The sequence below is a fragment of the Burkholderia sp. E168m15 genome (assembly GCF_016586105.1).
GTDB lineage: Bacteria > Pseudomonadota > Gammaproteobacteria > Burkholderiales > Burkholderiaceae > Burkholderia > Burkholderia orbicola.
The window spans coordinates 1-57671 of the sequence record NZ_BCPO01000094.1 but is presented as its reverse complement, the minus strand read 5'-3'; the positions used below and the strand labels follow the sequence as shown (position 1 = coordinate 57671).

General features: G+C 66.4%; 50 protein-coding genes, 1 tRNA gene and 1 pseudogene (1 of these 52 running past the window's edge). 33 read left to right on the top strand and 19 right to left on the bottom strand.

Going from position 1 to position 57671, the window contains the following annotated elements; genetic code table 11:
• Nucleotides 1–2860: the 3' portion of a DEAD/DEAH box helicase family protein gene (locus tag JMF86_RS15855; protein ID WP_201317053.1), read on the top strand. 527 nt of this gene lie to the left of the window's left edge; the window shows 2860 of its 3387 coding nt (coding positions 528–3387); its start codon lies beyond the left edge, outside the window; its stop codon occupies nt 2858–2860.
• A 348-nt stretch (nt 2861–3208) separates the two neighbouring features.
• On the opposite strand, the gene gyrB is transcribed toward JMF86_RS15855, so the two are convergent.
• From gyrB to dnaA, 3 genes are all read right to left on the bottom strand, one after another.
• The gene (gene gyrB / locus JMF86_RS15850; RefSeq protein WP_201317071.1) at nt 3209–5683 is read right to left on the bottom strand and encodes a DNA topoisomerase (ATP-hydrolyzing) subunit B; all 2475 of its coding nucleotides are present in this window, start codon (nt 5681–5683) and stop codon (nt 3209–3211) included.
• 192 nt (nt 5684–5875) lie between these two features.
• Nucleotides 5876–6982, bottom strand: coding sequence for a DNA polymerase III subunit beta (dnaN, locus tag JMF86_RS15845; protein WP_006756934.1), 1107 nt, complete (start codon nt 6980–6982; stop codon nt 5876–5878).
• 170 nt (nt 6983–7152) lie between these two features.
• Nucleotides 7153–8730, bottom strand: coding sequence for a chromosomal replication initiator protein DnaA (dnaA, locus tag JMF86_RS15840; RefSeq protein WP_236593015.1), 1578 nt, complete (start codon nt 8728–8730; stop codon nt 7153–7155).
• A gap of 421 nt (nt 8731–9151) precedes the next feature.
• Between dnaA and rpmH the strand changes: the two genes are divergently transcribed.
• The 4 genes from rpmH (at nt 9152) to yidC (ending at nt 11773) form a co-directional block, all read left to right on the top strand.
• Nucleotides 9152–9286: a 50S ribosomal protein L34 gene (gene rpmH, locus JMF86_RS15835; protein ID WP_004198824.1), complete on the top strand. Its 135-nt coding sequence runs from the start codon at nt 9152–9154 to the stop codon at nt 9284–9286.
• Between the two features lie 15 nt (nt 9287–9301).
• Nucleotides 9302–9763: a ribonuclease P protein component gene (rnpA, locus tag JMF86_RS15830; protein WP_006489941.1), complete on the top strand. Its 462-nt coding sequence runs from the start codon at nt 9302–9304 to the stop codon at nt 9761–9763.
• A gap of 76 nt (nt 9764–9839) precedes the next feature.
• Nucleotides 9840–10106, top strand: coding sequence for a membrane protein insertion efficiency factor YidD (yidD, locus tag JMF86_RS15825; protein WP_011546514.1), 267 nt, complete (start codon nt 9840–9842; stop codon nt 10104–10106).
• An 8-nt stretch (nt 10107–10114) separates the two neighbouring features.
• Nucleotides 10115–11773, top strand: a complete 1659-nt coding sequence (gene yidC / locus JMF86_RS15820; protein WP_201317051.1) for a membrane protein insertase YidC — start codon at nt 10115–10117, stop codon at nt 11771–11773.
• Between the two features lie 134 nt (nt 11774–11907).
• Here yidC and JMF86_RS15815 read toward each other — a convergent pair whose 3' ends face one another.
• Entirely contained in the window at nt 11908–12342 is a 435-nt protein-coding gene (locus JMF86_RS15815) for a transcriptional regulator (protein WP_006489946.1), read from the bottom strand.
• A 345-nt stretch (nt 12343–12687) separates the two neighbouring features.
• On the opposite strand from JMF86_RS15815, the gene mnmE reads away from it, so the two are divergent.
• The gene (gene mnmE, locus JMF86_RS15810; RefSeq protein WP_201317050.1) at nt 12688–14082 is read left to right on the top strand and encodes a tRNA uridine-5-carboxymethylaminomethyl(34) synthesis GTPase MnmE; all 1395 of its coding nucleotides are present in this window, start codon (nt 12688–12690) and stop codon (nt 14080–14082) included.
• A gap of 141 nt (nt 14083–14223) precedes the next feature.
• Here mnmE and JMF86_RS35300 read toward each other — a convergent pair whose 3' ends face one another.
• The 4 genes from JMF86_RS35300 to JMF86_RS15795 form a co-directional block, all read right to left on the bottom strand.
• On the bottom strand, nt 14224–14349 hold the full coding sequence (locus JMF86_RS35300) for a hypothetical protein (protein WP_256097665.1): 126 nt from the start codon (nt 14347–14349) through the stop codon (nt 14224–14226).
• Nucleotides 14350–14498: 149 nt separating this feature from the next.
• Entirely contained in the window at nt 14499–15857 is a 1359-nt protein-coding gene (locus JMF86_RS15805; RefSeq protein ID WP_201317049.1) for a sensor domain-containing diguanylate cyclase, read from the bottom strand.
• Nucleotides 15858–15966: 109 nt separating this feature from the next.
• A complete protein-coding gene (locus JMF86_RS15800; RefSeq protein WP_006489924.1) occupies nt 15967–16215 on the bottom strand; it encodes a DUF2795 domain-containing protein in 249 nt (82 codons plus the stop codon).
• 115 nt (nt 16216–16330) lie between these two features.
• On the bottom strand, nt 16331–16501 hold the full coding sequence (locus JMF86_RS15795; protein ID WP_006477422.1) for a hypothetical protein: 171 nt from the start codon (nt 16499–16501) through the stop codon (nt 16331–16333).
• 151 nt (nt 16502–16652) lie between these two features.
• Between JMF86_RS15795 and speG the strand changes: the two genes are divergently transcribed.
• The 3 genes from speG to JMF86_RS15780 all read left to right on the top strand — a co-directional run bounded on the left by speG (nt 16653) and on the right by JMF86_RS15780 (nt 18788).
• Nucleotides 16653–17195, top strand: a complete 543-nt coding sequence (gene speG, locus JMF86_RS15790) for a spermidine N1-acetyltransferase (RefSeq protein ID WP_011546509.1) — start codon at nt 16653–16655, stop codon at nt 17193–17195.
• A gap of 501 nt (nt 17196–17696) precedes the next feature.
• The gene (gene sap1, locus JMF86_RS15785) at nt 17697–18044 is read left to right on the top strand and encodes a surface attachment protein Sap1 (RefSeq protein ID WP_006477424.1); all 348 of its coding nucleotides are present in this window, start codon (nt 17697–17699) and stop codon (nt 18042–18044) included.
• A gap of 189 nt (nt 18045–18233) precedes the next feature.
• Nucleotides 18234–18788 (top strand): YaeQ family protein, encoded by a 555-nt coding sequence (locus JMF86_RS15780; RefSeq protein ID WP_006477425.1) that lies wholly within the window; start codon nt 18234–18236, stop codon nt 18786–18788.
• Nucleotides 18789–18829: 41 nt separating this feature from the next.
• Here JMF86_RS15780 and JMF86_RS15775 read toward each other — a convergent pair whose 3' ends face one another.
• Complete coding sequence (locus JMF86_RS15775) at nt 18830–19243, bottom strand: VOC family protein (RefSeq protein WP_006498690.1); 414 nt, start codon at nt 19241–19243, stop codon at nt 18830–18832.
• Nucleotides 19244–19675: 432 nt separating this feature from the next.
• On the opposite strand from JMF86_RS15775, the gene ada reads away from it, so the two are divergent.
• The 3 genes from ada to gshA all read left to right on the top strand — a co-directional run bounded on the left by ada (nt 19676) and on the right by gshA (nt 23801).
• Nucleotides 19676–20767 (top strand): bifunctional DNA-binding transcriptional regulator/O6-methylguanine-DNA methyltransferase Ada, encoded by a 1092-nt coding sequence (ada, locus tag JMF86_RS15770; RefSeq protein ID WP_124622275.1) that lies wholly within the window; start codon nt 19676–19678, stop codon nt 20765–20767.
• The gene (locus tag JMF86_RS15765) at nt 20764–21723 is read left to right on the top strand and encodes a DNA-3-methyladenine glycosylase (RefSeq protein WP_200160895.1); all 960 of its coding nucleotides are present in this window, start codon (nt 20764–20766) and stop codon (nt 21721–21723) included. Before ada ends, JMF86_RS15765 begins: the two co-directional genes overlap by 4 nt.
• Before the next feature lie 464 nt (nt 21724–22187).
• The gene (gshA, locus tag JMF86_RS15760) at nt 22188–23801 is read left to right on the top strand and encodes a glutamate--cysteine ligase (RefSeq protein WP_200160894.1); all 1614 of its coding nucleotides are present in this window, start codon (nt 22188–22190) and stop codon (nt 23799–23801) included.
• Between the two features lie 75 nt (nt 23802–23876).
• Here the strand turns inward: gshA and JMF86_RS15755 are convergent, their stop codons facing one another.
• Complete coding sequence (locus tag JMF86_RS15755) at nt 23877–24194, bottom strand: DUF4148 domain-containing protein (protein ID WP_201317048.1); 318 nt, start codon at nt 24192–24194, stop codon at nt 23877–23879.
• A gap of 388 nt (nt 24195–24582) precedes the next feature.
• Here JMF86_RS15755 and JMF86_RS15750 point away from each other — a divergent pair, with 388 nt between their 5' ends.
• On the top strand, nt 24583–26223 hold the full coding sequence (locus JMF86_RS15750) for an L-lactate permease (RefSeq protein WP_175788768.1): 1641 nt from the start codon (nt 24583–24585) through the stop codon (nt 26221–26223).
• A gap of 99 nt (nt 26224–26322) precedes the next feature.
• On the opposite strand, the gene JMF86_RS15745 is transcribed toward JMF86_RS15750, so the two are convergent.
• Complete coding sequence (locus tag JMF86_RS15745) at nt 26323–27258, bottom strand: LysR family transcriptional regulator (RefSeq protein WP_200160892.1); 936 nt, start codon at nt 27256–27258, stop codon at nt 26323–26325.
• 226 nt (nt 27259–27484) lie between these two features.
• Between JMF86_RS15745 and JMF86_RS15740 the strand changes: the two genes are divergently transcribed.
• Complete coding sequence (locus tag JMF86_RS15740) at nt 27485–29656, top strand: phosphocholine-specific phospholipase C (RefSeq protein WP_011546501.1); 2172 nt, start codon at nt 27485–27487, stop codon at nt 29654–29656.
• Nucleotides 29657–29866: 210 nt separating this feature from the next.
• Nucleotides 29867–30595 carry a phosphonate utilization associated transcriptional regulator gene (locus tag JMF86_RS15735; RefSeq protein WP_011546500.1) on the top strand — a complete coding sequence of 243 codons (729 nt, stop codon included), beginning with the start codon at nt 29867–29869 and terminating at the stop codon, nt 30593–30595.
• Nucleotides 30596–30687: 92 nt separating this feature from the next.
• Here JMF86_RS15735 and JMF86_RS15730 read toward each other — a convergent pair whose 3' ends face one another.
• Nucleotides 30688–32076, bottom strand: coding sequence for an FAD-dependent oxidoreductase (locus JMF86_RS15730; protein WP_011694448.1), 1389 nt, complete (start codon nt 32074–32076; stop codon nt 30688–30690).
• 33 nt (nt 32077–32109) lie between these two features.
• Here JMF86_RS15730 and JMF86_RS15725 point away from each other — a divergent pair, with 33 nt between their 5' ends.
• The 6 genes from JMF86_RS15725 to JMF86_RS15700 all read left to right on the top strand — a co-directional run bounded on the left by JMF86_RS15725 (nt 32110) and on the right by JMF86_RS15700 (nt 37733).
• Nucleotides 32110–32607, top strand: coding sequence for a hypothetical protein (locus JMF86_RS15725; protein ID WP_127479564.1), 498 nt, complete (start codon nt 32110–32112; stop codon nt 32605–32607).
• Nucleotides 32600–33838, top strand: coding sequence for a phosphonoacetate hydrolase (phnA, locus tag JMF86_RS15720; RefSeq protein ID WP_011694447.1), 1239 nt, complete (start codon nt 32600–32602; stop codon nt 33836–33838). The genes JMF86_RS15725 and phnA overlap by 8 nt, the downstream gene beginning before the upstream one ends.
• A 27-nt stretch (nt 33839–33865) precedes the next feature.
• A complete protein-coding gene (gene phnY, locus JMF86_RS15715) occupies nt 33866–35320 on the top strand; it encodes a phosphonoacetaldehyde dehydrogenase (RefSeq protein WP_011694446.1) in 1455 nt (484 codons plus the stop codon).
• Between the two features lie 180 nt (nt 35321–35500).
• Complete coding sequence (locus JMF86_RS15710; protein ID WP_011546496.1) at nt 35501–36283, top strand: amino acid ABC transporter substrate-binding protein; 783 nt, start codon at nt 35501–35503, stop codon at nt 36281–36283.
• Nucleotides 36284–36297: 14 nt separating this feature from the next.
• Nucleotides 36298–36978, top strand: a complete 681-nt coding sequence (locus JMF86_RS15705; protein WP_011546495.1) for an amino acid ABC transporter permease — start codon at nt 36298–36300, stop codon at nt 36976–36978.
• Nucleotides 36975–37733, top strand: a complete 759-nt coding sequence (locus JMF86_RS15700) for an amino acid ABC transporter ATP-binding protein (protein WP_011694444.1) — start codon at nt 36975–36977, stop codon at nt 37731–37733. Before JMF86_RS15705 ends, JMF86_RS15700 begins: the two co-directional genes overlap by 4 nt.
• Before the next feature lie 30 nt (nt 37734–37763).
• Here the strand turns inward: JMF86_RS15700 and JMF86_RS15695 are convergent, their stop codons facing one another.
• Complete coding sequence (locus tag JMF86_RS15695) at nt 37764–38579, bottom strand: alpha/beta fold hydrolase (RefSeq protein ID WP_011694443.1); 816 nt, start codon at nt 38577–38579, stop codon at nt 37764–37766.
• Between the two features lie 81 nt (nt 38580–38660).
• Here JMF86_RS15695 and JMF86_RS15690 point away from each other — a divergent pair, with 81 nt between their 5' ends.
• Complete coding sequence (locus JMF86_RS15690) at nt 38661–39275, top strand: CGNR zinc finger domain-containing protein (RefSeq protein ID WP_054928170.1); 615 nt, start codon at nt 38661–38663, stop codon at nt 39273–39275.
• Nucleotides 39276–39311: 36 nt separating this feature from the next.
• On the opposite strand, the gene JMF86_RS15685 is transcribed toward JMF86_RS15690, so the two are convergent.
• A complete protein-coding gene (locus JMF86_RS15685) occupies nt 39312–40358 on the bottom strand; it encodes a DUF3592 domain-containing protein (protein WP_011546491.1) in 1047 nt (348 codons plus the stop codon).
• 190 nt (nt 40359–40548) lie between these two features.
• Nucleotides 40549–40624: transfer RNA gene (locus JMF86_RS15680), tRNA-Lys, on the bottom strand.
• 189 nt (nt 40625–40813) lie between these two features.
• Here JMF86_RS15680 and JMF86_RS15675 point away from each other — a divergent pair.
• A complete protein-coding gene (locus JMF86_RS15675; RefSeq protein WP_006477449.1) occupies nt 40814–41218 on the top strand; it encodes a PaaI family thioesterase in 405 nt (134 codons plus the stop codon).
• An 8-nt stretch (nt 41219–41226) separates the two neighbouring features.
• Nucleotides 41227–42093: a patatin-like phospholipase family protein gene (locus JMF86_RS15670; RefSeq protein WP_006477451.1), complete on the top strand. Its 867-nt coding sequence runs from the start codon at nt 41227–41229 to the stop codon at nt 42091–42093.
• A 46-nt stretch (nt 42094–42139) separates the two neighbouring features.
• Here the strand turns inward: JMF86_RS15670 and JMF86_RS15665 are convergent, their stop codons facing one another.
• Nucleotides 42140–43153, bottom strand: coding sequence for a D-2-hydroxyacid dehydrogenase family protein (locus JMF86_RS15665; protein WP_011546490.1), 1014 nt, complete (start codon nt 43151–43153; stop codon nt 42140–42142).
• Nucleotides 43154–43582: 429 nt separating this feature from the next.
• On the opposite strand from JMF86_RS15665, the gene JMF86_RS15660 reads away from it, so the two are divergent.
• The gene (locus JMF86_RS15660) at nt 43583–44632 is read left to right on the top strand and encodes a LysR family transcriptional regulator (RefSeq protein WP_011546489.1); all 1050 of its coding nucleotides are present in this window, start codon (nt 43583–43585) and stop codon (nt 44630–44632) included.
• Between the two features lie 130 nt (nt 44633–44762).
• Here JMF86_RS15660 and JMF86_RS15655 read toward each other — a convergent pair whose 3' ends face one another.
• The 3 genes from JMF86_RS15655 to dprA form a co-directional block, all read right to left on the bottom strand.
• A complete protein-coding gene (locus JMF86_RS15655) occupies nt 44763–47360 on the bottom strand; it encodes a DNA topoisomerase III (protein WP_011546488.1) in 2598 nt (865 codons plus the stop codon).
• A gap of 194 nt (nt 47361–47554) precedes the next feature.
• Nucleotides 47555–47935, bottom strand: a complete 381-nt coding sequence (locus JMF86_RS15650; RefSeq protein ID WP_006477457.1) for a thioredoxin family protein — start codon at nt 47933–47935, stop codon at nt 47555–47557.
• Nucleotides 47936–47971: 36 nt separating this feature from the next.
• Complete coding sequence (dprA, locus tag JMF86_RS15645) at nt 47972–49285, bottom strand: DNA-processing protein DprA (protein WP_201317047.1); 1314 nt, start codon at nt 49283–49285, stop codon at nt 47972–47974.
• Between the two features lie 185 nt (nt 49286–49470).
• Between dprA and def the strand changes: the two genes are divergently transcribed.
• The 8 genes and pseudogenes from def to esaR all read left to right on the top strand — a co-directional run.
• Entirely contained in the window at nt 49471–49974 is a 504-nt protein-coding gene (def, locus tag JMF86_RS15640; RefSeq protein WP_006485794.1) for a peptide deformylase, read from the top strand.
• Nucleotides 49975–50008: 34 nt separating this feature from the next.
• Nucleotides 50009–51001, top strand: coding sequence for a methionyl-tRNA formyltransferase (fmt, locus tag JMF86_RS15635; RefSeq protein ID WP_201317046.1), 993 nt, complete (start codon nt 50009–50011; stop codon nt 50999–51001).
• A 119-nt stretch (nt 51002–51120) separates the two neighbouring features.
• Nucleotides 51121–51762: a LysE family translocator gene (locus tag JMF86_RS15630; RefSeq protein ID WP_201317045.1), complete on the top strand. Its 642-nt coding sequence runs from the start codon at nt 51121–51123 to the stop codon at nt 51760–51762.
• Between the two features lie 100 nt (nt 51763–51862).
• Nucleotides 51863–52720 carry a zinc metalloprotease HtpX gene (gene htpX / locus JMF86_RS15625; RefSeq protein ID WP_023476430.1) on the top strand — a complete coding sequence of 286 codons (858 nt, stop codon included), beginning with the start codon at nt 51863–51865 and terminating at the stop codon, nt 52718–52720.
• Nucleotides 52721–52951: 231 nt separating this feature from the next.
• Nucleotides 52952–54343, top strand: coding sequence for a 16S rRNA (cytosine(967)-C(5))-methyltransferase RsmB (gene rsmB, locus JMF86_RS15620; RefSeq protein ID WP_124622315.1), 1392 nt, complete (start codon nt 52952–52954; stop codon nt 54341–54343).
• A complete protein-coding gene (locus tag JMF86_RS15615) occupies nt 54340–54930 on the top strand; it encodes a DUF4390 domain-containing protein (protein WP_006477467.1) in 591 nt (196 codons plus the stop codon). Before rsmB ends, JMF86_RS15615 begins: the two co-directional genes overlap by 4 nt.
• Nucleotides 54920–57334 (top strand): sensor histidine kinase EsaS, encoded by a 2415-nt coding sequence (esaS, locus tag JMF86_RS15610; protein WP_011546482.1) that lies wholly within the window; start codon nt 54920–54922, stop codon nt 57332–57334. The genes JMF86_RS15615 and esaS overlap by 11 nt, the downstream gene beginning before the upstream one ends.
• A pseudogene (gene esaR, locus JMF86_RS15605) lies at nt 57335–57671 on the top strand (response regulator transcription factor EsaR); the annotation flags it as partial. It abuts the gene before it with no gap.

Sequence of the window (57671 nt, the reverse complement as noted above, 5' to 3'; positions counted from 1 at the left end):
GCAGACCAGGGCGGAACTGGAGCGACTACGGGCTGAGGTAGCTGCAGCCAAGGCAGCAAACACCGCCCAGCCGGACACCCACGACTATTCGGAAGCAGAAACCCGCAAGGCGTACATCGACCTCTTGCTGAAGGAGGCCGGCTGGCCGCTCGACCCGGCCAAAAACTCCGAGGTCGAGGTTATCGGCATGCCGAACGGGCAAGGTGTGGGTTACGCCGATTACGTGTTCTGGGGCGATGACGGCAAGCCCCTCATGGTCATCGAGGCCAAACGAACCACGAAGAGTGCCACGGTCGGCCAGCAACAGGTGAAGCACTACGCCGACTGTCTTGAGAAGATGTACGGGCAACGCCCCGTCATTTTCTACTCGAATGGCTACGAGCATTGGATGTGGGACGACCACTTCTATCCGCCACGCGAGGTACAGGGTTTCTACAAGAAGGACGAACTGGAACTCATGGTCCAGCGGCGGTCCAGTCGCAAGAAGCTGGGCGAGACGCTGATTGATGGGGACATCATCGAGCGCCACTACCAGACCCGCGCGGTCCGGCGCGTCGGGGAGACGTTCGAGAAAGAAAACCTGCGCAAATCCCTGCTCGTGATGGCGACCGGCTCGGGCAAGACGAGAACGGTCATTGCCCTCGCAGACGTGCTGATGCGGGCGAACTGGGCGAAGCGTATTCTCTTTCTGGCCGACCGCGTGGCGCTGGTTAACCAGGCTGTGAACGCCTTCAAGACACATCTTCCGTCTTCGTCGCCTGTTAACCTGGTGACCGAGAAGAACACAGATGGCCGGGTTTACGTGTCCACGTACCCGACCATGATGAAGCTCATCGACGAGGCTTTTGACGGCAACCGTCGCTTCGGCGCGGGCTACTTCGACTTGGTCATCATCGATGAGGCGCACCGCTCGGTGTACCAGAAGTACCGGGCGATTTTCCGGTACTTCGATTCGCTGCTCGTGGGGCTGACTGCCACCCCGCGCGACGAAATCGACAAGAACACCTATGGCCTGTTCGACCTCGAACCTGGTGTTCCAACCGACGCCTATGGCCTGGATGATGCCGTGGCCGAGGGGTATCTCGTCCCGCCCGTTGCCGTATCTGTTCCGCTCAAATTTCAGCGCCAGGGCATCAAATATAACGACCTGTCGGAGGTGGAAAAGGAGGAATGGGATGAAAAGGACTGGAACGACGAAGGCACGACGCCTGACGAGGTTGGCTCGGAAGACCTGAACAAATGGCTGTTCAACACCGATACCGTCGACAAGGCGCTCGAGGTGTTGATGCAACTGGGTCACAAGGTTGCTGGAGGTGACCGTCTTGGCAAGACCATCATCTTTGCCAAGAACAACGACCATGCCGACTTCATTGCCAAGCGGTTCGATGTGAACTATCCCCACTACAAAGGGAAGTTTGCCCGCGTGGTGACGTACAAAACCGAGTACGCCCAGTCGCTCATCGACGATTTCTCTGACAAGGACAAGGCACCTCATATCGCCATCTCCGTTGACATGCTGGATACGGGCATCGACGTGCCGGAGGTTGTGAACCTGGTGTTTTTCAAGGTCGTGCGCTCGAACACCAAGTTCTGGCAGATGCTGGGGCGTGGTACCCGTCTGTGCATGGACCTGTTTGGCCCCGGGCAGGACAAGAAGGACTTTTTCGTTTTCGATTTCTGCCAGAACCTCGAATTCTTTAGCCAGAACCCGAAGGTCTCGGAAGGCGCGACGGCCGAATCTCTCACAACCCGGCTGTTCAAGGCCCGGGTCGAGATGCTTGTTGAACTGGACAAGCGGCTCAAGGATGAGGCGGACGATGCCGCGGATGGTGAGCTGACCGTCGAGAAGCTGCGAGGTGACACGGCCACGCTGCTGCAGGAGCGGATTGCAGCAATGAATCTGGACAATTTTGTCGTTCGTCCACATCGGCAGTACGTCGAGCGCTATGCCGAGGAGAACGCATGGAAATCGCTCGGCGACGAGCAGGTTCACGAACTGAATGCTCACGTAGCCGCACTGCCGTCCGAGCAGGCCGACGAGGATGAGGAAGCTAAGCGCTTCGACATTCTGGTTCTACGAACCCAACTGGCCGTGCTGCAGGCTGCGCCCTCATTCGCAGGCCTTCGGGAGAAGATTCAGGCCATTGCCAGCGCGCTCGAAGAGCAGATGGCGATTCCGGCCATCAAGGCCGAAGCAGTACTTATTCAGGCAGTTGCTGGCGAGGAGTGGTGGCAGGACGTAACGGTTCCCATGCTGGAGACGGTACGGCGACGCCTTCGCGCACTGGTCAGATTGATTCCGAAAGGGCAGAAGCGGATTGTCTACACCAGTTTTGAGGACGAACTTGGCGACATCGGCTTCGTCGAGCTGCCCCAGGTGATGGCCGGACTGAATATGAACAAGTTCCGGGAGAAGGCCCGCCAGTTTCTCCGGGAGCATGAATCTCACCTCTCCTTGCAACGCCTGCGGCGGAACCAGCCGTTAACGCCGTCGGACCTTGAAGAACTGGAGCGCATGCTGGTGGAAGCAGGCGGCACGCCTGCGCTCATCAACGAAGCCAAAGAGAAGAGCCATGGTCTCGGCATCTTCATCCGTTCCCTGGTAGGCCTGGACCGGGAAGCCGCTGCTGCCGCCTTCAGTACCTTTATTCAGGATACGACGGCGACTGCGGACCAAATCGAATTCGTCGACCTGATTGTTCAGGAGCTAATACAGAACGGGGTCATGGAGGCCGGTCGGCTCTTCGAATCGCCATTCACCGACATCAACGCACAGGGGCCGTTCGGCGTGTTTCCTGAGGCGACAGTGACGCAGATAGTTCAGGTTCTGGCTGAAATTCGAGAGCGGGCTGCGGCTTGAGTCGATAAGTTTGCCGAGTGCACATCTGTACGACGGCCATGGGAGACTTGAGTGAATTTGCGCTCGGCGCGGAAGGGGCAAGGGCCTACGTTCTACTGGAATGAGTCGATTTTGATATTGTGCGTGTCGTGCAGAAATCTTAGCGTGCCTTAGGCAACGGTGTACCAGAGGTCAATTGTGACGGTAGGCTGAAAAAACGACGGCCACATCAATGAGGTGGCCGTCGTCGTTGCTACCGGGCTGCTTAACGAGAACGTATCAACTTAGGCTATCGAGGCGACTCCATCGATAAAAATCTCAGTGGATGCTTCCCAAAATCTCGCTTTATGGTTCCCGCTACAAACGCCTTCAGACGTCAATATTCCCCGCCCGCAACGCATTACTCTCGATAAACGCCCGCCGCGGCTCGACGTCATCCCCCATCAGCGTAGTAAAGATCCCATCCGCCGCAATCGCGTCTTCGATCTGCACACGCAGCAGACGCCGCACTGCCGGATCCATCGTCGTTTCCCACAGCTGCTCGGGGTTCATCTCGCCGAGCCCCTTATAGCGTTGTTTGGAGACGTTCCGCTCAGCATCCGCCAGCAGCCACTTCATCGCGCTCTTGAAGTCCGCGACGGCCATGCTGCGCTCACCGCGCTTGATGACCGCACCTTCCCCAATAAGCCCCTTGAACGTATTCGCGGTGGTCACGAGCTGCTGATAATCCGCCGTGTGCTGGAATTCCTGGTCGATGACCGAAACGCGCACGTTGCCGTGATGCGTGCGCTCGACATGCAACGCCCGCTGTTCGCGAACCGCGTCATACGAAGGCACAACCCGCACTTCGTTCTTCAGCGCCTCATCATGCAACGCAGCATGCAGCGCCTTAGCCGAGGCCTCGGTCGAAGCCTCGTTGGAGAGATCGATCACCACCCCATCCATGACGGCTTCCAGCGCCGCCGGGTCATACAACCGGCTCAACCGATCGATCACGCTCTGCGACAGTAGATACGACCGCGCCAACTCCCCGAGCGCATCCCCAGAAATCGCCGCCGCATTTTCACCCGGCACCAGCTCCGAGCCTTGCAGCGCCAACCGCAGCATATGCGCGTTGAGCTCCACGTCATCCTTCAGATACCGCTCGTCCTTGCCCGCCTTGATCTTGTAAAGCGGCGGCTGCGCGATATACACGTAGCCGCGCTCGATCATGTCCGGCATCTGGCGATACAGGAACGTGAGCAGCAGCGTCCGGATGTGCGCACCGTCGACGTCCGCGTCGGTCATGATGATGATGCGGTGATAGCGGAGCTTCTCGAGGTTGTAATCGTCCTTGCCGATCCCACAGCCAAGCGCAGTCACGAGCGTGACGATCTGCTCCGACGACAGCAGCTTGTCGTAGCGCGCCTTCTCGACGTTCAGCACCTTGCCGCGCAGCGGCAGGATCGCCTGGAACTTGCGATCACGCCCTTGCTTCGCCGACCCACCTGCCGAGTCACCCTCGACGATGTAGATTTCGCACTTAGCCGGATCCTTCTCCTGGCAGTCCGCGAGCTTGCCGGGCAGGCCAACGCCATCGAGCACGCCCTTGCGTCGCGTCATCTCACGCGCCTTCCGAGCAGCATCCCGCGCCCGAGCAGCTTCAACAATCTTCCCGCAAATGATCTTCGCGTCGATCGGCGTTTCGAGCAGGAACTCTTCCAGCGCCTTCGCCACAACTTCTTCAACCGGCGCACGAACCTCGGACGACACCAGCTTGTCCTTCGTCTGCGAGCTGAACTTCGGCTCCGGTACCTTCACGGACAGCACGCACGACAACCCTTCGCGCATGTCGTCGCCGGTCGTCTCGACCTTCGCCTTCTTCGCGATTTCGTTGTCGGTGATGTACTTGTTGATGACGCGCGTCATCGCGGCCCGCAGGCCGGTCAGGTGCGTGCCGCCGTCGCGCTGCGGAATGTTGTTCGTGAAGCACAGCACGTTCTCGTTGTAGCTGTCGTTCCACTGCATCGCGACCTCGACGCCCACGCCGTCCTTCTCGCCGTTCGCGAAGAACACGGTCGGGTGCAGGTTGGTCTTCGTCTTGTTGATGTACTCGACGAAGCCCTTCACACCGCCGGCGAACGCGAAATCGTCTTCCTTGCCCGAGCGCAGGTCGGTCAGACGAATTCGCACGCCGTTGTTCAGGAACGAAAGCTCACGCATCCGCTTCGCGAGGATGTCGTAGTGATACTCGACCGTGCCGAAAATGGTCGGATCGGCCATGAAGTGCACTTCGGTGCCGCGGTTTTCGGTGTCGCCGGTCACGAGCATCGGCGACACTTCCACGCCGTCCACCACCTCGACCACGCGATCCTGCGCGACGCCGCGATGGAACTCCATGAAACGCTTCTTGCCGTCGCGGCGCACGGTGAGGCGCAGCCAGCTCGACAGCGCGTTCACGCACGACACGCCCACGCCGTGCAGGCCGCCCGACACCTTGTAGCTGTTCTGGTCGAACTTGCCGCCGGCGTGCAGCTCGGTCATCACGATTTCCGCCGCGCTGCGCTTCGGCTCGTGCTTGTCGTTCATCTTCACGTCGGTCGGAATCCCGCGGCCGTTGTCGGTCACGGAAATCGAGTTGTCGGCGTGAATCGTCACGTGGATGTCGTTGCAGTACCCGGCCAACGCTTCGTCGATCGAGTTGTCGAGCACCTCGAACACGAGGTGGTGCAGACCGGTGCCGTCCGACGTGTCGCCGATGTACATCCCGGGGCGCTTGCGCACCGCTTCCAGACCTTCGAGGATCTGGATCGACGAGGCGCCGTAGCTGCTGTTATCGGGTTGCGAATTGTGCTGTTCACTCATGGATATCTTCCGGTTCTGCGGGGCCACTCTCGTGGCGGCGCGGTGCGTTTCAGCGAGGGAAATCGCCGGCCGCTCCAGTTTCCTGGCCCGCCCCAAGTGCCGAAAAGGCACTAAAAGGGCGGGTTGTCGGTTCGCCATAAAAACGCCAAAGGGGCTTGCCGCCCCCTGGTGTGTGTCGCGATGTCGAGCGCGTCAGATGCGCATCGGCATCACGACATACTTGAACTCGTCGTTCTCGGGCACGGTGATCAGCGCGCTCGAGCTGGCGTCGCCGAGGCTCACCTGCACGGTGTCGACCTTCAGGTTCGCGAGCACGTCGAGCAGATACGTGACGTTGAAGCCGATGTCGACGGTATCGCCCTGGTAGGCGATTTCGAGTTCTTCCTGCGCCTCTTCCTGATCGGCGTTGGTCGACATGATCTTCAGCTGGCCCGGCGCGATGATGCAGCGCACGCCCTTGAACTTGTCCGAGGTCAGGATGGCCGCGCGCTGCAGCGAACGCTGCAGTTCTTCACGGCCGATCTCGAACGTGTTCTTGTGCGCCTTCGGGATCACGCGCTGGAAGTCGGGGAACTTGCCCTCGACGAGTTTCGACACGAGCTCGACCTGGCCGAACGTGAACTTGGCCTGGGTTTGCGCGATGTCGATGGTGACGGTGTCGTCGATGTCTTCGAGCAGGCGCTGCAGCTCGAGAATCGTCTTGCGCGGCACGATGACTTCCTGGCGGCCGAACGTGCCGCCTTCGAGCTTCATCGACGAGAACGCGAGGCGGTGGCCGTCGGTGGCCACGGCCATCAGCTGGTCGCCGTCGACGACGAGCAGCATGCCGTTCAGGTAGTAGCGGATGTCCTGCTGCGCCATCGCGAAGTGCACCATGCCGAGCAGCTGGCGGAACGACTTCTGCGGGACGGTCAGCGTGGCGCCGAAATCCTTCGCCTGCGCGACGGTCGGGAACTCGTCGGCCGCCAGCGTCTGCAGCGCGAAGCGGCTCTTGCCCGATTGAACGGTGAGGCGCTTGTCGGCGAGCGACAGCGTGACCTGGCCGTCAGGCATCGCGCGCAGGATGTCGAGCAGCTTGCGGGCCGCGACGGTGGTCGCGACCTGGTCGCCGCCGACGCCGAAATCGGCGCGCGTGGTGATCTGCAGCTCCAGGTCGGTCGACAGGAATGAAACGTCCGGGCCGTTCTTGGTGATCAGCAGGTTGGCGAGGATCGGCAACGTATGGCGGCGTTCGACGATGCCGCTGACCGTTTGCAGCGGCCTGAGGAGGGTGTCTCGTTCGGTCTTGACCAGTTGCATAGAGTTCCTTCGTTGAGTAACGGCCTGCAGCGCAGCAGCCACGCAGCGCCCCGCCGGCCGGGCTCTTGGCCCGCCACCACCGGGGCGGTCAAACCAGTATTGTGCCTCAAAACCGAACCGCCCCCCTTAAATTGGGGCGGAGGCCGAATTATCAAGCGCGGCGCGCGCGCTCAGCCCTTCAGCGTCTGTTCCAGCACGTGCAGCTCGTGGTTGAGCTGCGCGTCCTTGCTGCGCTCGTCGGCGATCTTGCGCACCGCGTGCAGCACGGTGGTGTGATCGCGCCCGCCGAACAGCTCGCCGATTTCCGGCAGGCTCTTCTGCGTGAGTTCCTTCGCCAGGTACATCGCAATCTGCCGCGGCCGCGCGATGTTCGCGGGGCGCTTCTTCGAGTACATGTCGGCGACCTTGATGTTGTAGAAGTCGGCGACGGTCTTCTGGATGTTCTCGACCGAAATCTGCCGGTTCTGCACGGTCAGCAGGTCCTTCAGCGCTTCCTTGGTCAGCTCGATCGAGATCTCGCGGCCGTGGAACTTCGAATACGCGAGGATCTTGCGCAGCGCGCCTTCGAGCTCGCGCACGTTCGAGCGCAGATGCTTCGCGACGAAGAACGCGACGTCTTCCGACAAATTCACGCCTTCCGACTGCGCCTTGCGCATCAGGATCGCGACGCGCATTTCCAGCTCGGGCGGCTCGATCGCGACGGTGAGGCCCGAATCGAAGCGCGAGATCAGGCGATCGTCGATGCCCGAGATTTCCTTCGGATACGTGTCGCTGGTGATGATCACCTGCGCCTTGTTCGCGACGAGCGCCTCGAACGCGTAGAAGAATTCCTCTTGCGTGCGCGACTTGCCGGAGAAGAACTGGATATCGTCGATCAGCAGCAGGTCGAGCGAATGGTAGTAGCGCTTGAAGTCGTCGAACGCCTTGCGCTGGTACGCCTTCACCACGTCCGATACGTATTGCTCGGCGTGGATGTAGCGGATGCGCGCGCCGGCCTTGTCGAGCAGCAGCTGGTTGCCGATCGCGTGGATCAGGTGGGTCTTGCCGAGGCCGACGCCGCCGTACAGGAACAGCGGGTTGTACGAGATGCCGGGGTTGTCCGCGACCTGGATCGCGGCGGCGCGCGCGAGCTGGTTCGCCTTGCCGGTCACGAAGTTGTCGAACGTGAGCACCGGGTTCAGCTTCGAACGTTCGTACATCGAATCGGCTTCGCCACCGTTCGCGGGCGCGGCGCCGGGGCCCGGGCGCCACGTGCGGCGGCCGGCTGCGGCTTCGTGCGCGGGCAGGCTCGGCAGGTCGATGTCGGCGTCGTCGGCGTTCAGGTGGTGCGCGGCGGCCGCCGACGGCGTCATCGGCACGTCGGCCGGCGCGGCAGGCGCAACGGAAGCATTCGCGGTCAGGTTGGCGGCGATCGCGGCGACCGTCGCGGCCGGGCCGTTCGGGGTCAGCGGCGCACGTGGCGCGGCCGGCGCGGTGCCTGCCGCGGCGCTGCGCATGCCGGCCTTCGGATCGAGGACGAACTGGACTTCGATCGGCGTGTTCCAGAATTCACGGGCCAGATCGGAGATCCGGCCCGAAAACTGGCTCTTGACCCAGTCCAGCTTGAAGCGGTTCGGCGCGGCGATGGACAGCGTGTTCGCCGACGCATCGAAGGCCACCGGGGCCAAGGGTTTGATCCACGTCACGTACTGCTGGGGCGTCAGCTCGCGCTCCAGCAGTGCGGAACAGTGTTGCCAGAAATCGTTCATCAAGTAACTGTCGTTTTTTGCGTGCACAGCGCGGCTCGACGGCGCCCTTGTCGCAGTCGCGCAACAAGGCCCGAAGCGGTCGTGCGAGCGTGCCTCGGACGCCTGCGTCACAGTGTTGGAGGGGCAGGCGCGAGCCGAGGCGGCGTGCGGGATTCTTGGAGATAAGGCGAGATTCTAACGCCAAACGCGGCCACAGCGGGACTTATCCACAGGCTGGGTTTGTGGGTCGCGGGGCCGGATCGGCGCGGCCCGGCACAGGCGAGCGACTCCTAAAGTATTGACCGTCAAGAGAAAAACGGTTTAAATAGCGGGTTCCGCGAAAACCAATCCTGTATTCCCGGCGATTGCGTTCGCCCGAATGCCTCCGGTTAAGGGCACGCGGTCCCCTGAATTTCGACATTCTCGAACAAGTGAGAACATCATGAAACGTACTTACCAACCGTCCGTGACGCGCCGCAAGCGCACCCATGGCTTCCGTGTCCGCATGAAGACGGCAGGTGGCCGCAAGGTCATCAACGCTCGCCGCGCGAAGGGCCGCAAGCGCCTCGCCATCTAAGGCAGGTTGCGCGCTGTGTCCGCCGTCCGCAGTCCTGCGGAAGGTGCCGTCGAGCCGGGTGCGAATCCGTCGCAGACGAAAGCCGCCTTCCCGAAAGCTGCGCGACTTCTGAAAACGGATGAATTTTCATCCGTTTTTCGTTTGCGCCCCTGGCGGCGTTCCGCGCACTTCGTGATCTACGGCAAGCCGACCGGTCAGCCTGCACGCCTGGGGCTCGTCATCGGCAAGAAGTATGCGCCGCGTGCAGTAACACGTAACCTCGTGAAGCGGCTGGCGCGCGATCAGTTTCGCCTGCGCCGCGCCGAATTCGCCGGTTACGACCTGCTGCTGCGGCAGCACACGCGCTTCGACAAGAAAGCGCTGCCGAGCGCGGCTTCCGCCCCGCTCGCGGCGATGTGCGCGGCCGAGATCCGCGAACTGCTCGACAGGGCAGTCCGGGAAATCGCCCGCCGGGCGTCGAAGCCCGCGTCCGAGTGACGCATCCGTGCCCCGGTGCGGCGTTCGCGCCCGCCCGGCCGGTTTTGACGCGGCGTCGTACGGCGCCGCCCAAGGTATGAAAACGGTATTGATCGCCTTGCTGCGCTTCTACAAGGTTGCCGTGAGCCCGATGCTCGGCAACCGTTGCCGTTTTTATCCTTCCTGTTCGGATTACGCGCGCGAGGCAATCCAGTATCATGGCGCCGCGCGCGGCACGTATCTCGCCGTCAGGCGCGTGTGCCGATGCCACCCGTTTTCCGCGGGCGGCGTCGACCTCGTCCCGCCGCCCAACTCCGACACTCGCGCTCGCGGCGAAGCCGACGCGCGGTCCCATCGACTCTGAGACAACGCATGGATATCAAACGCACCGTCCTATGGGTGATCTTCTTCATGTCAGCTGTCATGCTGTACGACAACTGGCAGCGGGACCATGGACGCCCGTCGATGTTCTTCCCGAGCGCCACGCACACGGCCCCGGCCGCTGCCGGCGGCGCATCGGGCACGAGCGCGACGACCGCAGGTGACGCGCCTGCCGCTGCAGCCGGCGCCGCACCGTCGACGACGGCCCCGGCCGCGCAGGCGCAGCTCGTGAAGTTCTCGACCGACGTGTACGACGGCGAAATCGACACGCGCGGCGGCACGCTCGCGAAGCTGACGCTGAAGAAGCAGGGCGACGGCAAGCAGCCCGATCTGTACATCACGCTGTTTGACCACACGGCCGGCCACACGTATCTCGCACGCACGGGCCTCGTTGGCGGTGATTTCCCGAATCACACCGACGTCTACACGCAGATTAATGCGGGTCCGACGTCGCTCGAAGGCGACCAGAACACACTGAAGCTGTCGTTCGAGTCGCCGGTGAAGGGCGGCGTGAAGGTGATCAAGACCTACACGTTCACGCGCGGCAGCTACGTGATCGGCGTCGACACCAAGATCGACAACGTCGGTACGGCGCCCGTCACGCCGAGGCTCTACATGGAGCTCGTCCGCGACAACACGCCGGTCGAGACGCCGATGTTCTCGCATACGTTCCTCGGGCCGGCGGTCTATACGGATGCGAAGCACTTTCAGAAGATCGACTTCAGCGATCTCGACAAGAACAAGGCGAACTTCGAGACCTCTGCCGACAATGGCTGGATCGCGATGGTGCAGCACTACTTCGCGTCGGCGTGGATTCCGCAACAAGGCGCGAAGCGCGACATCTACGCGAAGAAGTTTGATGGGTCGCTCTACCGCATCGGTGTGGAGCAGCCGATCGCCGCGATCGCCCCGGGCCAGTCGGCCGACGTGCAGGCGCGCCTGTTCGCCGGTCCGGAAGAAGAGCGCATGCTCGAAGGCATCGCGCCGGGCCTGGAGCTCGTGAAGGACTACGGCTGGGTGACGATCATCGCGAAGCCGCTGTTCTGGCTGCTCGAGAAGATCCACGGCTATGTCGGCAACTGGGGCTGGGCGATCGTGCTGCTGACGGTGCTGATCAAGGCCGTGTTCTTCCCGCTGTCCGCCGCGAGCTACAAGTCGATGGCGCGCATGAAGGAAATCACGCCGCGCATGCAGGCGCTGCGCGAACGCTTCAAGAGCGATCCGCAGAAGATGAACGCCGCGCTGATGGAGCTGTACAAGACCGAGAAGGTCAATCCGTTCGGCGGCTGCCTGCCGGTCGTGATCCAGATCCCGGTGTTCATCTCGCTGTACTGGGTGCTGCTCGCATCGGTCGAAATGCGCGGCGCGCCGTGGATTCTGTGGATTCACGACCTGTCGCAGCGCGATCCGTTCTTCATCCTGCCGGTGCTGATGGCCGTGTCGATGTTCGTGCAGACGAGCCTGAACCCGACGCCGCCGGACCCGGTCCAGGCGAAGATGATGAAGTTCATGCCGATCGCGTTCTCGGTGATGTTCTTCTTCTTCCCGGCTGGTCTCGTGCTGTACTACGTGGTGAACAACGTGCTGTCGATCGCGCAGCAGTACTACATCACGCGCAAGCTCGGCGGCGTCAAGAAGAAGCCGGCCTGACGTTCGTTGCATTCGCGGGTGGCCAGCCGCCCGCGATGCGCGCAAAAAAGCCGCATGGTTCGTGACCATGCGGCTTTTTGTTTTCCTGGCGTTTTCCCGGCGACGACGGCGGCGGCGCGTGCGGTTGCTGCGGCTCAGGCCTTCTTCGCTTCGAGTTTCGGATCGCCGTAGAACTGTTCGACCAGTTCCTGCACGAGGTAGCGCTGGTGCGGCGACAACGCCTCGATCTTCGATGCGAGTTCGATCGTCTCGGGCGTGGGCGGATAGCGTTCGTCGCGCGGCAGCGGTTGCGGCGTCGGATGTTCGATCACGCTCGGCGACGGCCCGTAATGCAGCCAGTGCACTTCGACGCGCAACCATTCGGCGAGCGTTTCGAGTTTGTCCGACGTCGGGATCGTGCGGCCCGTCAGCCATTTGTGCGCGGTTTGCGGCGAAACGGGGTGCGTTCCGCGGTGACGCAGATTGAATCGGTTCGCCAGCTCCGTCGCGCCGGTGACCTTCTCCGGGCTGCGCCGCAGGGCGAATTTCAGGCGTTCCGAGAACGCGGCTTTTTCTTCGGATGTCGGCATGGGGAGATTGTGCAATTCCATCGCTGCGTCCCAGACAACCATATGGGATAAACGTATCTCGTTCGGACGAATCCCCCCTTGATCAGGATGGGGAATGAAATTGAGGGACGCGGTGCCAAGCCCCTCCGGCACGCATACTCGTCCGAAATGGCCGCACCGTCACGACGCCGGACTAATACTCTGCTTATCCCCGGCGGGATAAATTCGGGCGAGTCCGAATCCGGCGTCGCGGCCGGTGGCGTGTGAGCCGGCACGCTACAATGCCGGCGTTCCGATGCCCGAACTGTTGCGCGGGCGCACCATTGACCCGCTGATTACCCGATTTCTCTGATTCCTTCGATTCCCATGCTCGCTACCGATTCCGATCCGATCGTCGCCATTGCCACCGCTGCCGGCCGGGGTGGCATCGGGGTCGTCCGCGTGTCGTTCGGGCGCGGCGGCGAGGCGGCCGCGCTGCCGCTGATCGACGCGTTGTGCGGGCAAAAGCTCGCGCCGCGTCATGCGAGCTACGTGCCGTTCCTCGACTCGCATGGAGCGCCGCTCGACCGCGGGATCGCGCTGTATTTCCCGGCGCCGCATTCGTACACCGGCGAGCACGTGCTCGAGTTGCAGGGGCATGGCGGGCCGATCGTGATGCAGCTGCTGCTGCAGCGCTGCCTGGATGCGGGGCGCGGCTTCGGGCTGCGGCTGGCGGAGCCGGGCGAGTTCACGCGACGCGCGTTCCTGAACGACAAGCTCGATCTCGCGCAGGCCGAGGCCGTCGCCGACCTGATCGAGGCGAGCACCGAGGCGGCCGCGCGCTCGGCCGGGCGTTCGCTCGACGGTGCGTTCTCGCGGCAGATTCACGCGCTCGTCGATGACGTGATCACGCTGCGGATGCTGGTGGAGGCGACGCTCGATTTTCCGGAGGAGGAAATCGACTTCCTCGAAGCGGCCGACGCGCGCGGCAAGCTCGCGAAGATCCGCGCGCAGCTCGCGCACGTGCTCGGCGATGCGCGGCAGGGCGCGCTGTTGCGCGAAGGGCTGTCGGTCGTGCTCGCGGGGCAGCCGAACGTCGGCAAGTCGTCGCTGCTGAATGCGCTGGCGGGCGCCGAGCTGGCGATCGTCACGCCGATCGCCGGCACGACGCGCGACAAGGTCGCGCAGACGATCCAGGTCGAGGGGATTCCGCTGCACATCATCGATACGGCCGGGCTGCGCGAGACGGAGGACGAAGTCGAACGGATCGGCATTGCGCGCACGTGGAGCGAGATCGAGCGCGCGGACGTCGTGCTGCATCTGCTCGATTCGCGCACGGGGATGACGGCGGACGACGAAACGATCGCCGCGCGGTTTCCGGCCGGCGTGCCGGTGGTGCGCGTGCTGAACAAGACGGATCTGACCGGCGTGCCGGCGTGCGTCGAGCATCCGGCGGCGGAAGGCGATCTGACCGAGGTCCACCTGTCGGCGAAGCGCGGTGACGGGATCGACATGCTGCGCGCGGAGTTGTTGCGGATTGCGGGATGGCAGGCGGGGGCCGAAGGCGTCTATCTGGCGCGCGAGCGGCATCTGATCGCGCTGCGGGCCGCGCAGGAACATCTCGCGCAGGCGGCGGATCACGCCGAGCAGCGGGCGCAGTCGCTCGATCTGTTTGCCGAAGAGCTGCGGCTCGCGCAGGAGCAGCTCAATGCGATTACCGGGGAGTTCACGTCGGATGATCTGCTGGGGGTGATTTTCAGCAGGTTTTGTATCGGGAAGTGAGAGGGCACTGAGCCGTACGTTGCCGCTGCCAGCGGCGTGCCATCGAGTACGAACGGCATGGGCGCTCACGCATCGTCATGGCCGGATGCTGAAACGAATTCAAACATCCGGAATGGTGACGCAGTGCTCGGCCGGAGGGCATCAATCCCAATGACGATGATGATGGTAATACCCACCCCCACCGTAATACCCGCCACCATCAGGCACGACGATACAGCCGCTCAACAACACGGCGACGCCGGCAATCAGCAAAAGGGCCTTCTTCATCGCGTTCACCTGCTTGGGTTCAATATGAAACCCAGCATAGCGAGCGGCCCCGGCCCAGGCTGTAAGCGATCGTATCCCCGCGCCGCAATCCGTAACGGCGGATTATTCCGGTCACAATGACCGTAACAATTCGCCAAACAGCAGACGTTTCAAGCGACGACGACCCGGTTTCGCCCCGTATCCTTCGCACGATACAGCGCGGCATCGGCGGCTTCGATCAACGCGTCGGGGGTCGACAGATCGTCGGCCGACACGGTCGCGCAGCCGACGCTGACGCTCACGCGCCCGGCCGGCGAGTCGGGCATCGCGAGGTCGAGCCGCAGCACGGCGTCGCGCACTTCGTCGGCCACCACCCGCGCACCGCGCGCGCCGGTGTTCGGCAGCACGATGGCAAACTCCTCGCCGCCGTAACGCGCGACGATGTCGGCCGGCCGCCGTACCGCGCCGGCCAGCGCATTCGCGACGGCGATCAGGCACGCATCGCCCTTCACATGACCGAACGCGTCGTTGTACGCCTTGAAGCGGTCGACGTCGACCATCAGCAGCGACAGCGGTTCGCCCTGCCGCCGCGCCTGCAGGAACAGCGTATGGAAATGGTCGTTGAAGTGGCTGCGGTTGAACGCGCCGGTGAGTCCATCGCGCGCGGAAGAGCGGATCAGCGTCGCGTGCGCTTCGAACAACTGCTGATACAGCATCGTCACTTCCCACGCGAGCACGCACACGAGCACGCCGGGCGTGAACATGCTGAACACGCGCGCGACATACCAGCCGACCGTGAAGCGGTTGGTGGACAGCAGGTTCAGCGTCGTATCGGTGAGGCAGGCGAGCACCGCGATCGCGAGCCACAGGTCGAGCGTCGTGCGCAGCCGGCCCGTGACCAGCACGGCCACGAGCGCGAGCACGTTGAGGACCCACACGACGAGCGCGATGCCGCTGACGGGCAGCACGGCTGTGTCGCGGGGCGGGTGGAATGCCGGTGGCAGCGACACGTTCAGCGCGAGCGCACACAGGAGCGCCGCCGCGACGGCCGGCCCGCCGACGAGCGCGACGGTCCAGCGGCGCGTCTCTTTCGCGCCGACCGGGGCGCGCGTCAGCCGCTCGCGTGCGACCAGCGCGGCCATCACGAAGCACGGAAAGCCAGCATGCCAGAAGACCCACATCCATGCGGCGCTTTGCGGGCGCGCGCCGAGCAGGCCGTGCGGGGCGAACACGCCGGGGAAGGTGAGCAGCTGCAGCGCGACGGCGAGCGCGGTGAACGCATAGGCGCCGCCGAGCGCACCGAGCACGGGCTGGCGCGTCACGGTGAACTGCGCGCCGAGGAAGAACGCGGCGATGCTCGCGGTCGTGAATACGGTGAGCGCGCACATCGGCATGAAGGGCTCGACGGGCGGCAGCGCGACGTTCGCATGCGGCGCGGCGATCCCGAGCGTGAGCAGGATGACAAGCGCCGTCAGCGCGCCGAACCACAGCTGACGTTGCGTCGTGTGCTGGATCAGGATGCCTTCCATGGAGTCCCCCGGACACGCGTGCGACGCACCCGATCTTGCGCCGGGCGGCACGCTTGCCGATCGCGGCGCGACCGGTGCGGCCCGATCCTATCGCGTTATTGGTCGGCGCTCAAATGCCGAGCCCCGGGCCGAAGTTGCCGGCGACCCAGCGCGTGACGGCGTCGACGTCCGCGTAGTCCTGTTCGGGCAGGCCGTCGAGCATCGACAGCACTTCGTTGCTGGCGCCGGCGTCGCGCGCGGCATCGACGATCGCATCCTTGTTCGCCGGATAGCGGACGGCCGCCAGGACATCGGCGATCTGCAGGTCGATCGTTTCGTTCGGGATATCGTGCGGAGGAATGGTGGGCTTGTCGTTCACGTCGGCGTCTCGCGGGTAGGGCGGGAATCGGATCGAAGCGCAAGGGCCGTGCCCGGCATGTTACGCGGCCCGCGCTGCCTCGGCCGGCGCGGGTTGCGGATGGCGACGATCGACGTCAATGCCCGCGTCGCACGCGGCGCCACGGATGCTTCCAGTCGATGTGCGGTGCGTTCTCGTCGCGCGGATGCTGGCGACGGTGCTCCTGCCAGAGTTCGTCGGAAAACAGCGCAGCCACAATGACGAGCGGCAGCACGAGGAAAATTCCGAGGATGACTTGCTCGACCACGATAGCCTCCTTGCGGTGGCAGGAACCCTTGCTCCCATTCTAGGCTCTGAACTCCGCCCGCGTTCAATTTCTTACAGTGCGAAACGGGCCCGAACGCGGCCGCGCCGCGCGGGCGTTCCGCACGTGCGCCGGCCTCAAAAAGGACATGAACATGCAACTCCAGAACGATACCAACACGCTCGCGCTGCGGCCGCTGGAGCGCCAGGACCTGCGCTTCGTCCACGAACTCAACAACGACGCGAAGATCATGCGTTACTGGTTCGAGGAGCCGTACGAAACCTTCTCGGAACTGTCGCAGCTGTACGACCGCCACGTGCACGACCAGCGCGAGCGCCGTTTCGTCGCGGTCGATGCGCAGGACGAACTGGTCGGCCTCGTCGAGCTGATCGAGCTCGACTACATCCACCGCCGCGGCGAGTTCCAGATCATCATCGCGCCGCAGCGCCAGGGGCGCGGCTATGCGGGCCAGGCGACGCGCCTCGCGATCGAATACGCGTTCAAGGTGCTGAACATGCGCAAGCTGTACCTGATCGTCGATACGTCGAACGCGGCGGCGATCCACGTGTACGAGAAATGCGGATTCCAGCACGAGGCCGAATTGAAGGAAGAATTTTTCGGGAATGGCGCGTATCACAACGCTTATCGGATGTGCATCTTCCAACGCGATTATTTCGAGCGGCAGCAAACCGCCTGAATAAAGCAGGGTAAACACCACACCGGTAAAAGCGCTTGCGACGAGGCTTCGCGAGCGCCGAATACAGGCGGGAACTACGGATAAATACGGATACGCTTATACCTGGCATTTTTCTTGTATCAGGTATTTGCGATTCCGCGCTGCGGTAAAGTCGAATCGTTTCGGATGACTTTATGTGCATCGCATCAAAATGATCCGGATAGCGAAATGGATTATCCAAACCGTTCAATCGCCGCATTGTAACTTTGCTGAAAGCGTTGCCTGGTAACGCTCTCCGCCCGGCGGCGCGGGCCGATGCGCAGTTTGGCAGCGCTTGCCGAGGGTGCCGATTGCGCGAAAAGCAGCCTGCGCACGGGGTGCGACAATCCGCCGCCATTGCGGTCGCACAACAAATGTGCTTGCTATCGTTTACCGGTCTTCTAAAGTGAAAAACGCGGGTTCACGATCACCTTTAAACACATAGCTAACCCGGCCTGGTGCCCGCAAGCCTGGAGACAGAACATGATCAAGCGTACCGGTGTCCTTTTTGCCCTTGTCGGCGCATTTTGCGCTGTGTCGATTGCCCAGGCCGGCGGCGATTCGGCCGTCAAGCCGAAGCAGGAAATCCAGCTGACGAAGAACGCATGGGGCTGCCTGTCGAAAGACAATCTGGATTCCGTACTGAATCACGAACGTGACGGCAAGTCGCAGGCGAAGCAGCAGTACTTCGACGACTTCCGCTGTCTGTCGGTGCCGGAAGGCCAGCGTTTCCGCGTGGTGTCGGTCGATCAGGGCGACGTGCAGTTCGTCAGCGCCGACAACAGCGACCAGCAAGGCCTCTGGACCGATTCGCGCTTCGTCAAGCAGTAAGCGTCCCTTCATCGCGCTGTCGCACGACGCGCGAGCGCGCCGGCTCGACCAGCCGGCGGCGCGAACCGATCACGGCCCGGCGCCTGCCGGGCCGTTGCGCTGTGGATTGCGCATCACGCACGCCGGACGGCGCGCATTCGGTATCATCACGGCCCGACCGAACCGAATGCCCGCCCGGGCCGTATCCGCATGGCGCTGAAATCCACGATCTACAAAGCCGAACTGCAAATCGCCGACATGGATCGGCATTACTACGCCGATCATGCGCTGACGGTGGCGCGCCATCCGTCGGAAACCGACGACCGGATGATGGTGCGCATCGTCGCGTTCGCGCTGTTCGCGCACGAGCGGCTCGAATTCTGCAAGGGGCTGTCGGACGTCGACGAGCCCGACCTGTGGCAGAAGGATCTGACGGGCGCGATCGACGTGTGGATCGAGGCCGGCCAGCCCGACGAACGGCGCATCTCGAAGGCGGCCGGCCGCGCCGGGCAGGTCACGGTGATCGCCTATGGCGGCAAGACGTCGGATATCTGGTGGCAGGGCGTGCGCAGCAAGGTCGAACGGCTGCGCAACGTGCAGGTGCTGTCGCTCGCCGACGGCGTCGCGGCCGCGCTCGGGCGGCTCGCGGCGCGCACGATGCGCCTGCAATGTACGGTGCAGGACGGCACCGCGTGGATCTCGAGCGCCGACCACGATCCGGTCGCGGTCGAGTGGACGGTGCTGAAGGCGCGCGAGGGCGCATAAGGGTCCGTACGGGCCCGTCAGGGCCCGCGCGCCGGCCGCGTTCAGCCGAGCGCGGCCGGCGGCCCCTTGAATTCGACCATGTTGCCTTCGGGATCGAACAGGTAGATCGACGGCCCGTAGCCGCCGGCGCCGTAGCGCTCGGCCGGCGCGCCGGGCCGCGCGCCATGCGCGGCGAAATGGGCGATCAGTGCGTCGGGATCGAACGGCTCGACGCGCAGGCACAGATGATCGAGGTTGCGCCCGGTGCCGGGCGGGCCGCTGTCGGGCCGGTCGATCGGGCCGCCAACCGTCAGCAGGTCGATCAGCGCGTCGCCGGCGCGCAGTTGCACGAGGCCCAAGTCGGGCTGTTCCTTCTCCACATGACAACCGACGGCATCGCAGTAAAAGCGCGTCATTGCCGCCATGTCGGTCACGCGCAGCACGATGTGATCGATTCCGCGGATGGTAGGCTTCATGGGCGGGGACTCCTTCGCAGTCGACGAGCATCGAGTGTAGACGCATCGCGCCTGCGCTGCCGCTCGGAACGCGGCACAATCGACGGACGAAAAAAAGCCCGTTCACGCAGAGCGGAACGGGCTTAATCCATATCAGGAGGAGACATGGAGGAGACAGTTCCAACTATACACACGGCGATGGTGCGACGCAATATTCCGATTGCAAAAAAACGTCAGGACGGCGATTTGTCGCATCCGCACTGCAGCAAAACGGTGACGGGACGATGACGAAAACGGCGCTGGAGCAGCCGCCGCGCGCGTTTCGTCGGATTTGATCTTTAACGATGCGACCCCCGGCTCGCCGGCACGAATCACAGAGCAAGATTCGGGGCGCGACGGCATGTGTCGATGGCTAGAGTAGGCACCATCTACACTAGAGAGTGCGAGGTTCAGATGAAAACCGCCTATCCGACCGACGATGCCCGCTGGGGCGCCGTGACCGAGCGCGATCCGCATGCGGACGGCGCGTTCTTCTATGCCGTCAGCACGACCGGCGTGTTCTGCCGCCCGACCTGCGCGTCGCGGCAGCCGCGCCGCGAGAACGTGTCCTTTTTCGCCGATCCGGCGGCCGCGCGCGCGGCCGGCTTCCGGCCCTGCAAGCGTTGCCAGCCGGAAGGGCTGCCGCGCGAGCTGGAAATCGTCAATCGTGCATGCGCGGTGCTCGACGCGCACGCCGAGCGGCTCACGCTGCAGCAGTTGAGCGACGCCGTGCACGTGAGCCCGTTCCACTTGCAGCGGCTCTTCAAACGTGTGGTCGGCGTGTCGCCGCGGCAGTACCAGGCCGCGCAGCGCGGCGCCGCGTTGCGGCAGGCGCTGCAAAGCGGGCAGCCGGTCACGCAGGCAGCCGTCGACGCGGGGTTCAACTCGCCGTCGCGGCTCTATGCGTCGGTGCCGCGCGAGTTGGGGATGGCGCCGTCCGCGTTCCGCCGCCAGGGCGCCGGCCTGCGGATCGACTATGCGACCGCGTCGACGTCGCTCGGCACGGTGCTCGTTGCCGCCACCGAACAGGGCATCTGCCGGATCGCATTCGGCGACGACGCGGCGTCGCTCGTCGGCGAGCTGAACGACACGTTCGCACGCGCCGAACTGGTTGAAGCGTCGGCCCGGCTCGCGCCGTTCGTCACGCAGATCCGCGCGTACCTCGACGGCACGCGGCAGGCGTTCGACCTGCCGCTCGACATCGCGCCGACCGCGTTCCAGCAGCGCGTGTGGGAAGCGCTGACGCATATCCCGTACGGTGAAACGCGCAGCTATTCGGAGATCGCCGAGGCGCTCGGTTCGCCGCGCGCGGTGCGGGCGGTCGCGTCCGCGTGCGCGTCGAATCCGGTCGCGCTCGCGATTCCGTGCCACCGCGTCGTGCAGAAGGGCGGCGCGCTCGCCGGCTATCGCTGGGGCGTGCGCCGCAAGGCGACGCTGCTCGCGGCCGAGGCGCGCCATGTTCACCACGATGAAGCCGAAGCCGAGACGGAGGGCAGTGCGGTTTGAGCATCGAGAAAACAACGATTACCTCCCTCGCGGACGGCGGCCCTGTGCCGCCGTCCGCGCAGATGGAACTGCGCTACAAGGCGCCGTACGACTGGGCGCGCGTGCTGCGCTTCTTCAGCGGGCGCGCGATTCCCGGTGTCGAGCAGGTCGCGGACGGCGTGTATCGCCGCATCGTCGATCTGCACGGCGATGCGGGCCGGCTCACCGTCACGAAACATCCGCGCAAGCATTGCCTGATCGCGACCGTCGAAGGGGCGGTCGCGCGTCACGTCGACGATGCGTTCGCCGCACGCGTCGCGACGATGTTCGACCTTGGTGCCGATCCGGCCGCGATCGGCGGCGGCCTCGCGCGCGATCCGTGGTTCGCGCCGCTCGTCGCGGCCGCGCCGGGGCTGCGCGTGCCGGGTGCGTGGTCGGGGTTCGAGCTGGCCGTGCGCGCGATCGTCGGCCAGCAGGTGAGCGTGAAGGCCGCGACGACGATCGTCGGCCGGCTCGTCGAACGGGCCGGCGAACGCGTGATTCATGAAGACGACGGCGCGCCCGCGTGGCGGTTCCCGACACCCGACGCGCTGGCCGCGTGCGATCTCGACAAGATCGGGATGCCCGGCAAGCGCGTGGCCGCGCTGACCGGCGTGGCGCGCGCGGTGGCGGCCGGCGACGTGCCGGTCGATCGTGCGCATGCCGATCTCGCGACGCTGCGCAGCGCGTGGCTCGATCTGCCCGGCATCGGCCCATGGACCGTCGAATACATCGCGATGCGCGCATGGCGCGACCCGGACGCGTGGCCGGCATCCGATCTCGTGCTGATGCAGTCGATCGCCGCGCGCGACCCGGCGCTCGACCGGCTCGCCAGCCAGAAGCACCGCACCGAAGGCTGGCGGCCGTGGCGTGCGTATGCGGCGCTGCATCTGTGGAACGAAGTGGCCGACCGGGCAGGCGGCGCGCGCGGCGGGTAATCGCGGCGCGGCCGGGTGCGACCGCAAGGAGGCGGCGCCGCAATCCGTCGCGCACGCGGTGCCGGCATGCGGCAAGCGCCGGGGCGTGACGCGGCGCCGTCACGGCGCTTCCGCCCCCTCCGGTGCCGGCCGAATGTAGCGCGTGCGATGCCTGCGCACGCGTCGTTTCGCGATCGATCCAGCGGCAAGGTTGCACCTGCCGCCACCCGTTCGCCATTCACATTCCATCCGACGAATTGCGGTGACCGCCGTGCCGATCAGCTTCGTCGGGAACCGGTGATACGGACCGGGACTGCCGCGCCCGCCCCGCCCGATCACCCGCTCAGGCCCGTGCGCCGTGCCCGGAGCCACCTCAAGCGCGGCTTCCGGCGAGATGTTAAAGTGCCCGCTACCAACGAAGCGACCAACAATCCAGCCGGCCGCGCGCGGCGTTCTGCGCGCGGCCGTCACGCACTTGCGTCTCCATGTCGAACACCATGACTCACCGCCAGTCCGAACTGCTGCTGAAACGCCTCGACGCGCTGAGCTCGGGCCCGACGCGGCAGCATCTGCCCGACGGCCTGCGCGGCATCGAGAAGGAAAGCCTGCGCGTGACGCGCGACGGGATGATCGCGTTCACGCCGCATCCGCGCGCGCTCGGTTCGGCGCTCACGCATCCGGCGCTGACGACCGACTATTCCGAAGCGCTGATCGAACTGATCACGCCCGCGGAGCGCGACGCCGCGCTCACGCTCGAACGCCTCGACGATCTGCATCGCTACGTCTATGCATCGCTTGGCGACGAGATCCTGTGGAACGATTCGATGCCCGGCCTGCTGCCGGCCGACGACCAGATCCCGATCGCCAACTACGGCACGTCGAACATCGGCCGCCTGAAGACGGTGTACCGCCGCGGCCTCGCGTATCGCTATGGCCGCACGATGCAGTGCATCGCCGGCATCCACTACAACTACTCGTTGCACGAGGAAGTGTGGCGGCGCCTGCATGAGGAAGAAGGGTCGACGGCGACGCTCGTCGATTACCAGTCGGAACGCTATCTCGCGCAGATCCGCAACTTCCGCCGCCGCAGCTGGCTGCTGATGTATCTGTTCGGCGCGTCGCCGGTGCTCGACACGAAGTTCCTGCGCGGCAAGCCGCACAAGCTCGACACGTTCGACGCCGATACGCTGTACCGGCCGTATGCGACCAGCCTGCGCATGAGCGATCTCGGCTACTCGAACACGACGGCCCAGGCCGCGCTGCACGTCGACTACAACACGCTGCCGGGCTATCTCGACGCGCTGTCGAAGGCCGTGAGCGAGCCGTATCCGGCGTACGAGGCGATCGGCACGCATCGCGACGGCGAGTGGATCCAGATCAACACGAACGTGCTGCAGATCGAGAACGAGTTCTACTCGACGATCCGGCCGAAGCGCGTCACGTATTCGGGCGAGCGGCCGCTGCATGCGCTTGCGTCGCGCGGCGTGCAGTACATCGAAGTGCGCTGCCTCGACATCGACCCGTTCGAGCCGACCGGCATCGCGCTGGAGACCGCGCGCTTCATCGACGCGTTCCTGCTCGCCTGCGCGCTCGACGACAGCGCGCCGCTCGACTGCGATGCGTACAAGGAAGCGAACGCGAACTTCGGCAGCGTGACGCTGGACGGCCGCAAGCCGGGGCTCGCGCTGACGCGCGAAGGTCGATCGGTCACGCTGCAGCAGTGGGCCGATGAACTGATGGCCGATATCGAAATCGTCGGTCGCCGGCTCGACGAAATCCGCGGCGGCGACGAACATGCGCGCGCGATCGCCGCGCAGCGCGAGAAGCTCGCCGATCCGGAGCGCACGCCGTCGGCGCGCGTGCTGCGTACGATGCGCGAGAACGGCCAGTCGTTCCTCGCCTTCGGGCTCGCGCAGAGCGAAGCGCATGCCGCGCATTTCCGCGCGCATCCGCCGTCGGCCGAGACGCTGCACACCGAGCAGGCGCTTGCCGCCAAGTCGCTGGCCGAGCAGGCCGAGCTCGAAGCGAAGGAGGCCGGATCGTTCGACGCATTCGTCGCCGCCTATCGCGCCTATACGCTGAACCGCTTCAGCGTGTGACGATCGCGCGTGCGGCCGGCGCAGCGTGTGCCGTGCCGCTGCCGTGCGATCCATCTGGTTCCGTCGGTGAGCCGGTCAGTGATGCGCATACGTGCCGCGATCGACCGCGTGCGGCAGCGCCGGCTTGCCTGATTCTCCGGTCGCCCGGCCGTCGCTGCCGTAACCGGCAACGTCACCTTCACCGCGCGCCTGCGCGGCACGCTGCATGACCGCCTGCATGTTCCGCGGAAAGTCGGGACTGCTTGCGAGGCTCGTCCGGTAGCCTACGGCCTCCAGTTCCACGAGTTCCTGGCGGACTTGCGCGCGGGTGAGCGTCGACGCGGCTTGCGCGTGAGCGGCGAACGCCGCGCCGATCAGCACGAACGCGCATGCCGCGTGTTTCATCGTCTTCATCGTGTGTGCTCCGTGAGGTTCCGGTGCCGCGCCATCGCCGGCGCGGCCGGAAACGATGCAGCCAGTCTAGGCTTCGGAGGCCAAACGAAACATCCTCGTGGCTGGCAGTCACCTTTTCCGGCCGCGACGGGTTTCCTGTCGAACGCGCCAGCCGCACGCCATCTGCCGGCCAGCGTGCGGCGGCCGGTTCGCACCGGCTCGCCCGCATCGGGCTTCTCCCCCTTGTACAAGCGCGTCGCGCCTCCTAACCTCTTTTAAGCGACCGATCGGTTGGCCGCGCAACGTCGTTGCGTACGCAAGCGCCTGATCGTGGCCGTGACTGCAGGACATCGCCTTGACCCGAACCCGGCGCATCGAGATGCGAACCCGGGTCGACTCTGGAGACACGATGAATCCCACCGACGCCCTACCGCCCGGCATCGTCTTCGCGCAACCGTTGACGCCCGTCGCCCACTCGCTGCTCCTGTCGTTCCTCGTCGCGGTGATCCCGATCGCGGTCGCGCTGATCGCGCTCGGCGTGCTGCGCCGCCCCGCGTGGCAGGCATCGCTCGCCGGGCTCATCGCGGGCCTCGCGGTGGCGATCGGTGCGTGGGGGATGCCGGCCGGGCTCGCATTCAACGCGGTCGGCGCCGGCATGGCGCTCGCGGTCGTGCCGGTGATGTGGATCGTCTTCAACGCGCTGCTGCTGTACAACATCGCGGTGAAGTCGGGCCGCTTCGACCAGTTCCGGCAGTGGATGCTCGATAACCTGCCCGACGATCGCCGCCTTGTGCTGCTCGTCGTCGCGTTCTCGTTCGGCTGCCTGCTCGAAGGGATCTCCGGATTCGGCACGCCGGTCGCGATCACGAGCGCGCTGCTGATCGCGCTCGGCTTTCCTGCGCTCGAAGCGCTCACCTATACGCTGCTGTTCAACACGGCGCCGGTCGCGTTCGGCGCGCTCGGCGTGCCGATCACCGTGCTCGGCGCGGTCACGTCGCTGCCGCCCGCGACGCTCGCGCAGATGGTCGGCCGCCAGTTGCCGTTCTTCGCGCTGCTGCTGCCGTTCTACGTGGTCGGCGCGTATGGCGGGCTGCGCTCGATCGCGAAGCTGTGGCCCGCGCTGCTCGTGTCGGGCGGCAGCTTCGCGCTCGCGCAGTTCGTCACGTCGAACTTCCTCGGCTACCAGCTCACCGACGTGCTGTCGTCGCTCACGTCGCTGATCGTGACGATCGGCTTCCTGCAGCTGTGGAAGCCGCAGCCCGATCCACAATACGCGCTCGCGCGCAGCGTGCCGGCCGCCGCCGGCGCCGCGCGCGCGGGTTTCGGCGGCTGGCTGCCGTGGCTCGTCGTGTCGGTGGTCGTGATCGTGTGGGTGCACGCGAACATCGCGGCGATCGGCGACGTGAAGATCAAGTGGCCGGGCCTGCACAACGCCGTATACGTGTCGCTGTATCACAAGCCGTACGCGGCGATCTGGGATTTCCAGCCGCTCGGCACGGGCACCGCGATCCTGCTATCGGCGGTCATCACGGCCGCGCTGACGCGCACCGGCCCCGGCGCGTTCGTCGAATGCGTGGTGAAGACGTGGCGGCAAACGTGGATCGCGATCGTCACGGTGATGATGATCGTCGGGCTCGCGTACCTGCTGAACTACTCGGGCATCAGCTACACGCTCGGCACCGGCGTCGCGTCGACCGGTGCGCTGTTCCCGCTGGTGTCGGCATCGCTCGGCTGGATCGCGGTGTTCCTGTCCGGCAGCGACACGTCGGGCAACGCGCTGTTCGGCAACCTGCAGGTCGTCGCCGCCCGGCAGCTCGGCCTCGATCCGGTGCTGATGGCCGCCACCAACTCGTCGGGCGGCGTGATGGGCAAGATGATCTCGCCGCAGAACATCGCGACGGGCGTGTCGACGACGGACCTGAAAGGGCAGGAGGGTGTCGTGTTCGCACGCACCTTCTGGCACAGCGTGATCCTCACGCTGTTGCTCGGCGTGCTGGTGTTCCTGCAGCAGCACGTGCTGACGTGGATGATTCCGGCGCTGCCGAAGTGACGCGCGGCGCGGCGACAGAAGGAAGGCACGAGGAACGCAACGAGGGAAGGCGCGGGAAAAGCGCCACGTAGTGTGCGGAAGCGGTGAACGCGCGGCGGCTCAGCGCGCGTTCGCCCGCCGCATCGTTCGTCCGGTTTTGATCGCGTCGGCAGCATCGACCACGCCGGCCGCTTCGCCGCCGCCCGGCAGGATGCACGCAAGGAACGCATCGATCGCGGGGCTCTGGCGGCGCGCTTTCAGGTAGTACACGTATTCGTCGATCGTCGTGTCGACGCCGCGCAGCGTGATCACGCGCAGGTCCGGATGGCGTTCGGCCTCGCCGAGCGGAAACAGGCTGCCGCCGACGCCATGCAGGATCGCCTCGCGAATCGCTTCGCGGCTGCCGATCTCGGCGACCGACGTCGCCGCGACGCCGGCCGCGGCGAGGATCGTCTCCGTGCAGCGGCGCGTGACCGACCCTTCCTCGCGAATCAGCAGCCGCACGTCGGCGAGCCGCGCCGCGTCGATCGACTCGAACCGCGCGAGCGGATGATGGCGGTGCACGACGAGCACGAGCGGATCGGTCGAGATCACCTTGCGTTCGAGGCCGTCGGCGTCGTTGCGCTGCGACGAGACCGCGAGATCGATGCGGAATTCCTGCAGCGCCTGCAGGATTTCCTCGGAGTTGCCGATCCGGCACGTGAGCGCGATCGACGGGTGCGCGCTCGAGAAGCGGCCGACCGCATCCATGATGTAGTACGGGCCCGTCGCGCCGATCCGCAGATGGCCCTCGAACAGGCCGCCGACGTTGCGCAGCATGATGTCGGCCTGCGCCTCGAGCGCGATCATCTTCTCGACGAGCGGCAGCAGCTCGATGCCCGTCTCGGTCACCTCGAGCTTGCGGCCGCTGCGGTAGAACAGCTCGACGCCGTACACCTGCTCGACCTGCCGGATCTGCGCGGCAATCGTCGGCTGGCTCACGCCCAGGTGGCGCGCAGCGCGCGTGATGCTGCCCTGCCGGACGGTCGCGTGGAACGCCTTCAGCTGATCGAACACGACTCGGCTTCTCCCCTCTTCATCGCGCGTCAGCGTAGCGCACGGATATGTCGGCCGGATGAAAGGCGCGCCGTGCGAGACTTCGAAAAAAAGCTGGGGGTGACCGCAAGAAACCTGCGGGAACCGGTCACGGCCGGGACATGCCGGTGCGGGGTAATAACGGCGACGCCAGATCGCCGGCCCGCTCGCCCGGCGCCCCCACTCCCACCGACCACAGGTGCTCTTCATGTCTTCGAACAATCGACGCGATTTCCTGCGCCTCGCCGCGCAGTCGGCCGGCGCGATGGCCGCCTACGCGGGCTTCCCGCCCGCGATCCGCAATGCGCTGGCGATGCCGGCCGCCTATCGCACCGGCACGATCCGCGACGTGGAGCACGTCGTGATCTTCATGCAGGAAAACCGTTCGTTCGACCATTACTTCGGCGGACTGCGCGGCGTGCGCGGTTTCAACGACCCGCGCCCGCACCTGCTGCCGAACGGCGCACCGGTGTGGCAACAGCCGCCGGCGTCGGTGTTCACGAAGAACTACCATTCGCGCGGGCTCGATCCGTCGGCGCCGTACGTGCTGCCGTTCTATCTCGATCCGAAGCAGACGACCGAATTCCAGCCGGGCACCAACCACGGCTGGAGCAGCGGCCACCTGTCCTGGAACAACGGCCAGTGGGACCAGTGGGTGAACCAGAAGCAGGACGTGCTGACGATGGGCTACCTGAAGCGCCAGGATCTCACGTACCACTACGCGCTCGCCGACGCGTTCACGATCTGCGATTCGTACTTCTGCTCCGCGCATGCCGACACGGCGCCGAACCGCATCTACCTGTGGACCGGCACGGTCGACTCGCGCAACGTCTACGGCAGCGCGCCGAACGGCCCGGGCATCGGCGAGCGCAACGACGTGAACGGCTACACGTGGACGACCTACGCCGAACGGCTCGAGAACGCGAAGATCAGCTGGAAGGTGTACCAGGGCGGCACCGGCATCCCGGGCGACCCGACCGACAACTACACCGACAACTCGCTGATGTTCTTCAAGCGCTTCCAGGTGAAGGAAGGCGCGAGCGGCCCGCTGGTCGACAAGGGCGCGTCGGACCACACGCTCGCTGAGCTGAAGGCCGACGTGCAGGCCAACCGGTTGCCGCAGGTGTCGTGGATCGTGTCGCCGTACAAGTACAGCGAGCACCCGCAGGCGTCGCCGACCGACGGCGCGTTCTACATCAACATGGTGCTCGAGGCGCTGACGTCGAACCCCGAGGTGTGGGCGAAGACGGTGTTCATCCTGAACTACGACGAGAACGACGGGCTGTTCGACCACGTCGTGCCGCCGGTGCCGCCGGTCACGAGCGGCGTGGGCGGGCAGGGCATCGTGTCGTCGAACCTGCTGTCGAACCTCGGCGACGAGCTGCTTGACCTGAACAAGTACCCGGGCGAAATGAGCCCGCTCGTGCCGGGCGCCGACCCGGGCGGCATCCAGCCGATCGGCCTCGGGCCGCGCGTGCCGCTGATCATCATCTCGCCGTGGACGAAGGGCGGCTGGGTCTGCTCGGAGACGTTCGACCATACGTCGGTGCTGCGTTTCCTCGAAGCGCGCTTCGGCGTGAAGGAGCCGAACATCAGCGCGTGGCGCCGGTCGATCTGCGGCGACCTCACGTCGGCGTTCGACTTCTCCGCGCGTCCCGACACGCGCACGGTGAGCTTCACGGTGCCGCAGCACCTCGCCACCGCCGGCCAGGCGTACCAGGTGCCCGCGCAGCAGTCGATGCCGGCGCAGGAGCCCGGCACGCGTCCGGCGCGTGCGCTGCCGTACGAGCTGTTCGTGCACAGCCGCGTGGGCGCGCATGACGACACGGTGTCGCTCGACTTCGCGAACACCGGCGACGCGGGCGCCGCGTTCTACGTGTACGACCGCCGCAACCCGGCGACGCCGCCGCGCCGCTACGCGGTGTCCGCGCGCGACCGCTTCGTCGATACGTGGAGCACGTCGGCCGCGCGCGGCGAGTACCATCTGGCCGCCTACGGCCCGAACGGCTATCTGTGCGAATTCCAGGGCAACACGCGGCTCGCCGCGGACGGCCGCCACGCGAACCCCGAAGCGAAGATCGGCTACGACGTGCGCAATCGCCACGTGTACCTGCAACTGCGCAACAGCGGCCGCGCGACGTGCCGCGTGACGGTCGACAACGCGTACAGCCATGCGCATGCACGCACCTACACGCTGGAGCCGGGCGAGCGCGTCGAGGGGCACTTCGAGCTGTCGTCGAGCCACGGCTGGTACGATCTGACGATCACCGCGACCACGCTGCGCGGCGGCGACGACAAGGTCGTGCGCCGCTTCGCGGGCCACGTCGAGACGGGCCGGCCGAGCCACAGCGATCCGGGGCCGGTGAAGCAGACGGCCTGACGGCGCGACGCGGCGGTCGTGCGAAGCGGGGCAGTTCGCCCGTAGCGCGCGACCACCGCGTGCCGATTGCAGGCGGGTGGCGCTCCGCCCCGCAGGATTGGCTTTTGGAAACTGAAAACTGTTGACAATGTGTCGGGCCGAGGGTATACAAGGATCATTCGCCGATATGGCGCCCTCGTTTTCATCCACAGCCCCGCTGCCTGCCCGACCATGACTGCCCCGAACGCGCTCAGCGCCATCGAACTCCTGCAAAGCCAGTCGCTCGCGATGATCGTCCAGGACATGCTCGAGCGCGCGATCGTCTCCGGCGAATACGCGCCCGGCGAAAAGCTCAACGAAGTCGAGATCGCGACCAGGCTGAACGTGTCGCGCGGCCCGGTGCGCGAGGCGTTTCGCGCGCTGGAGCAGGCCGGCCTGCTGCGCAACGAGAAGAATCGCGGCGTGACCGTGCGGGTCGTGCCGCTGCGTGAGGCCGAGGAGATCTACGAAGTGCGCGCGATGCTCGACGAATCGGTCGCACGCGCGCTCGCGAAGCGCATCTCGCCCGATACGCTGAAGGTGCTGAAGGGCATCATCCAGTCGATGAAGGACGCCGCGAAGACGCACGACGTCACGCGCTATACCGAGCTGAACGTGCAGTTCCACGACGCGATGGTCGTCGGCGTCGGCAATACCCATCTCACCGATACCTACCGCCGGCTCGTGCGCCAGCTCGGCCTGCTGCGCCAGGCGGCGATCGAGGCCGAGGCGGATGCGATCGCCGTGTCGGCGGCCGAGCACGACAAGATCGTGCAGGCGCTCGCGGCCGGCGACGAGGACAAGGCCGTCGCGCTCGTGCGCGAGCACGTCGCGCACGGCCTCGCGCGGATGCGCCGTACGCACGACGAGCAGGGGCTGCCCGCGACGGGCAAGGCGGCGCGGGAGAAGGCCGGCGCGTAAGCGTCGGTCAATGCCCGCGCGGGCTGCCGCGCACCGGCAAAGGGACGCGTCGCCGCGTCCCTTTTTCGTTGTGCGTTCCGTTCAGCGTTTCGTCACGCCTTGTCCGCCTTCCCCGCCGCGCTCGCGAATTTCGCGAGCCACGTATCGACCACTGACGGCTGCCGGCTCTCGTCCTCCGCGCGCTCCTTGCGGCGGATCGCGTTGCGCACGACGTGCGCGCCGACATAGCGGATCGGCTCCGGCGGGAAATGGCCGAGCGGGCCGCGCACGATCGGGCTGCGCGTCCATGCGTTGTCGAGGCCGAGCACCAGCGACGACAGGATCTGCCCGCCCATGTAGGTCGGCCCGACGCCATTGCCCGAATAGCCGAAGCCGTAGAACACGTTCGGCGCGTCATCGAGGCGGCCGAAGAACGGGAAACCCGTCACCGAACGATCCGACGGCCCGTTCCAGCTCGCGGTGATCGGCACGCCGGCGAGCGACGGGAAGAATTCGCGCAGGCTGCGCGTGAGCTGCGCCTCGTACGGCGAGCGGCGGTCGAACACGGGCGCGATGCGGCTGCGCCACGAGAACGTGTTGCCGCCTTTGCCGAGCATCAGCCGCCCGTCGGCGGTCGTGCGGTAGTAGTACACGAAGATCCGCGAATCGAGCACCGATACGCCGTCCACGAGCCCGGTCCGCGCGAGCAGCTCGGGGCATTTCTCGGTGATCACCATGTCGCTCGACACCACCGCGATCGTCCGTTCGAACTGCGGGAAGCGGCTCGCCATCCACGCATTGATCGCGAACACGAGCTTGCCCGCCGTGACGCTGCCGGACGGCGTACGCACGACGGCCGGCTGGCCGGGCGTGAAGTCGAGCATCGGCGTGCGCTCGTAGATGCGGATGCCCATCGCAAGCGCGACGCGGCGCAGCCCGCGCACGAGCTTGCCGGGATGCACGGTCGCGGCGATCGGCGAGTAGACGCCGTCGAGATTGCGCGCGGAGCCCGAGCGGCGCGCGACTTCGGCGGACGGCAGCGGCTCGTAGCTGTGGATGCCGCACGCGGCGAGCGCGTCGAGCACCGGCGCGAGCGTGCCGACCTGCGCGCCCGACGTCGCGGTGTACAGCGTGCCGTCGAGCCGCAATTCGGCGTCGATGTCGTGCGCGCGGCAGAAATCGGCGATGTGCTGCACGGCCGCTTCCGATGCCTTAACGAGCCGGATCGCCTCGGCTTCGCCGAACAGGCGCCGCAGCGTCAGGAATTTCGCGGACCACGTGAGCAGGCAGCCGCCGTTGCGGCCGCTCGCGCCCGCGCCGCACAGGTCGGCCTCGAGGATCGCGATGTCGAGCGCGGGGTCGTGCTGCTTCGCCTGGATCGCGGTCCAGAGGCCCGTGAAGCCGCCGCCGACGATGCACACGTCGGCCTGCGTCGCGCCTTGCAGCGCGGGGGCGAGATCGCCGTCGTTGAACAGCGCTTGTTCGATCCAGAAGGGTCGCATCGGGTGCCATGCCGGTAAGGGTCGAAGATTGCCGTGCGGCGCACGACGGGAAAGCAAAAAACGAAAACGAAACCGCCGCACGGCGATGGACGGCGGCGGCGGGGCGCGCAGCGCGGCTTGGTGCATCGCGTCGCATCGTCGGGCCGCCGCTTCGGCCGATACGCGGCGCACGCCCATCGTCTTCAGCGTGCCCGCGATCGCCGCGACGGCGCCGGGAATCCCGGCTTCGCCGAAATGGTCGACGCAGCCGGCGCGGACCGCATCGACCTTGGCGAGCTTGCCCGGATGCCGACTGTAGTCACGCTTTTTGACCGCCTGATAAAAACCGCGCCGCGGCAGAGGGCGGATGCGCGGCCGCCACACCTTGCATGCGCATCATCCATTTTGCCGTTTGCTTTCTGTTCTCTGCATGTTGTTGACAATCTACAAATCATCGACTTTAATGTCAAGCGTCGAAAACAGCAGTGGCCACGGCGCGGGCGCCGACCGCTCAACCCCCTTCGAACCGAAAAGAATGAACGTCATGACTGAAACGCCTGTATCCGTGGAAGTGAACGGCCGCCGCTACAACTGGATGAGCCGGCCCGTGGTGGTCGTCTGCGTCGATGGCTGCGCATACGAATATCTGGAGGAAGCCGCCGAGGCCGGCGTCGCGCCGTTCCTGCGCACGCTGCTGAAGCCCGGCACGGCGCTCAAGGGCGAGTGCGTGGTGCCGAGTTTCACCAATCCGAACAACCTGTCGATCGTCACCGGCGTGCCGCCGGCGATCCACGGGATAAGCGGCAACTACTTCTACGATCGCGACACCGGCGCCGAGGTGCTGATGAACGATCCGAAGTACCTCGTCGCGCCCACCGTGCTCGCGACCTTCGCCGAGCAGGGTGCGCGCGTCGCGGTCGTCACCGCGAAGGACAAGCTGCGCCGCCTGCTCGGCAAGGGGCTCAAGGGCATCTGCTTCTCGTCGGAAAAGGCCGATGAAGCGAGCGTCGAGGAAAACGGCATCGACCACGTGCTCGAGCTGGTCGGCAAGCCGGTGCCGAGCGTGTACAGCGCGGACCTGTCGGAATTCGTGTTCGCGGCCGGCGTGCGCCTGCTCGAGACGCGCCCGATCGACCTGATGTACCTGTCGACGACCGACTACGTGCAGCACAAGTGCGCACCGGGCACGCCCGGCGCGAACGCGTTCTACGCGATGATGGACACCTACCTGCAGCGCCTCGACGCACTCGGCGCGATCGTCGCGATCACCGCCGATCACGGGATGAACGCGAAGCACGACGACGCGACCGGCGAGCCGAACGTGATCTACCTGCAGGAGCTGTTCGACGAATGGCTCGGCCACGATGCGGCGCGTGTGATCCTGCCGATCACCGACCCGTACGTCGTGCACCACGGCGCGCTCGGTTCGTTCGCGACCGTCTACGTGCCTGGCGACGCCGACACCGACGCGCTGCGCGCGCGGCTCGCCGCGGTCGACGGCATCGAGGTCGTGCTGACGGGCGCCGAAGGCTGCGCGCGCTTCGAGCTGCCGCCCGCGCGGATGGGCGACCTGATCGTGATCTCGAAGCAGGACGTCGTGCTCGGCACGCGCCGCATCAAGCACGACCTGTCGGGCCTCGACGTGCCGCTGCGCTCGCACGGCGGGATCTCCGAGCAGATCGTGCCGCTGATCTTCAGCAAGCCGGTCGCGACCGACGTCACGGGCCGCGCGCGGCTGCGCAACTTCGACATCATCGACATCGCGCTCAACCATCTGCAGTGACGCGGCCGCATCCGCCAGGAGACACTCATGAACGCCATTGCAGCATCGACGGATGTCCGCACGCCTCATCGTGAAGCACTGCGAATCGACGGTGAAAAGATCTACCGCGACGCGGTGATCGAAGTACGCAACCCGTACGACGGCACGCTGGTCGGCACCGTGCCGAAGGCGACGCTCGACGACGTGCGCCGCGCCTTCGCCGTTGCGCGTGCGTACCGGCCGACGCTCACGCGCCACGATCGCGCGGCGATCCTGCGTCGCGCGGCCGACATCGTGCGGGCGTGCACCGCCGAGATCGCGGCGCTGATCACGGCCGAGGCCGGGTTGTGCCTCAAGGATTCGACGTACGAAGCCGGCCGCGTGGCCGACGTGCTGACCTTCGGCGCCGGCGAAGTGCTGAAGGACGACGGGCAGATCTTCTCGTGCGACCTGACGCCGCACGGCAAGAAGCGCCGCGTGTACACGCAACGCGACCCGCTGCTCGGCGTGATTTCGGCGATCACGCCGTTCAACCATCCGATGAACCAGGTCGCGCACAAGATCGTGCCGTCGGTGGCGACCAACAACCGGATCGTCGTGAAGCCGTCGGAGAAGGTGCCGCTGTCGTGTTATCGCTTCGCGGACATCCTGTACGAAGCCGGCCTGCCGCCGCAGATGCTGCAGGTGATCACCGGCGACCCGAAGGAGATCGCCGACGAGCTGATCACGAACCCGGCGATCGACATGATCACGTTCACCGGCGGCGTGTCGATCGGCAAGTCGATCGCCGCGCGGATGGGCTACCGGCGCGCGGTGCTCGAACTCGGCGGCAACGATCCGATCATCGTGATGGAAGACGCCGATCTCGACGAAGCGAGCACGCTCGCGGTGTCGGGCTCGTACAAGAATTCCGGGCAGCGCTGCACGGCGATCAAGCGGATGCTCGTGCACGAGGCGGTGGCCGATCGCTTCACGGAGCTGGTCGTCGAGAAGACGCGCGCCTGGTCGTACGGCAATCCGTCCGATCCGTCGGTCGACATGGGCACCGTGATCGACGAAGCGGCCGCGAAATTCTGCGAGCAGCAGGTGAACGACGCGATCGCGCGCGGGGCGCGGCTGCTGGTCGGCAACGTGCGCGACGGCGCGCTGTATTCGCCGACGGTGGTCGATCGCGTGACCCCCGACATGCCGCTGGTCAAGCATGAAACCTTCGGGCCGGTGTCGCCGATCATGCGTTTTCGCGACATCGACGAGGCGATCCGGATGTCGAACAGCACCGACTACGCGCTGTCGTCGTCGGTATGCACGAACCGCTTCGACCACATCACGCGCTTCATCACCGAGCTGGAAGTCGGCAGCGTGAACGTGCGCGAGGTGCCCGGCTACCGGCTCGAACTGACGCCGTTCGGCGGCGTGAAGGATTCGGGACTCGGGTACAAGGAGGGCGTGCAGGAAGCGATGAAGAGCTTCACGAATACCAAGACGTATTCGCTGCCGTGGTAAGCGACGTGTAAGGCGCCCGCGCCGGCATCGTGGCCGGTGCGGGCGTTATTCGATCGGCTCATATCGTTAGCCGATTTGCGTTTTTGCCGGCCCTCCACGCATCGGTAGAATTCGCGGACCTCTCGAACGGCGCAGGCGCGCCGGCGGGATGATCCTCTCCAATCATTCGGGGTCCGCACCATGAAATTCCTCCGCTCCATTCTGGTCGTCGCGCTGCTGCAGGCTGCCGCGGCCACCAGTGCGCTGGCTGCCGACGACCTGTCGCAGATCAAGTCGGCCGGCGTGTTCCGCGTCGGCACCGAAGGCACCTATGCGCCGTTCACGTACCACGACGAGACCGGCAAGCTGACGGGCTTCGACGTCGACATCGCGACCGCGATCGCGCAGCGCCTCGGGGTGAAGCCGCAGTTCGTCGAAGGCAAATGGGACGGGCTGATCGCGGGGCTCGACGTGAACCGCTACGACGCGGTCGTCAACGAAGTGTCGATCACCGACGCGCGCAAGGCGAAATACGATTTCTCGACGCCGTACATCACGTCGCACGCGGTGCTGATCGTGCGCGCGGACAACACGACGATCCGCTCGTTCGACGACCTGAAGGGCAAGAAATCCGCGAACACGCTGACCAGCAATTTCGGCAAGCTCGCGGCCGCGCACGGCGCCGACGTGGTGCCCGTGCAGGGCTTCAACGAATCGATCGACCTGCTGACGTCCGGCCGCGTCGATGCGACGATCAACGACTCGCTGTCGTACCTCGATTTCCGCAAGCACAAGCCCGACGCGAAACTGAAGATCGCGGCGACCGACACGACCGGCGCGGGCGACGCATCCGGCGTGCTGCTGCGCAAGGGCAGCCCCGCGCTGGTGGCGGCGATCGACAAGGCGCTCGCGGACATCAAGGCGGACGGTACCTACGCGAAGATCTCGCAGAAGTACTTCGGCCGCGACGTGTCGCAGCCGTGACGCGAGGCTGAACGATGCCGGCCTGGCTGCACCTGATGGCGGAATCGCTGCGGCCCCTGCTCGTTGCAGGGCTCGTGTTTACGGTTCCGCTCACGCTCGCGTCGTTCGCGATCGGTTTATTGCTTGCGTTCGGCGCGGCGCTCACGCGGCTGTTCGGGCCGCGCTGGGCGCAGGCCGTCGTGCGGTTCTATATCTGGCTGTTTCGCGGCTCGCCGCTGCTCGTGCAACTGTTCGTGATCTTCTACGGATTGCCGAACGTCGGCATCGTGCTCGATCCGCTGACGGCCGCCGTGATCGGTTTCTCGCTGAACGTCGGCGCATACAACGCGGAAGTGATTCGCGGCGTGATCGAATCGATGCCCAAGGGGCAGTGGGAGGCCGCGTACTCGATGTCGATGACGCGCGCGCAGGCACTGCGTCGCGCGATCCTGCCGCAGGCCGCGCGTGTCGCGCTGCCCGCGCTGTCGAATTCATTCATTTCGCTCGTGAAGGACACGTCGCTCGCTGCCGTGCTGACGGTGCCCGAGATCTTCCAGGCCGCGCAACGCATCGCGGCCGTGACCTACGAGCCGCTGATCCTCTATACCGAAGCCGCGCTGATCTACCTGCTGTTCAGCTCGGTGCTGTCGTCGCTACAACGCCGGCTGGAGCTTCGCTTCGGCCGCCACGCGCTGTTCCAGGCGGAGTTGCGATGATCCGCCTCGAACGCATCGACAAGTCGTTCGGCACGCACCGCGTGCTGAGCGGGATCGACCTCGCGCTGCAGCCGGGCAGCGTGACCGCGCTGATCGGCCCGTCCGGCAGCGGCAAGAGCACGCTGCTGCGCTGCGTGAACCTGCTCGAAGTGCCGGAGGCGGGTGCGCTGGTCGTCGGCGATGCGCGCATCGACTTCGTGCCGGCGCGCCGGCCGTCGCGCGACGCGGTGTTCGCGGTGCGCAAGCAGACCGGCATGGTGTTCCAGAACTTCCAGTTGTTTCCGCACCTGAGCGTCGTGCAGAACGTGATGGAGGGGCTCGTGACCGTGCAGCGCTGGCCGCGCGAGCGGGCCCGGGAGCGCGCGCTCGCGCTGCTCGACAAGGTCGGCATCGCGGACAAGGCCGACGCATGGCCGGCCACGCTGTCGGGCGGACAGCAGCAGCGCGTGGCGATCGCGCGGGCGCTCGCGCCGTCGCCGCAGGTGCTGCTGTGCGACGAGCCGACGTCGGCGCTCGATCCGGAGCTGTCCGTCGAAGTGGTCGAGGTGCTGCGCCAGCTCGCGCGCGAAGGCACGACGATGCTGATGGCCACGCACGACCTGCGTCTGGCCGCGTCGATCGCGCATGATGCGGTGTTCCTCGCCGATGGCCGCATCGTCGAAGCGGGCGCGTCGCGCGACCTGTTCGGCCGGCCGCGCGACCCGCGCACCGCGAAGTTCGTCGCGACGCTCGCGCAAGGCGTGCCGGCGTTCTGACGCGGCACGTAACACGCGCTGGGGTGATGCTCAGCCCAGCGTGTATCCGTCGAGCACGGCGGCGACGATTGCTTCCGGCGCATCCTCCTGAACCAGATGGCCCGCGTGCGGGACCCGGATCAACTGGCCGTCCGCGATGCGATCGGCGAGCGCCTGCCCTTGTTCGAGCGGAATCCACACGTCGTCCTCGCCCCACACGATGCGCACCGGAAAGTCCGGCGGCGCGTAGCGGGCCTCCGCTTCCTCGATGTAGCGCTGGCGCATCTGCGCGATCTGGCGATAGAACGCGGCCTGGCCGGCCGACGTGAGCCACGGCTCGCGGTAGATCGACAGCACGTCGTCGCTCAACGGCCGTGCGACTGCCTGGCCGATATACGTCGACACGAGCGCATGGTGTGCGTACGCGGGCAAGCCGGTGAACGCAGCTTCGTGCTGCGCGACGTGGCGCACGAACGGCGAGCCTTGCGGCGCGATCGCGACCGGGTTCACGAGCGTCAGATCCGCATACGCGATGCCGTCGAGAAAATGCGCGCGCAGCACGGTTGCGCCGCCGTAGTCGTGCGCGAGCACGCGCGGCCGCGCCAGTTTCCATTCATTCAGCAGCGCGCCGAACAGCACGTTCTGGCAACCCAGCGACACGTCCGCATCCGGCATGTCGGACTGGCCGTAGCCGAGCAGGTCGTAGAAGTACACGCGATGGCGTCGCGCGAGCCACGGCGCGATCCGGCGCCAGACCTGCGACGAAAACGGCGTGCCGTGCACGAGGACGAGCGGCGGGCCTTCGCCGAGCGTGCCCCATGCAATCCGGTGGCCTTCGAAATTGAAGCGGTTCGGGAGTTCGAGCATCGGCTTCTCCGTGATAACCTGTTTCGGTTGTTAACAGGTTACGCCGGATTCTCCGGATGTGAAACCGATAGGCGAAAATAAATGGTTACTCGATCCGACCCGGCGCGACCCGGGTACGAATGGCGTGAGACCGATTTCATCGGCGGCCATCCGGCGCTCGACTTTCTCAATACGGTGGCCGACACGGGCAAGACGCGCGACGAGGACAAACTCGTCGACTGGCCGGCCGTGCGGGCGTGGGCCGGGAAAGCGGGATTGCTGGCGCCCGACGATCTGGCGCGGCTGCTGCGTCATCCGCGCCAGGACGGCCCGGATGAACTGGCGGCGCTGCGCCGCTTTCGCGACGACGCGTACGTCGCGATCGCGCATCTGACGGCCGAAGGCGGCGGCAGCGCGGGCGCGCGCGCGGCGGAGCGGCTCGCGGTGGCGATCCGCGACGCGATCGGGCGCAGCGCATTCGACGCGGTCGGCGGCCGCTTCGCGTGGCGGCCCGATGCACGGGCCGCGTCGCGCTGGGTCGATGCGGTCGCGCTCGGTTTCGAACATCTGATGCGCAGCGACGATTTCGCGCGCGTGCGGCAATGTGGTCGGTGTACGTGGTTCTTCGTCGATCGCGGCCGCGGCGTGGGGCGGCGGTGGTGCGACATGCGCACGTGCGGGAATCGCGCGAAGGTGGAGGCGTTCAGGGAGCGGTGATGCGCGCGTCGCGACGATTGCCGTGCCGCGCGCGCGTCATTGAGCGGCCTCGTGCGGACGGTGATCGGGCCATAACGTCGCGGCGACGAACAGCCCCGCTGCCAGGAACGGCGCACCGATCGCGAACAGGATGGCCGTGAGGCCCCAGCGATCCCAGAAGCGGTCGACGAGCGCGCGCTCGGGCGTGACGGGGTCGTACAGCACGTTGACCGCGTCGCCTTCGTGCAGCCCCGGGTGCGACGACGCCGAGCCCTGGGCGAACGTGATGAGTCGCCCGCTGTCGGTCGTGAATGCGACGACGGCCGAATACAGCGCCGTGCGCGACCGCGACGACCGCCCGTTTTTCGCGATCTCGACGACGTGGCCGGTCGAACGCGCATAGTGGTGGACGATTTGCCACTGATGCAGGCCGGCCGCGCCGGCGCCGGCGAGGAAGCCCGTGCCGATCGCGATCGGAATCAGCACGATCGCGACATCCCAGCGGCGCCGTGCCGGCTTGCGTGCGACGCGGCGTGGTGCCGGGTCCGATTGCCGTCGGCGGCGCTCGCTGGCGATCAGCAGCCCGCCGATCGCGAACGACGCGACGGCGAGCAGCGCCGGCACGGCCACCGGAAACCAGCGTTGCGTGAAATCGTCGATCAGCGCGGGGCGCTCGGGATGCTCGGGGTCGAGCAGGACGTCGACGTTTTCGCCGATGTCGTATGCGGGGACCGTCGATGCGGTATTGCCGGCGACTTCGCGGCGCTGGCCGTCGTTCGCGAGGTAGGCGACGATCGGCCGGTACGCGCGCATCGCATCGCTGTCCTGGACGATCCGCACGACCGTGCCCGGCGCGCGGACCAGATGGCCGGGTTCCCGGCCGGCCGTGACGGCGAGTACGCCGGCCAGCACGAACAGGACGACACCGATCGTCAGCGCGATCAGCGCGTCCTTACCCGGCATGGCGCGATCCGGTTCGTGCGTCGCGCGGCTTCGGGTGTGCCCCGGTGAACGGCCCATCGCGACGGACGGGCCGATATTGACGCAACCATGCCCTCTGAATGGTCGCGTCTCGTTCACATGCTTCCATGTCTGACGTCCCATGTTCTCTCAGTGCCGGCGGGCAAACGACGATGCTTGGCGCCGGTCGTGTGATATTTGTCGGACGATTCTAGCGGAAACGATGGGCGGCAGGCGTGCGGTTGCATACCGCCGCGAAGGGTGCGCGTCGCACTCGCGACGCGCCAAAACGGAAAAGGCCGGTCAGCTTTCGCTGACCGGCCTTTGAAATTCCTGGTGGGGCGTGAGTGACTCGAACACTCGACCTACGGATTAAGAGTCCGCTGCTCTACCAACTGAGCTAACGCCCCCAACAGAAGAAAGATTATGCCGGGGTTTTCAGGACATGGCAAGCCCTTTGTGCGAATTTCCTGAAAATATTTCGTCAAGACAACGGCGGTTGCCAGCGCGGTAACGAGCGATCGCAGTTCGCGCGCTCCCGGTATGATGACGCCACACGCGTTGCGCGGCGGTCGCGCAACGCTTTCTGGACATCGAAGATGGACGAAAACGCAGTCCGCGAATTGCTGGATCGCCTGCTGGCCCCGTGGGTCCGCTCGCTGGGTCTGGTCCCCGTGTCGATCGGCGATGACAGCGTCACGCTGCGCCTGCCGTTTTCCGGCGAGTTCCGTCATTCGGGCGGCATCATCTGCGGCCAGGTGTTCACGGCGGCCGCCGACACCGCGATGGTGGTCGCGATCTCGGCCGCGCTCGGCGAATTCCGGCCGATGACGACGGTGTCGCTGAACACCAACTTCATGCGTCCCGTGCGCAAGGGCGACGTGCTCGTCACCGCGCGCGTGCTGCGAATGGGCCGCAACCTCGTGTTCGGCGAAGTCGAGCTGTTCGACGAGGACGGCAAGATGGCCGTCCACGCGACGTCGACCTACGCGCTCGTCAGCTGAGCGGCGCGATGTTCGACCAGATCGTCTTTGCGGGCGGCGGCAATCGCTGCTGGTGGCAGGCCGGCTTCTGGGATGTCGCACAGCCGGCCCTCGCCCTGCGCCCGCGCGTGATCACCGGCATCTCGGCCGGCGCGGCCACCGCCTGCATGCTGTATACGCGCGACGCCGCATGGGTGATGCGCTATTACGAAGAGGCGCTGCGCCACAACCGGAAGAATGCCTACTGGGGCAACCTGTTCGGGCGCGAGCCCGTGTTTCCGCATTACCGGATCTATCGTCAGGCGCTGCTCGACATCTACGGCGAGCCGTTCGCGCAGCTCGCCGCGGCGCCGGAGATCCGCATCGGCGTGTCGCACGTGCCGCGCTGGCTCGGTGCGCGCAGCGCGGTCGCGGCCGGCCTCGTCGCATACAACATCGAGAAGTACGTGCGCAAGACGCTGCACCCGACGCTCGGGCGCACGCTCGGGTTTCGCCCCGAATTCGTGCGGGCGCAGGCCTGCACGCACGTCGACGAACTCGCCGACCTGATCCTGCAGTCGTCCTGCACGCCGCCGTTCACGCCGGTGCTGCGGCGTGGCGGCCGGCCGGTGCTCGACGGCGGGATGGTCGACAACGTGCCGGTCGATGCGCTCGATCCGTCGCCGGGCGACGTGCTGGTGCTGGTCACGCGGCTGTATCCGCGTCCGCAGATGTTCACGGTCGCGCATGGCGACCAGCGGCGGCTGTACGTGCAGCCGTCGAGCAAGGTGCCGATTTCGAGCTGGGATTACACGAGCCCGTCGCAGATGCGGCATGCGTACGATCTCGGGCGGCGCGACGGTGAGCACTTCCTCACGCGGGTCGGCGCGATGACGGGCGGCCGCGTGGCCGCCTGACGAGCGGGAATGAAAGGGGGCCGCGCGACGCGCGCAGCCCGTGCGATCAGCGCTTGCGGATCGGCGTCAGCGCTTCCGGGTTGGCGACGCTCGACATGTCGCCGTCGTCGAACGCGAGAATGTTGCGGAATGCGGCACTGAAATACAGTTCGTAGCTTTCGCGCTCGACGTAGCCGATGTGCGGCGTGCAGATCACGTTTTCCATCCGCAGCAGGCTGTAGCCCTGCAGGATCGGCTCGCTTTCGAACACGTCGATCGCGACCATGCCCGGCCGGTTGTGCGACAGCGCGTTGACGAGCGCGTTTTCCTCGAGCAGCTCGGCGCGGCTCGTGTTGACGAGCAGCGACGTCGGCTTCATCCGCATCAGGTCTTCCTGCTTCACGATGCCGCGTGTGTCGTCGTGCAGGCGCAGGTGCAGCGACAGCACGTCGCTTTGCTCGAACAGCGCTTCGCGGCTCTCGGCGGCCGTGTAGCCGTCGGCGCGCGCGGCTTCGAGCGAATGCTCGCGGCCCCAGATCAACACGTTCATCCCGAACGCCTTGCCGTAGCCGGCGACGAGCCGGCCGATCTTGCCGTAGCCCCAGATGCCGAGCGTCTGGCCGCGCAGCACCTGGCCGAGGCCGAAGTTCGGCGGCAGCGCCGACGTCTTCAGGCCCGACTGCTGCCACGCACCCTGCTTCAGGTTCGCGACGTACTGCGGAATGCGGCGCTGGGCGGCCATCACGAGCGCCCAGGTCAGCTCGGCCGGCGCGACCGGCGAACCGGTGCCTTCGAGCACCGCGACGCCGCGGTCGGTACACGCGTCGAGATCGATATGGCTCGACACGCGGCCGGTCTGGCTGATCATGCGCAGGTTCGGCAGCTTGGCGAGCAACTGGGACGTAATCGGGGTCCGTTCACGAATCAGCACGAGCGCCTCGACTTCCGCCAGACGGCTGGCGAGCTGTCCGAGGCCGCGCACCGTATTGTTGAAGACCTTTACGTCGTGGCCGGCGAGCATCTCGAAGCAGTTCAGCTTGCGGACGGCGTCCTGGTAGTCGTCGAGGATGGCAATTTTCATGGTGAACGGGGTGTCGCGCGTTGAAAGCGGGGCCGTGGCGGCGGCGCACCTTGCGCACCCGTCCCGCCCGGCCGGGGCCGACATGATGCTACGTCGGCTGCCTCCATGGTGTCTTTTTAACAGGTTGTTACGCTCCGCCGCAATCAGCGCCAGCCACACCCGGCGCCGCTCCCGCGCGGTGCAACAGGGTGCGCTGTTGTGTCGCATCAAATATGTCCTTCCTGATTCGGCCATTTACTCGACGAGGTTCACCCAATTGTTGCTCTCGGCAGAATAATTGGATCAACTATCCGCAGAGGCCGAGGATTTTTGACTATTTTTATCGTCAACCGGCCCCTTGTTGAGCAACTCTGCATCATTTCCGCTGTCGTAGGAGAATTACGCATTTGCTTCATCTTTTTGAAGTTGTAACAGCGGCAGGAGTCGTTTATGGATCATTTGCAGTCGATGCGCGTGTTCGTCAAGGTTGCAGATCTCGGCAGTTTCGCGCGGGCCGCGAGCGCAATGGATATCTCCAACGCGGTCGCGACGCGCCACGTCGCCGATCTGGAAGGCCGGCTCGGCACGCGTTTGCTTAACCGCACCACGCGCAGCCTCTCCCTGACGGAGTCGGGTCAGGTCTATCTGGAGCGTGCCCGCCAGATCCTCGACGAGCTCGAGGATGTCGAGCAGATGGTCGTCGCACGCAATCACGAGCCGGTCGGCACGCTGCGCATCGTCGCGCCGGTGGTGTTCGGCCTGCACAACCTCGCCCCCGTGCTGCAGTCGTACACGGAGAATTTCCCGAAGGTGGTGCCCGATCTCACGCTGGTCGACCGGCAGGTCGATCTGGTCGAGGAAGGTTTCGACGTCGGCATCGTCGTCACGCGCCAGATGCGTAGCGCGAGCATCGTCACGCGGCGCCTGACCACCGGTTGCATGACCGTGTGCGCGACGCCGAGCTATCTGGAAAAGCACGGCGTGCCGACGCATCCGGAACAGCTCGCCGAGCATCCGGCGCTGAGCCTGCCGACCGAATACTGGGGCGACGAGCGCGTGTTCACGGGGCCGGACGGCGAAGTGCGCGTGCGCCCGACCAACGTGATCGTCGCGAACAACACCGCGATGCTGCGCCAGTTCGCGTTGCTCGGGATGGGTGTCGCGATCCTGCCGAGCTACCTGATCGGCAGCGACATCGCGCGCGGCGCGCTCGTGCGGCTGCTGCCGGATTTCCGGCTGCCGCAGGTCGAGATCAACATCGCCTATCCGAGCCGGCGCCATCTGCCGGCGAAGGTGCGCACGTTCATCGACCATCTCGTCGAGCATTTCAGCCACTCGACCGACGCGATGATGGGCGAACAGTGGGCCGCGCAGAGCGCGACGCTGCCGCCGATCGGCGTCGAGATGCGCGCCGAGCAGCCCGAATCGACCGATCCGAACCTGCAGCCGCGTCTGGCGCGCTCGCCGCGCACGCGCGCAGCGGTGCCGTCGCCGCTGTAACGGCGCTGCGGCCCGGGCCGGCAGCGCTACAGCCGGCACAAAGAAAAAACGCGGATCGATCGATCCGCGTTTTTTTATGGCTGCGTGCCGGAGCCGGGCGCGCCGCAAGCGGCGCCCGGCGGCCGGGCCGTCACGAACCCGTCTTGCGCGCCGTCGTCTTGCGGGCGGCGGTCTTGCGGGCCGGTGCCGGTTTCTCTTCGGCGCCTTCCGTCACGGTTTCGGCATCCTTCGTCGCCGATTTGGCCGTCTTCTTCGCGGCGGCGGCTTTCGGTTCCTTCTTCTCGAACTCGAAACCGATCTTGCCGTCCGGCTGCTTCACGAGGAACGCCTTGAAGTTGCGGCCGGTACGCGACGACTTGAAGTTCGGCAGCAGATCCGTGCGGCCGTCGGCGAGCAGCTTGCCCATCTGCTCGCGCGTGATTTCCTGCTGCAGGATCACCTTGCCCGAGCGGAAGTCGCAGGTCTTCGGGTTCGCCACCGAGTGTTCGCACACGTAGCTCATCCCGTGCTCGAACACGCGGCCCTTGCACTTCGGGCACGCGCCGACCGGCTCCTGCGCGGAGAAGTCGGGCGCTTCGCCTTCCTCGCCGCCCTGGTCCTGGCCGAAATCGAACTCGAGCTTGTAGTTCTTCGTCTCGTCGTCGAAGGACAGCTTGAGGATCGCCGAGAACGGGCGGCCCATCTTGCTGCGGAACCCGGACAGCGGCCCGATTTCCTTCTTCTGCAGCAGCTCTTCGACTTCCGGGATCTCGAACTGCCGGCTGCCCGGGATCTTCGAGATCGAGAAGTCGCATTTCGTGCACGCGAAGCGGCGGTAGTTTTCCTTCACCTGGCCGCCGCAATTCGGGCACGGTGTCTCGAGCGTCGCGTAATCGCCGGGGATCGTGTCGGAATCGTATTCCTTCGCGCGCTTGACGATCTGCTGCGTCATGCGGGCGATTTCCTGCATAAACGCGTCGCGGCCGAGATTGCCGCGCTCCATCTGCGACAGCTTGTATTCCCATTCGCCGGTGAGCTCGGGCGCCGTGAGTTCCTTCACGCCGAGGCCGCGCAGCAGCGTCATCAGCTGGAATGCCTTCGCGGTCGGGATCAGTTCGCGACCTTCGCGCAGCAGGTACTTTTCGCCGAGCAGGCCTTCGATGATCGCCGCACGCGTGGCCGGCGTGCCGAGGCCCTTCGCGGCCATCGCCTCGCGCAGCTCGTCGTCCTCGACCAGCTTGCCCGCGCCTTCCATCGCGGACAGCAGCGTCGCTTCCGAGTAGCGTGCGGGCGGCTTGGTCACGAGCGCGACGGCGGCGATCTCGTCGGTCTTCACCTTCTCGTCCTTCTGCACCGGCACGAGGTTCGCGTCCGCGCCTTCGGCGTCGCGGCCGTACACCTGCAGCCAGCCCGGCTCGACCAGCACCTTGCCTTCGGTCTTGAAGTGATGGCCGGCGACTTCGGTGATCCGGGTCGTCACGCGGAATTCGGCCGCCGGGAAGAACACGGCGAGGAAGCGCTTCACGACGAGGTCGTACAGCTTCTGCTCGGGCTCGGACAGCGCCTTCGGCGCCTGGAGCGTCGGGATGATTGCAAAGTGGTCGCTGATCTTCGAGTTGTCGAAGATCCGCTTGTTCGGCTTCACCCAACCCTTGTCGAGCACCTGCTTCGCGTGCGGCAGGTAGTTGTTGCTCTCCTTGAGCATCTCGAGCGTGGACTGCACGGTCGACAGGTAGTCTTCCGGCAGCGCGCGCGCGTCGGTACGCGGGTAGGTCAGTACCTTGTGCTTTTCATACAGCGCCTGCGCGAGACCGAGCGTGTTCTTCGCGGAGAAGCCGAAACGGCCGTTCGCTTCGCGCTGCAGGCTCGTCAGATCGAACAGCAGCGGCGACAGTTGCGTCGACGGCTTCGATTCCTCGGACACCGTGCCGATCTGGTCGCGGCAGGCGGCGACGATCGTCTCGGCAGCCGGCAGGCTCCACAGACGGGAGTCGCGCTTTTCCGGATCGAATTCGTCGCGCTTGAATTTCGGGTCGTACCACTTCCCTTCGTAGAAGCCGCTCGCGCACGCGAATTCGGCCTTCACTTCCCAGTAGTCGCGCGGGATGAAGCGGCGGATTTTCTCTTCACGTTCGACGACGATCGACAACGTTGGCGTCTGAACCCGGCCGACGGTGGTCAGGAAGAAGCCGCCGCCCTTGCTGTTGAACGCGGTCATCGCGCGGGTGCCGTTGATCCCGACGAGCCAGTCGGCTTCCGAGCGGCAGCGTGCGGCGTCGGCGAGCGGCTGCATGTCCGTGTCGCTGCGCAGGTTCGCGAAACCGTCGCGAATCGCCTGCGGCGTCATCGATTGCAACCACAGGCGCTGGACTGGCTGTTTCGCCTTCGCGTGCTGCGCGATCAGGCGGAAAATCAGCTCGCCCTCGCGCCCCGCGTCACATGCGTTGATCAGGCGGTCGACGTCCTTGCGCTTCATCAGCTTCGTGAGCACCTTGAGGCGCGACTCGCTTTTTGCGATCGGGTTCAGGTCGAAATGCGGGGGAATGACGGGCAGATGCGCGAAGCTCCATTTCCCGCGTTTGACCTCGTACTCCTCCGGGGCGGCGATTTCCAGCAGGTGGCCGACAGCGGACGAAAGGACGAAATCGTCGCTCTCGTAATACTCGTCATGCTTGGTAAAGCCGCCCAAAGCGCGTGCGATGTCGTTCGCGACAGAAGGCTTTTCCGCAATGATCAGTGCTTTGGACATGACAGGTGTGTGTTGGTAGACCGGGTTCGCCCGGTTGTGGGTCCCTTTTACGACCGCTTTATAGCACACGCCGCAGCGACGGCGGCTCGGCGTGTAAAAAGCGGCTCATCATAGAGGGGGGCTGCAATGGCGGCAAGCGCCCGGCGCGGCGGGCCGCGCCAGCCTGCGCAAAACCGCCGGGCGGGCCCGCGAATTCAGGCTTCGACGTTCAGGATGTCGCGCAATTTCGGTGCGTGCGGCGCACCGGGCACCGCACTCAGGTCGGACAGCATGCGCTCGACGATCGCCGCGTGCGGCAGCACCGTGCCAAAGAAGCGGGCGGTGTGGGCATCCTCGATCAGGATGGTCGGGAAATTCTCGACGTCGAGATCGTCGAGGCGGTCGGCATGGGTTTCGATGTCGATCCAGGCGAAGCAGGCGTCCGGATGCGCATCGGCGAGCTGGTCGAAGGCGCTCCGGTAGTCGCGGCACGTGCCGCACCACTCGGCGCACAGGCAGGCGACCAGCAACGTGCCGGGATCGGCGAGGCGCTCGGCGATCCGATCTGCATCGGTGTCGAGATTCAGCGCGGGCATGGAATTCCTTGGGTAGCGTCGGCGGTCGGGCCGCCCCTATGCCGGGGAATGTAGCACGCCCCGCGCAGAGGGGGTGGGCGCGGCGTCAAGCCGCGCGAAGCGTCCGCCGGCGACGCTCGCGACGCGGCCGGTCAGTTCCAGCGAGAGCAGCGCGCCATGCAGCACGTCGTCGGACAGGCCGCTGTGCTCGGCCAGCCATTCGTACGTCACGGGGCCGTATCCCAGCGCGGCGAGCACCGCCTGTTCCGACGGGGTGCCTGGTGGAGCGGCTTCGATGGAGGCCGGCGCGGTGTTCGCGGCAGGGCGACCCGCTTGCGCGATGCCGGCAGCTTCGGGTTCGCGGATCTCGTCGGCATTCGGGCCCTGATTACCGGCTCGCATTGCGCCGCTCGTTGCGCGCGCCGCCGGTTCGCCCAGCCCGTATTCCTCGAGCACGTCGAGCGGCGCCGCGGTGAGCTTCGCGCCGTCGCGGAGCAGCGCGTGGCAGCCCTGCGCGAGCGGCGCGTGGATCGAACCGGGCATCGCGAACACATCGCGCCCCAATTCGTTCGCGAGCCGCGCGGTGATCAGCGAGCCCGAGCGCGGGGCGGCCTCGACGACGAGCGCGCCGATCGCGAGCGCGGCGATCAGCCGGTTGCGCTGCGGGAAATGCGCGGCGCGCGCCGGCGTGCCGAGCGGCCATTCCGACACGATCGCGCCGTGTGCGGCGATCTCGTGCGCGAGCGCGCGGTGTCGCGCCGGGTAGACGAGATCGGCGCCCGTCGCGATCACCGCGACGGTGCCCGAGCGGCCGTCGAGCCCGCCGCGATGCGCGGCGCCGTCGATCCCGAGTGCGAGGCCCGAGACGATCGTGAGGCCCGCGTCGGACAACACGTGGGCGAAATGCGTGGCGTCGGCGAGCCCCTGCGGCGTCGCATGGCGGCTGCCGACCACCGCGAGGCCGCGTGCGTGCAGCAGGTCGAGCTGCCCCTTTACATATAGCAGCGGCGGCGGATCGTGCAGATCGCGCAGCCGCGGCGGGTAGGCCGGATCGCTCAGCGTGACGAGCACGTTGCCCGGCCCGTCGAGCCACGCGAGCACGGCGTCGGTGCGCGTATCGAGACCGTCGCGCTCGCTCGCACGCACGGCCTGCGCGGCGGCGGGGGTGGCCACGGCGGCGATCGCCTCGTCGGGCGCGCGCAGTAACGCGTCCGGCGAGCCGAAAGCCGCGAGCAGCACCTGCAGCACGGCGGGCGAGAGACCGGGCGCATGCGCGAGCTGCAGCCAGGCGCGCAGCGCGGCGGGCGTCAGCGCTTGCGGGGACATGAGGCGGCCCTCGAATGCGGCGGCCAGCGGAGCGCGTGGCGCCATGATAAAATTTTCATCATCCGAAATACTCGACAGGGCCGTGCGCGCAGGCACGCGGCCGATTGCAGGAGGCGCGATCCGCGGCATTGATATGCCACGCATCCGCCTCATCTTCATTGCATCCCGGCGGCGGCGCCAGCCGGCCGGATGGCCGATGCGGCACGCCGCTCCACCGAATACCGAATACCATGGCATTGCTCAATATTCTTCATTACCCCGACAAGCGGCTGCACAAGGTCGCGAAGCCCGTCGACAAGGTCGACGACCGGATCCGCAAGCTCGTCGCCGACATGGCCGAGACCATGTACGCGGCGCCCGGCATCGGCCTGGCGGCCACGCAGGTCGACGTGCACGAGCGCGTGATCGTGATCGACGTCTCCGAAGAGAAGAACGAGCTGCGCGCGTTCATCAACCCGGAGATCGTGTGGTCGAGCGACGCGAAGCAGACCTATGAAGAAGGCTGCCTGTCGGTGCCCGGCATCTACGACGAAGTCGAACGCCCCGACCACGTGCGCGTGCGTGCGCTCAACGAGCAGGGCGAGACGTTCGAGCTCGACTGCGAAGGCCTGCTCGCCGTGTGCGTCCAGCACGAGATGGATCACCTGATGGGCCGCGTGTTCGTCGAATATCTGTCGCCGCTCAAGCAGACGCGTATCAAGACGAAGATGAAGAAACTCGAACGCGCGATGTGATGCGCGTGCGCCCAGCCCGACCCCGAACGCTGTCATGACCCATACGTTGCGCGTGATTTTTGCCGGCACGCCGGAATTCGCCGCGGCTGCCCTTGCCGCGATCCACGAGGCCGGTTTCCCGGTGCCGCTCGTGCTCACCCAGCCCGATCGCCCGGCCGGGCGCGGGATGAAGCTTCAGGCGAGCGCCGTGAAGCGCTACGCGGTCGAGCACGGGATGGCCGTCGCGCAGCCGCCGTCGCTGCGTCGCGCGGGCAAGTACCCGGCGGAGGCGGCCGACGCGATCGAACTGCTGCGCACGACGCCGCACGACGTGATGGTGGTGGCCGCGTACGGCCTGCTGCTGCCGCAGGAAGTGCTCGATATCCCGCGCGCCGGCTGCATCAACATTCACGCATCGCTGCTGCCGCGCTGGCGCGGCGCGGCGCCGATCCATCGTGCGATCGAGGCAGGCGACGCCGAGACGGGCGTCACGCTGATGCAGATGGACGTCGGCCTCGACACCGGCGCGATGATCGAGGAGGCGCGCCTGCCGATCGCACCCGACGATACGACCGCGACGCTGCACGACCGCCTCGCCGCCGACGGCGCGCGGCTGATCGTCGACGCGCTCGTGCGGCTCGAGCGCGACGGGACGCTGCCGGCGACGCCGCAGCCGGCCGACGGCGTGACCTACGCCGAAAAGATCGGCAAGCACGAAGCGGCGCTCGACTGGCGCAAGCCTGCCGACGTACTCGCACGCCAGGTGCGTGCGTTCGACCCGTTCCCGGGCGGCGTTGCGACGCTCGACGGCGCGGCCATCAAGCTGTGGGCGGCCGAGCCCGTGGCGGCGCATGCCACGATTGCCAGCGCGGCGCCCGGCACGATCGTCGAAGCCGCGCCGGAAGGCGTGGTGGTCGCATGCGGCAGCGGCGCGCTGCGCGTCACCCAGCTGCAGAAGCCCGGCGGCAAGCGGCTGCCTGCACGCGAATTCCTCGCCGGTTCGCCGCTCGCCGCCGGCCAGCGTTTCGCGCTGCCCGACGTCGACTGACAGGCCTGAGCGCCATTCGACCCGGTCTGCCGGCCCGGCGCAACTGGCCGGACGGCCGAGTCGCGCGGGGCGGCAGGCACGCGTAGAATTTCCCTGCGCTCCCCGGTTTCGAGGTTTTCATGTTCGGCATCACCCATTTCGGCTTCTTCGTGTTCGCGGTCTTCCTGCTGAACATCACGCCCGGCCCCGATACGGCCTACATCGTCGGCCGCAGCGTCGCGCAGGGGCGCGACGCGGGGCTGATGTCGGCGTTCGGCATTTCGGCCGGCTGCTGCGTCCACGCGCTCGCCTGCGCATTCGGCCTGACCGCGCTGCTGGCCGCGTCGGCCACCGCGTTCACGGTGATCAAGCTGGTCGGCGCCGCGTACCTGATCTATCTCGGCGTGCGGATGATCATCGTGAAGCAGGCCACCGCGCCGTCGGGCGCCGCAGCCGCGCAGGCCGCGGCCGCCAAGCCGCTACGCCAGTTGTTCATGCAGGGTTTCTGGACCAACGTGCTGAATCCGAAGGTCGTGCTGTTCTTCGTGTCGTTCTTCCCGCAGTTCGTGTCGGCCGACAGTCCGCACAAGGCCTGGGCGTTCCTGACCCTCGGCGCGGTGTTCGTCGCGATGAGCACGGTCTGGACGAGCCTGGTTGCATGGGTGGCGGGCAGTGTCACGCAGCGATTTTCCGGCAAGCCGGGCGTCAGGAAGTGGCTCGATCGCACGGTCGGCAGCGCTTTCGTCGGGCTCGGCCTGCGTCTTGCCGCTTCGCAACGCTGAGATTGAATTTTTCCGGCAAGACCTTATCTAACAAATCGCTTACAATTTTCCGCCGTGCCCTGTGAGGTGCGGCGGGTCCCCTGACGGATAAGGAGTGGGTATGTTCAATTGGGTCAAAACGGCGATGCTGATGGCCGCGATCACGGCCCTGTTCATCGTGATCGGCGGGATGATCGGCGGCTCGCGCGGCATGACGATCGCGCTGCTGTTCGCGCTCGGCATGAATTTCTTCTCGTACTGGTTCTCGGACAAGATGGTGCTGCGCATGTACAACGCGCAGGAGGTCGACGAGAGCACGGCGCCGCAGTTCTACCGGATGGTGCGCGAGCTGGCCACGCGCGCGAACCTGCCGATGCCGCGCGTCTACCTGATCAACGAGGATGCGCCGAACGCGTTCGCGACGGGCCGCAACCCCGAACATGCGGCGGTCGCCGCGACGACGGGCATCCTGCGCGTGCTGTCGGAGCGCGAGATGCGCGGCGTGATGGCGCACGAACTCGCGCACGTGAAGCACCGCGACATCCTGATCTCGACGATCACCGCGACGATGGCGGGCGCGATCTCGGCACTCGCGAACTTCGCGATGTTCTTTGGCGGGCGCGACGAGAACGGCCGGCCGGCCAACCCGATCGCGGGGATCGCGGTCGCGCTGCTCGCCCCGATCGCAGGCGCGCTGATCCAGATGGCGATTTCGCGAGCCCGCGAGTTCGAAGCCGACCGCGGCGGCGCGCAGATTTCCGGCGATCCGCAGTCGCTCGCCACCGCGCTCGACAAGATCCATCGCTATGCGGCGGGCATCCCGTTCCAGGCGGCCGAGGCGCATCCGGCCACCGCGCAGATGATGATCATGAACCCGCTGCACGGCGGCGGCCTGCAGAACCTGTTCTCGACGCACCCGGCCACCGAGGAGCGCATCGCGCGCCTGATGGAGATGGCGCGCACCGGCCGCTTCGAGTGACCCCCGGCGACCCGCGCGGCTGCTGCCGCGTGGGGCCGCCCCGCCACCCCGCATGCTTCGCGCTGCGGGGTGTTTCATTTGTGCGCGCCGTAAAGGGGCCAAAGGGCCAGCATGGCCGCACGCTACAATGCGCGGTTTGGGATCGCCGGGCCATCGGCCGCCGCGATCCCGCCGTTTGCCGTATTTGTTTGCCGCACCTGATTGCCGCGCCTGCTTGCCGATTCCGCACCGATGACACGACCCCGTTCTTCCGCTCCGACTTCTTCCGGCCGCCCGGCGCGCCTGGCTGCGCTGCACCTGGCGCCCGATTCGCTCGGCTTCGCGCTCGACGCGGCCGCGCAGGCGGTCGACGCGGTGCGACGCGGTACCGCGTTGCCGGCGGCGCTGTCGACCGTATTCGCGCAGATGCCGTCCGGTGCGCAGGCGCTCGCGCGCGGCGCGACGCAGGACGTCGCCTACCGGACGATGCGTCGCCTCGGCAGCGCGGACTGGCTGATCGGCAAGTTCGTCAGCAAGGCGCCGCCCGCGCACGTGCACGCGGTGCTCGCCGGCGCGTTCGCGCTGCTGCTCGACCCGCCTGACGAGGCCGCGTACCCGGCGTTCACGGTGGTCGACCAGGCCGTCACCGTCATCGGTGCGCGCCGCGAATTCGCGTTCGCGAAGGGGATGGTCAACGCGGTGCTGCGCCGTTTCCTGCGCGAGCGCGACGCACTCGTCGCCGCGATGCAGGACGACCCGGTCGCACGCTGGAACTACCGCGCGTGGTGGGTCGATGCGGTGAAGCGCGCATGGCCCGATGCGTGGCAGGCGATTCTCGCGGCCGGCGAGCATCAGGGGCCGCTGACGTTGCGTGTGAATGCGCGCCGAGCGAGCGTCGATGCGTATCTCGACACGCTGCGCGCGAGCGGAATCGACGCGACCGCGATCGGCCGGCACGCGGTGCGGCTCGCGTCGGCGCTGCCGGTTGAGCGCATTCCGGGCTTCGCCGACGGCGTGGTGTCGGTGCAGGACGCCGGCGCGCAGCTCGCGGCCGAATGGCTCGGCGCGCGCGACGGCATGCGCGTGCTCGACGCGTGCGCGGCGCCCGGCGGCAAGACGGGCCATATTCTCGAACTCGCCGATGCGGAAGTCGTGGCGCTCGAAAGCGACGCGACGCGCGCGGCGCGCATCGGCGAGAATCTCGTGCGCCTGTCGCTCGCGGCGAACGTGTGCGTCGGCGATGCGGGCGCGCCGGACACCTGGTACGACGGGCGTCCGTTCGATCGCATCCTGGCCGACGTGCCGTGCTCGGCGTCCGGCATCGTGCGGCGGCACCCCGACATCCGCTGGCTGCGCCGCGAGGCCGACATCCCGGCGCTGGTCGCGGAGCAGCGTCGCATCCTGTCGGCGCTGTGGCCGCTCGTGAAGCCGGGCGGCGAACTGCTTTACGTGACCTGTTCGATCTTCCCGGAAGAAGGCGAATTGCAGGCCCGCTGGTTTGAAGCGGCCTGTGAAGATGCGGTACGATTGGACGCCCCCGGCCAACTGCTGCCGGGCAGCGTGCAGGGACGGGCGGCCGCCGGCGCACTCGACCAGAACACCGATCACGACGGATTTTTCTACGCGCGGTTTCAGAAACGGTGACGATCAAACACCTTTTTCCCTTTCGGCTCGCGGCCGTCCTGCTGGTCGCGTTGACGCTGTGCCTGGCCGTCGTCCGGCCGGCGCATGCCGAATCGATCGCCGTGCAGCGCGCATCGCTCCAGTCCGACGGCAGCGGCTGGAGCCTGGACGCGCGGTTCGACTTCGAGCTGAATCCGAACCTCGAGGATGCCGTCAACAAGGGCATCCCGCTTTACTTCACGACCGACTTCGAGCTGAGCCGCGCGCGCTGGTACTGGTTCGACGAGCAGCCGGTGGCGGTCACGCAGACGATCCGCCTGTCGTTCCAGCCGCTCACGCGCGAGTACCGCGTGTCGACGGGCGGCCTGCAGCTCGGCTTCCCGTCGCTGAAGGATGCGCTCGCGGTGGTCCGCCACATCACGTCGTGGCACGTGATCGACCGTAACCAGGTACGGGCAGGCGAAACCTACACGGCGTCGGTGCGGATGCAGCTCGACACGGCGCTGATGCCGAAGCCGTTCCAGGTCGATGCCGTGAACAACCGCGACTGGACGCTCGGGTCGGACTGGAAGCGCTTCAACTTCACGGTGACCGAACGTGCTAAATAAAGTACGCCGCGCGGCCAGCGGGAAGAGCCTCCTCATCCGCGTGATCGTCTCGACGGTCGCGATCACCGCACTGCTGCTGCTCGTGCTGCTCGCGGCCGCGAGCGCGAACACCGAATTCTTCGACCGCTACTACTCGTGGCTGTACGCGACGAACATCATCGTCGCGCTCGTGTTCCTGCTCGTGGTGCTCGGGCTGATCGGGATGATCGTCGTGCGCCTGAGGAAGGGCAAGTTCGGCACGCGGCTGCTCGCGAAGCTCGCGGTGTTCTTCGCGCTCGTCGGCGTGGTGCCGGGCGGGATCATCTACATCGTGTCGTACCAGTTCGTGTCGCGCAGTATCGAGTCGTGGTTCGACGTGAACGTCGAGACGGCGCTGACGGCCGGGCTGAACCTCGGCCGCGGGATGCTCGATGCGTCGCTGTCCGATCTGCAGACCAAGGCGCGGCTGATGTCCGACCAGCTCGCGAGCGTCGACGCGAACACGAACGGCACGACGCTCACGCTGCTGCGGCTGCGCGACCAGTTCGGCGTGCAGGACGCGACGATCGTCGAGCCGAGCCGCGGCGGCTCGGGCGCCGCGCCCGACCTGCACATCGTCGCGCAGGCGTCGGGCAATTTCGCGGCGCTGATTCCGGACGACCTGCCGACGCCGCTGATGCTGAGCCAGGCGCGCGAACACGGCGCGTATGCGGCGATCGAGGGCGAGGTCGACGGCGACCCGCGCGCGCATGGCGCGAAGGGCGCGCTGCGGTTGCGCGTCGTGCGGCCGATTCCCGATGCGACGACGTCGCTGCTGCAGCCGGCGGAGCGGTTCCTGCAGCTCACGCAGCCGGTGCCGCCCGGGCTCGCGCACAACGCGGACGCCGTGCAGCGCGCGTACCGCGAGTACCAGGAAAAGTCGCTCGGCCGCACGGGCCTGCGCAAGATGTACATCGGCACGCTGACACTCGCGCTGTTCCTCGCGACCTTCATCGCGATGATGCTCGCGCTCGCGCTCGGCCAGCAGCTCGCGCGGCCGCTGTTCCTGCTCGCGCAGGGCACGAAGGAGATCACGGAAGGCGACTACACGCCGAAGCGCGAGATCAAGACGCGCGACGAGCTCGGCTTCCTCACGCAGTCGTTCAACGCGATGACGCGCCAGTTGTCCGAGGCGCGGCTCGCGGTCGAGAAGAACCGCATCGCGCTCGAGCATTCGAAGACGTATCTCGAGAGCATCCTCGCGAACCTGACGGCCGGCGTGTTCGTGCTCGACCGCCAGTTCCGGCTGACGACGGCCAATCGCGGCGCCGAGCGGATCTTCCGGCAGCCGTTCAACTCGCTGATCGGCACGACGCTCGACCGGATCGGCGTGGCCGCCGGGTTCGGCGCGATGGTGCGCAAGGCATTCGCCGATCGCGAGGCGGCGTCCGACGGCGGCAGCGGCGATCGCGGCCACTGGCAGCAGCAGTTCGCGATCGAGGTGCCGGGCGAAACCGATCCGCTGACGCTGCTCGTGCGCGGCACGCGGCTCGTGTCGACTGTCGAGGGGCAGGCCGACGATCCGCAGACGTCCGGTTACGTCGTCGTGTTCGACGACATCTCCGACGTGATTTCCGCGCAGCGTTCGGTCGCGTGGGGCGAGGTCGCGCGGCGGCTCGCGCACGAGATCAAGAATCCGCTGACGCCGATCCAGCTGTCGGCCGAGCGGCTGCAGATGAAGCTGTCGGACAAGCTCGCGCCGCCCGACGCGGACGTGCTCAAGCGCGGCGCGACGATGATCGTGAACCAGGTGGCCGCGATGAAGCGGATGGTCGACGATTTCCGCGAATACGCGCGCACGCCGCCGGCGGTGCTCGCGAACCTGCAGTTGAACGAACTGGCGAGCGAGGTGCTCGGGCTGTACGGCGTCGGCGAAGGCAAGAGCCCGATCGTCGCCGAGCTCGCGCCGTCGCTGCCGGTAATTCGCGGCGATGCGACGCAATTGCGCCAGGTGATTCACAACCTGCTGCAGAATGCGCAGGATTCGGTCGCGGAGTCCGCGCATCCGCGTGTGTTGATCGAAACCAAGACAGTAGAATATGGCGACCCCGACGCCGAGGGCAAAACGCGCGTCGCGGTACGGCTTACCGTGTCCGACAACGGGCCCGGTTTTCCGGCACGCATCCTGACCCGCGCGTTCGAGCCTTACGTGACGACGAAGGCGAAGGGCACGGGGCTCGGGTTGGCCACGGTCAAGAAAATCGTTGACGAGCACGGCGCGCGGATCGATCTGCGCAATCGCATGCACGGCGAGACCGTCGAGGGTGCGCAGGTATCGATCCTGTTCCTGCAGATGGCGAGCGATACGCCAGGCGCCGAACCGGGTGCACAGGACGGGACGACTCCCGCCAAGACAAAAGCAAGTGAGCAGACAAAGGCAGCGTAAATGGCAACCATCCTGGTGGTAGATGATGAAATGGGCATCCGGGAATTGCTCTCGGAGATCCTCAGCGATGAAGGACATGTCGTCGAGGCGGCGGAGAACGCGCAGGCCGCGCGGGAATACCGGCTGAATCAGGCGCCCGATCTCGTGCTGCTCGATATCTGGATGCCCGATACCGACGGCGTCACGCTGCTCAAGGAATGGGCGGCGCAGGGGCTGCTGACGATGCCCGTGATCATGATGTCCGGGCACGCGACGATCGATACCGCCGTCGAGGCGACCAAGATCGGCGCGCTCGATTTCCTCGAAAAGCCGATCGCGCTGCAGAAGCTGCTGAAGT

Coding starts and splice junctions, on each gene's coding strand:
- gyrB (WP_201317071.1), bottom strand. CDS start 5,683: ATGAGTGAACAGCACAATTCGCAACCCGATAACAGCAGCTACGGCGCC.
- dnaN (WP_006756934.1), bottom strand. CDS start 6,982: ATGCAACTGGTCAAGACCGAACGAGACACCCTCCTCAGGCCGCTGCAA.
- dnaA (WP_236593015.1), bottom strand. CDS start 8,730: ATGAACGATTTCTGGCAACACTGTTCCGCACTGCTGGAGCGCGAGCTG.
- rpmH (WP_004198824.1), top strand. CDS start 9,152: ATGAAACGTACTTACCAACCGTCCGTGACGCGCCGCAAGCGCACCCAT.
- yidD (WP_011546514.1), top strand. CDS start 9,840: ATGAAAACGGTATTGATCGCCTTGCTGCGCTTCTACAAGGTTGCCGTG.
- yidC (WP_201317051.1), top strand. CDS start 10,115: ATGGATATCAAACGCACCGTCCTATGGGTGATCTTCTTCATGTCAGCT.
- JMF86_RS15815 (WP_006489946.1), bottom strand. CDS start 12,342: ATGCCGACATCCGAAGAAAAAGCCGCGTTCTCGGAACGCCTGAAATTC.
- mnmE (WP_201317050.1), top strand. CDS start 12,688: ATGCTCGCTACCGATTCCGATCCGATCGTCGCCATTGCCACCGCTGCC.
- JMF86_RS35300 (WP_256097665.1), bottom strand. CDS start 14,349: ATGAAGAAGGCCCTTTTGCTGATTGCCGGCGTCGCCGTGTTGTTGAGC.
- JMF86_RS15805 (WP_201317049.1), bottom strand. CDS start 15,857: ATGGAAGGCATCCTGATCCAGCACACGACGCAACGTCAGCTGTGGTTC.
- speG (WP_011546509.1), top strand. CDS start 16,653: ATGCAACTCCAGAACGATACCAACACGCTCGCGCTGCGGCCGCTGGAG.
- sap1 (WP_006477424.1), top strand. CDS start 17,697: ATGATCAAGCGTACCGGTGTCCTTTTTGCCCTTGTCGGCGCATTTTGC.
- JMF86_RS15780 (WP_006477425.1), top strand. CDS start 18,234: ATGGCGCTGAAATCCACGATCTACAAAGCCGAACTGCAAATCGCCGAC.
- JMF86_RS15775 (WP_006498690.1), bottom strand. CDS start 19,243: ATGAAGCCTACCATCCGCGGAATCGATCACATCGTGCTGCGCGTGACC.
- ada (WP_124622275.1), top strand. CDS start 19,676: ATGAAAACCGCCTATCCGACCGACGATGCCCGCTGGGGCGCCGTGACC.
- gshA (WP_200160894.1), top strand. CDS start 22,188: ATGTCGAACACCATGACTCACCGCCAGTCCGAACTGCTGCTGAAACGC.
- JMF86_RS15755 (WP_201317048.1), bottom strand. CDS start 24,194: ATGAAGACGATGAAACACGCGGCATGCGCGTTCGTGCTGATCGGCGCG.
- JMF86_RS15750 (WP_175788768.1), top strand. CDS start 24,583: ATGAATCCCACCGACGCCCTACCGCCCGGCATCGTCTTCGCGCAACCG.
- JMF86_RS15740 (WP_011546501.1), top strand. CDS start 27,485: ATGTCTTCGAACAATCGACGCGATTTCCTGCGCCTCGCCGCGCAGTCG.
- JMF86_RS15735 (WP_011546500.1), top strand. CDS start 29,867: ATGACTGCCCCGAACGCGCTCAGCGCCATCGAACTCCTGCAAAGCCAG.
- JMF86_RS15730 (WP_011694448.1), bottom strand. CDS start 32,076: ATGCGACCCTTCTGGATCGAACAAGCGCTGTTCAACGACGGCGATCTC.
- phnA (WP_011694447.1), top strand. CDS start 32,600: ATGACTGAAACGCCTGTATCCGTGGAAGTGAACGGCCGCCGCTACAAC.
- phnY (WP_011694446.1), top strand. CDS start 33,866: ATGAACGCCATTGCAGCATCGACGGATGTCCGCACGCCTCATCGTGAA.
- JMF86_RS15710 (WP_011546496.1), top strand. CDS start 35,501: ATGAAATTCCTCCGCTCCATTCTGGTCGTCGCGCTGCTGCAGGCTGCC.
- JMF86_RS15705 (WP_011546495.1), top strand. CDS start 36,298: ATGCCGGCCTGGCTGCACCTGATGGCGGAATCGCTGCGGCCCCTGCTC.
- JMF86_RS15700 (WP_011694444.1), top strand. CDS start 36,975: ATGATCCGCCTCGAACGCATCGACAAGTCGTTCGGCACGCACCGCGTG.
- JMF86_RS15695 (WP_011694443.1), bottom strand. CDS start 38,579: ATGCTCGAACTCCCGAACCGCTTCAATTTCGAAGGCCACCGGATTGCA.
- JMF86_RS15690 (WP_054928170.1), top strand. CDS start 38,661: ATGGTTACTCGATCCGACCCGGCGCGACCCGGGTACGAATGGCGTGAG.
- JMF86_RS15685 (WP_011546491.1), bottom strand. CDS start 40,358: ATGGGACGTCAGACATGGAAGCATGTGAACGAGACGCGACCATTCAGA.
- JMF86_RS15675 (WP_006477449.1), top strand. CDS start 40,814: ATGGACGAAAACGCAGTCCGCGAATTGCTGGATCGCCTGCTGGCCCCG.
- JMF86_RS15670 (WP_006477451.1), top strand. CDS start 41,227: ATGTTCGACCAGATCGTCTTTGCGGGCGGCGGCAATCGCTGCTGGTGG.
- JMF86_RS15665 (WP_011546490.1), bottom strand. CDS start 43,153: ATGAAAATTGCCATCCTCGACGACTACCAGGACGCCGTCCGCAAGCTG.
- JMF86_RS15660 (WP_011546489.1), top strand. CDS start 43,583: ATGGATCATTTGCAGTCGATGCGCGTGTTCGTCAAGGTTGCAGATCTC.
- JMF86_RS15655 (WP_011546488.1), bottom strand. CDS start 47,360: ATGTCCAAAGCACTGATCATTGCGGAAAAGCCTTCTGTCGCGAACGAC.
- JMF86_RS15650 (WP_006477457.1), bottom strand. CDS start 47,935: ATGCCCGCGCTGAATCTCGACACCGATGCAGATCGGATCGCCGAGCGC.
- dprA (WP_201317047.1), bottom strand. CDS start 49,285: ATGGCGCCACGCGCTCCGCTGGCCGCCGCATTCGAGGGCCGCCTCATG.
- def (WP_006485794.1), top strand. CDS start 49,471: ATGGCATTGCTCAATATTCTTCATTACCCCGACAAGCGGCTGCACAAG.
- fmt (WP_201317046.1), top strand. CDS start 50,009: ATGACCCATACGTTGCGCGTGATTTTTGCCGGCACGCCGGAATTCGCC.
- JMF86_RS15630 (WP_201317045.1), top strand. CDS start 51,121: ATGTTCGGCATCACCCATTTCGGCTTCTTCGTGTTCGCGGTCTTCCTG.
- htpX (WP_023476430.1), top strand. CDS start 51,863: ATGTTCAATTGGGTCAAAACGGCGATGCTGATGGCCGCGATCACGGCC.
- rsmB (WP_124622315.1), top strand. CDS start 52,952: ATGACACGACCCCGTTCTTCCGCTCCGACTTCTTCCGGCCGCCCGGCG.